This is a genomic window from Archangium lansingense (genome assembly GCF_026626635.1).
Classification (GTDB): Bacteria; Myxococcota; Myxococcia; order Myxococcales; family Myxococcaceae; genus Archangium; species Archangium lansingense.
The window spans coordinates 1-57,218 of sequence record NZ_JAPNKA010000001.1 but is presented as its reverse complement, the minus strand read 5'-3'; the positions used below and the strand labels follow the sequence as shown (position 1 = coordinate 57,218).

47 protein-coding genes (1 of these 47 running past the window's edge) are annotated in these 57,218 nt (G+C 68.1%); 28 read left to right on the top strand and 19 right to left on the bottom strand.

The genetic code is table 11. The annotated features are described in order from the left end of the window. The 3 genes from OV287_RS00230 to OV287_RS00220 all read right to left on the bottom strand — a co-directional run. Nucleotides 1-122, bottom strand: the 5' portion of a protein-coding gene (locus OV287_RS00230; protein WP_267531917.1) for an MvdC/MvdD family ATP grasp protein. Its footprint begins 880 nt before the window's first position; 122 of the gene's 1,002 nt are visible here — the first part of the coding sequence; the start codon lies at nt 120-122; the stop codon falls past the left edge of the window. Then, nucleotides 119-475: a hypothetical protein gene (locus tag OV287_RS00225; RefSeq protein ID WP_267531916.1), complete on the bottom strand. Its 357-nt coding sequence runs from the start codon at nt 473-475 to the stop codon at nt 119-121. The genes OV287_RS00230 and OV287_RS00225 overlap by 4 nt, the downstream gene beginning before the upstream one ends. Nucleotides 476-561: 86 nt before the next feature. Then, nucleotides 562-762, bottom strand: a complete 201-nt coding sequence (locus OV287_RS00220) for a hypothetical protein (RefSeq protein WP_267531915.1) — start codon at nt 760-762, stop codon at nt 562-564. Between the two features lie 295 nt (nt 763-1,057). Between OV287_RS00220 and OV287_RS00215 the strand changes: the two genes are divergently transcribed. Beyond that, nucleotides 1,058-2,494 carry a cytochrome c peroxidase gene (locus tag OV287_RS00215; protein ID WP_267531914.1) on the top strand — a complete coding sequence of 479 codons (1,437 nt, stop codon included), beginning with the start codon at nt 1,058-1,060 and terminating at the stop codon, nt 2,492-2,494. A gap of 77 nt (nt 2,495-2,571) precedes the next feature. On the opposite strand, the gene OV287_RS00210 is transcribed toward OV287_RS00215, so the two are convergent. Both OV287_RS00210 and OV287_RS00205 read right to left on the bottom strand, forming a co-directional pair. Further along, complete coding sequence (locus OV287_RS00210; RefSeq protein WP_267531913.1) at nt 2,572-4,209, bottom strand: long-chain fatty acid--CoA ligase; 1,638 nt, start codon at nt 4,207-4,209, stop codon at nt 2,572-2,574. Between the two features lie 57 nt (nt 4,210-4,266). Then, entirely contained in the window at nt 4,267-5,241 is a 975-nt protein-coding gene (locus tag OV287_RS00205; RefSeq protein ID WP_267531912.1) for an NADPH:quinone oxidoreductase family protein, read from the bottom strand. Between the two features lie 353 nt (nt 5,242-5,594). Between OV287_RS00205 and OV287_RS56165 the strand changes: the two genes are divergently transcribed. Genes OV287_RS56165 through OV287_RS00195 form a run of 3 tightly spaced genes read left to right on the top strand, consistent with a single transcriptional unit; the run spans nt 5,595 to nt 7,575 of the window. Beyond that, entirely contained in the window at nt 5,595-6,254 is a 660-nt protein-coding gene (locus tag OV287_RS56165; RefSeq protein WP_308809537.1) for a hypothetical protein, read from the top strand. After that, the gene (locus tag OV287_RS56160) at nt 6,251-7,108 is read left to right on the top strand and encodes a hypothetical protein (RefSeq protein WP_308809536.1); all 858 of its coding nucleotides are present in this window, start codon (nt 6,251-6,253) and stop codon (nt 7,106-7,108) included. The genes OV287_RS56165 and OV287_RS56160 overlap by 4 nt, the downstream gene beginning before the upstream one ends. After that, entirely contained in the window at nt 7,105-7,575 is a 471-nt protein-coding gene (locus tag OV287_RS00195; RefSeq protein WP_267531911.1) for an NUDIX hydrolase, read from the top strand. The genes OV287_RS56160 and OV287_RS00195 overlap by 4 nt, the downstream gene beginning before the upstream one ends. Nucleotides 7,576-7,639: 64 nt before the next feature. Here the strand turns inward: OV287_RS00195 and OV287_RS00190 are convergent, their stop codons facing one another. Further along, nucleotides 7,640-8,173, bottom strand: a complete 534-nt coding sequence (locus OV287_RS00190; protein WP_267531910.1) for a PD-(D/E)XK nuclease superfamily protein — start codon at nt 8,171-8,173, stop codon at nt 7,640-7,642. 23 nt (nt 8,174-8,196) lie between these two features. Next, nucleotides 8,197-8,922, bottom strand: coding sequence for a DNA-methyltransferase (locus OV287_RS00185; RefSeq protein WP_267531909.1), 726 nt, complete (start codon nt 8,920-8,922; stop codon nt 8,197-8,199). A gap of 161 nt (nt 8,923-9,083) precedes the next feature. Between OV287_RS00185 and OV287_RS00180 the strand changes: the two genes are divergently transcribed. Beyond that, on the top strand, nt 9,084-10,439 hold the full coding sequence (locus OV287_RS00180; RefSeq protein WP_267531908.1) for a Kelch repeat-containing protein: 1,356 nt from the start codon (nt 9,084-9,086) through the stop codon (nt 10,437-10,439). 98 nt (nt 10,440-10,537) lie between these two features. Further along, complete coding sequence (locus OV287_RS00175) at nt 10,538-10,663, top strand: hypothetical protein (protein ID WP_267531907.1); 126 nt, start codon at nt 10,538-10,540, stop codon at nt 10,661-10,663. A 6-nt stretch (nt 10,664-10,669) separates the two neighbouring features. Here the strand turns inward: OV287_RS00175 and OV287_RS00170 are convergent, their stop codons facing one another. Beyond that, complete coding sequence (locus tag OV287_RS00170; protein ID WP_267531906.1) at nt 10,670-12,535, bottom strand: glycoside hydrolase family 15 protein; 1,866 nt, start codon at nt 12,533-12,535, stop codon at nt 10,670-10,672. A 198-nt stretch (nt 12,536-12,733) separates the two neighbouring features. Here OV287_RS00170 and OV287_RS00165 point away from each other — a divergent pair, with 198 nt between their 5' ends. Both OV287_RS00165 and OV287_RS00160 read left to right on the top strand, forming a co-directional pair. Beyond that, nucleotides 12,734-14,869, top strand: coding sequence for a serine/threonine protein kinase (locus OV287_RS00165; protein ID WP_267531905.1), 2,136 nt, complete (start codon nt 12,734-12,736; stop codon nt 14,867-14,869). A 92-nt stretch (nt 14,870-14,961) separates the two neighbouring features. Beyond that, a complete protein-coding gene (locus tag OV287_RS00160) occupies nt 14,962-15,906 on the top strand; it encodes a DUF2381 family protein (protein ID WP_267531904.1) in 945 nt (314 codons plus the stop codon). 41 nt (nt 15,907-15,947) lie between these two features. On the opposite strand, the gene OV287_RS00155 is transcribed toward OV287_RS00160, so the two are convergent. Then, entirely contained in the window at nt 15,948-16,538 is a 591-nt protein-coding gene (locus OV287_RS00155) for an imm11 family protein (protein ID WP_267531903.1), read from the bottom strand. Further along, nucleotides 16,535-17,896, bottom strand: coding sequence for an AHH domain-containing protein (locus OV287_RS00150; protein WP_267531902.1), 1,362 nt, complete (start codon nt 17,894-17,896; stop codon nt 16,535-16,537). Before OV287_RS00150 ends, OV287_RS00155 begins: the two co-directional genes overlap by 4 nt. Nucleotides 17,897-17,965: 69 nt before the next feature. On the opposite strand from OV287_RS00150, the gene OV287_RS00145 reads away from it, so the two are divergent. Together OV287_RS00145 and OV287_RS00140 are read left to right on the top strand one after the other, a co-directional pair. Beyond that, complete coding sequence (locus tag OV287_RS00145; RefSeq protein ID WP_267531901.1) at nt 17,966-18,463, top strand: hypothetical protein; 498 nt, start codon at nt 17,966-17,968, stop codon at nt 18,461-18,463. Next, nucleotides 18,460-19,800: a hypothetical protein gene (locus OV287_RS00140; protein ID WP_267531900.1), complete on the top strand. Its 1,341-nt coding sequence runs from the start codon at nt 18,460-18,462 to the stop codon at nt 19,798-19,800. The genes OV287_RS00145 and OV287_RS00140 overlap by 4 nt, the downstream gene beginning before the upstream one ends. 42 nt (nt 19,801-19,842) lie before the next feature. Here the strand turns inward: OV287_RS00140 and OV287_RS00135 are convergent, their stop codons facing one another. Beyond that, entirely contained in the window at nt 19,843-20,367 is a 525-nt protein-coding gene (locus tag OV287_RS00135; protein WP_267531899.1) for a GNAT family N-acetyltransferase, read from the bottom strand. Between the two features lie 331 nt (nt 20,368-20,698). On the opposite strand from OV287_RS00135, the gene OV287_RS00130 reads away from it, so the two are divergent. Then, entirely contained in the window at nt 20,699-21,931 is a 1,233-nt protein-coding gene (locus OV287_RS00130) for a cytochrome P450 (protein WP_373371794.1), read from the top strand. Here OV287_RS00130 and OV287_RS00125 read toward each other — a convergent pair. Continuing rightward, complete coding sequence (locus OV287_RS00125) at nt 21,876-23,753, bottom strand: DUF4091 domain-containing protein (protein WP_267531897.1); 1,878 nt, start codon at nt 23,751-23,753, stop codon at nt 21,876-21,878. The two genes, OV287_RS00130 and OV287_RS00125, sit on opposite strands and share 56 nt — an antisense overlap. 361 nt (nt 23,754-24,114) lie before the next feature. Between OV287_RS00125 and OV287_RS00120 the strand changes: the two genes are divergently transcribed. Then, a complete protein-coding gene (locus tag OV287_RS00120; RefSeq protein WP_267531896.1) occupies nt 24,115-26,031 on the top strand; it encodes a M4 family metallopeptidase in 1,917 nt (638 codons plus the stop codon). Between the two features lie 72 nt (nt 26,032-26,103). On the opposite strand, the gene OV287_RS00115 is transcribed toward OV287_RS00120, so the two are convergent. The 3 genes from OV287_RS00115 to OV287_RS00105 are packed head-to-tail and all read right to left on the bottom strand — an operon-like array spanning nt 26,104 to nt 30,158. Further along, complete coding sequence (locus OV287_RS00115) at nt 26,104-28,563, bottom strand: glycoside hydrolase family 65 protein (RefSeq protein WP_267531895.1); 2,460 nt, start codon at nt 28,561-28,563, stop codon at nt 26,104-26,106. Continuing rightward, on the bottom strand, nt 28,560-29,372 hold the full coding sequence (otsB, locus tag OV287_RS00110) for a trehalose-phosphatase (protein WP_267531894.1): 813 nt from the start codon (nt 29,370-29,372) through the stop codon (nt 28,560-28,562). The genes OV287_RS00115 and otsB overlap by 4 nt, the downstream gene beginning before the upstream one ends. Nucleotides 29,373-29,375: 3 nt before the next feature. After that, nucleotides 29,376-30,158, bottom strand: coding sequence for an HAD family hydrolase (locus OV287_RS00105; RefSeq protein ID WP_267531893.1), 783 nt, complete (start codon nt 30,156-30,158; stop codon nt 29,376-29,378). Between the two features lie 309 nt (nt 30,159-30,467). Between OV287_RS00105 and OV287_RS00100 the strand changes: the two genes are divergently transcribed. The 3 genes from OV287_RS00100 (at nt 30,468) to epsZ (ending at nt 33,411) form a co-directional block, all read left to right on the top strand. Further along, nucleotides 30,468-30,620 carry a hypothetical protein gene (locus tag OV287_RS00100; RefSeq protein WP_267531892.1) on the top strand — a complete coding sequence of 51 codons (153 nt, stop codon included), beginning with the start codon at nt 30,468-30,470 and terminating at the stop codon, nt 30,618-30,620. Nucleotides 30,621-30,658: 38 nt separating this feature from the next. Next, complete coding sequence (locus tag OV287_RS00095; protein ID WP_267531891.1) at nt 30,659-31,459, top strand: hypothetical protein; 801 nt, start codon at nt 30,659-30,661, stop codon at nt 31,457-31,459. A 524-nt stretch (nt 31,460-31,983) separates the two neighbouring features. Continuing rightward, entirely contained in the window at nt 31,984-33,411 is a 1,428-nt protein-coding gene (gene epsZ / locus OV287_RS00090; protein WP_267542264.1) for an exopolysaccharide biosynthesis polyisoprenyl-phosphate hexose-1-phosphate transferase EpsZ, read from the top strand. On the opposite strand, the gene OV287_RS00085 is transcribed toward epsZ, so the two are convergent. After that, entirely contained in the window at nt 33,412-37,557 is a 4,146-nt protein-coding gene (locus tag OV287_RS00085; RefSeq protein WP_267531890.1) for a protein kinase domain-containing protein, read from the bottom strand. It lies immediately after the preceding gene. A 141-nt stretch (nt 37,558-37,698) separates the two neighbouring features. Beyond that, complete coding sequence (mgtE, locus tag OV287_RS00080) at nt 37,699-39,021, bottom strand: magnesium transporter (RefSeq protein WP_267531889.1); 1,323 nt, start codon at nt 39,019-39,021, stop codon at nt 37,699-37,701. A 225-nt stretch (nt 39,022-39,246) separates the two neighbouring features. On the opposite strand from mgtE, the gene OV287_RS00075 reads away from it, so the two are divergent. The 11 genes from OV287_RS00075 (at nt 39,247) to OV287_RS00025 (ending at nt 52,669) form a co-directional block, all read left to right on the top strand. Continuing rightward, nucleotides 39,247-40,764, top strand: a complete 1,518-nt coding sequence (locus tag OV287_RS00075; protein WP_267531888.1) for a flippase — start codon at nt 39,247-39,249, stop codon at nt 40,762-40,764. Beyond that, on the top strand, nt 40,761-41,405 hold the full coding sequence (gene epsY / locus OV287_RS00070; protein WP_267531887.1) for an exopolysaccharide export protein EpsY: 645 nt from the start codon (nt 40,761-40,763) through the stop codon (nt 41,403-41,405). Before OV287_RS00075 ends, epsY begins: the two co-directional genes overlap by 4 nt. 4 nt (nt 41,406-41,409) lie before the next feature. After that, nucleotides 41,410-42,630 carry a hypothetical protein gene (locus OV287_RS00065; protein ID WP_267531886.1) on the top strand — a complete coding sequence of 407 codons (1,221 nt, stop codon included), beginning with the start codon at nt 41,410-41,412 and terminating at the stop codon, nt 42,628-42,630. 12 nt (nt 42,631-42,642) lie between these two features. Further along, nucleotides 42,643-42,816 carry a hypothetical protein gene (locus OV287_RS00060; RefSeq protein WP_267531885.1) on the top strand — a complete coding sequence of 58 codons (174 nt, stop codon included), beginning with the start codon at nt 42,643-42,645 and terminating at the stop codon, nt 42,814-42,816. Nucleotides 42,817-42,836: 20 nt separating this feature from the next. Then, complete coding sequence (locus tag OV287_RS00055; RefSeq protein WP_267531884.1) at nt 42,837-43,235, top strand: response regulator; 399 nt, start codon at nt 42,837-42,839, stop codon at nt 43,233-43,235. 6 nt (nt 43,236-43,241) lie between these two features. Further along, on the top strand, nt 43,242-44,756 hold the full coding sequence (locus OV287_RS00050; RefSeq protein WP_267531883.1) for a GumC domain-containing protein: 1,515 nt from the start codon (nt 43,242-43,244) through the stop codon (nt 44,754-44,756). A gap of 33 nt (nt 44,757-44,789) precedes the next feature. Beyond that, on the top strand, nt 44,790-45,980 hold the full coding sequence (gene epsU / locus OV287_RS00045; RefSeq protein WP_267531882.1) for an exopolysaccharide biosynthesis GT2 family glycosyltransferase EpsU: 1,191 nt from the start codon (nt 44,790-44,792) through the stop codon (nt 45,978-45,980). 32 nt (nt 45,981-46,012) lie between these two features. Continuing rightward, nucleotides 46,013-47,545, top strand: a complete 1,533-nt coding sequence (gene wzy, locus OV287_RS00040) for an exopolysaccharide repeat unit polymerase (protein WP_267531881.1) — start codon at nt 46,013-46,015, stop codon at nt 47,543-47,545. 95 nt (nt 47,546-47,640) lie between these two features. Further along, nucleotides 47,641-48,327 (top strand): hypothetical protein, encoded by a 687-nt coding sequence (locus tag OV287_RS00035; protein WP_267531880.1) that lies wholly within the window; start codon nt 47,641-47,643, stop codon nt 48,325-48,327. Continuing rightward, nucleotides 48,324-49,925, top strand: coding sequence for an exopolysaccharide biosynthesis glycosyltransferase EpsD (gene epsD / locus OV287_RS00030; RefSeq protein WP_267531879.1), 1,602 nt, complete (start codon nt 48,324-48,326; stop codon nt 49,923-49,925). Before OV287_RS00035 ends, epsD begins: the two co-directional genes overlap by 4 nt. Then, nucleotides 49,925-52,669: a glycoside hydrolase family 44 protein gene (locus OV287_RS00025; protein ID WP_267531878.1), complete on the top strand. Its 2,745-nt coding sequence runs from the start codon at nt 49,925-49,927 to the stop codon at nt 52,667-52,669. The genes epsD and OV287_RS00025 overlap by 1 nt, the downstream gene beginning before the upstream one ends. Nucleotides 52,670-52,708: 39 nt before the next feature. Here the strand turns inward: OV287_RS00025 and OV287_RS00020 are convergent, their stop codons facing one another. Next, nucleotides 52,709-53,560 (bottom strand): fatty acid desaturase family protein, encoded by an 852-nt coding sequence (locus OV287_RS00020; RefSeq protein WP_267531877.1) that lies wholly within the window; start codon nt 53,558-53,560, stop codon nt 52,709-52,711. Nucleotides 53,561-53,872: 312 nt separating this feature from the next. Between OV287_RS00020 and OV287_RS00015 the strand changes: the two genes are divergently transcribed. Both OV287_RS00015 and OV287_RS00010 read left to right on the top strand, forming a co-directional pair. Then, nucleotides 53,873-55,390 (top strand): SPFH domain-containing protein, encoded by a 1,518-nt coding sequence (locus OV287_RS00015; RefSeq protein WP_267531876.1) that lies wholly within the window; start codon nt 53,873-53,875, stop codon nt 55,388-55,390. Beyond that, nucleotides 55,387-56,706 (top strand): SPFH domain-containing protein, encoded by a 1,320-nt coding sequence (locus OV287_RS00010; RefSeq protein ID WP_267531875.1) that lies wholly within the window; start codon nt 55,387-55,389, stop codon nt 56,704-56,706. The genes OV287_RS00015 and OV287_RS00010 overlap by 4 nt, the downstream gene beginning before the upstream one ends. A gap of 77 nt (nt 56,707-56,783) precedes the next feature. On the opposite strand, the gene OV287_RS00005 is transcribed toward OV287_RS00010, so the two are convergent. Continuing rightward, the coding region (locus OV287_RS00005; RefSeq protein WP_267531874.1) for a fatty acid desaturase at nt 56,784-57,218 on the bottom strand (435 nt) is incomplete at its 5' end.

Genomic DNA, 57,218 nt, shown 5'->3' with positions numbered 1-57,218 from the left:
AGCCGGCCCTCGATGCTCAGGCGGGAGGAGTCGACCATCCGCCAGGGCTTGCCCATCCTCTCCAGATCCTGGGCGACACAGCGAGCGTGCGGATCGTTGTCAGGCGCCACGATCAAGATCATGGCAGCAGCTCCCGCAACCCGCGCGCCGCGAAGAACGCCTCTTCTGCCCTCCTCATGGGCTCATGCGTCTCGAAGATGCGGTTCGGCCGGCTGGCCAGGGCGAACGGAAGCCGGTGCTTCCACAACAGCGCGTGGTACGCGTCGGCGGAGGCGATTCTCATCACGCGCGCGCCTGCCTGGAGCGTCACCCGCGCCGCGATCGCACTGCCTTCGACGAGTCCGGCGGGCGGTGGCAGCTCTTGCACGTCGTCCACGTCGGCGGCGGCGAACTCCAGACAGTAAGGCCCCAGGATCACGCGCAAGCACTCCGCCTGGGTCTGGACGAGCAACGCTTCGAAGATGATGGGGTTCATGCGTTTCTCCAGCGAGGGTCGAGCGAAAGGCGCTCCTTCTTGGGCGCGTGGCCCAAGAAGGAGCGTTGGACAAACGATGGTCAGGCTCAATCCAGGCTGTCGTCCGCACAGCCGCCCGTGCAGCTGTTGGTGCGCGAGGGCATGCCGCCAGCGACCGCGTCGAGCTGTGCGTCGCTGAGTGGGTCGACCGTACGAGCGAGCTTCTCCTCGAGTTGTGCGTCGCTGACTGGGGCGACCGTGCGAGCGAGCTTCTCCAAGAGTCCCTTGGCCATGATGCCTTTATTCATGCTGTCTCTCCTTGCGGACATTCATCGAGGCCGACCCGGGACAAATCCTGGGAGGCACCCGACTTATCCTGACGGACGGCGCTCGATCGCGGATGTCACACCGCTTCCAACAGAATGAACCTGACCGGACGATGGCAGGACGGTGCCCGGCCTTGCGAGCGAAGCCAGCGCGGGCGTCATCGCCGCCGGCGGAGTCGACGTTCTCCCCTCTGAAGCCGCTCTCCCGCTGCCAGGTAACACTTTTTCTGCGCCTCGGTGTTCTTCCCAGACACGGAAGCTACCTGGAGACGTACGAATGAGTTCTTCTCAATTCCTGGTGTGTCTGCTCGGTGCCTTCGCACTCGGCGGGCTCTCGAGCTGCACCACGCCGGATGTGGACCCGGCTGCGGACACGACCGGACAATCCGAGGCCGAGCTCGCGTCATCGGCGCGGGCCGCCGCTGGCAAGAAGCTCTTCCAGCACGCGCTCCCGAACACCAACGGGCGCTCCTGCGCCACCTGCCACGTCCTCGATGAGGACACGGCCCTTCTGCCTCAGAGCGTCGAGGCGCGCCTGGCCAGCAATCCCCAGGATCCTCTCTTCAACCGCCTCGATGCGGATGACCCCAACGCCGCGACGCCCACCTACGAGCACCTCAAGAAGGGGTTGGTCCGCATCGTCCTGCCGCTGCCCGCCAACATGGATGTCATCGACGTGCAGGGCAACGTCATCACCCCGGCGGATCGAAAGATCTCCGTCTGGCGCGGAGTCCCCAGCATCGCGGACACGGCCATCACCGGGCCCTACCTCGTCGACGGCCGCGCCTCCACGCTGGAGGCCCAGGCACAGGCGGCGATCCACGACCACAGCCAGGGCGGTGACGTGGCTCAGCGGACCCTCGGCCTCATCGCGGACTTCGAGCGCAGCGTGTTCACCTCGGGGCGCGCGCGGTTCGTCTCCACGCTGCTCGAGGCCGGTGTCCCGCTCGCCAACATCCCGATTCCCGAGGACTTCATGACGCTCACGCCGCAGGAGCAGCGCGGCCGCGACGTGTACGCGGCGGCCTGCGAGGCCTGCCATGGCGGGCCGACCAAGAGCCAGATCGTCAATCGCCCCGTCCACGACTCCTTGTTCTCGGCACTCAAGCCGGACGGCAACATCCTCTTCACCGTCGTCCCCGGCCAGGGCCCCGTCCGGGTGCTCGAGCCCCGCCCCAACAACGAGTTCCTGCTCATCGGGTTCGGCTTCTTCTCGTACATGGGCCAGCTCGGGCTCGTCCCCACCTTCAACGCCTCCGTCGAGCTGCCCCGCTACCGCTTCCGCTTCTACACGGACGGCACGCGTCAGCACCCCGTCACCGACCTGCCTCCCATCCCGGTGACGGCCAGCGGAAACCCGCTCGACCTCAACCCCGCCCTGGATGAGAACGGAGCGCCCATCATCGGCCCCAACCTCTTCCCGCAGTGGTTCACGACCGATCCGGGACGCGCCCTCATCACCGGAGACCCGCTGGACTTCGAGGCGTTCGACGTCCCGTCGCTCCGCGGCGTCTCGCGGACAGCCCCGTACTTCCACGACAACAGCTTCGCGACCTTGCCGGAGGTGCTCACCGTCTACAGTCAGGGCGTCCTGCCCTTCATCCCCACGATGAACCTGCCGCCGGTCCACCCGTCCGAAGTCCCCGGCGGCGCTCCCGAATCGCTCAGCGTGGCCCAGAAGCAGGATCTACTCACCTTCCTCCGCAAACTCTGAGGTGGGTGCCGACACCTGGGGAAACACCCTCACCCCAACCCTCTCCCAGAGGGAGAGGGGGCAACGGGGGCAGGCCGTCAGTTGCTCTTGTGCTGCTGCTTGAGCAGGTAGTCGCCGTAGTCCTCACGCAGCTTGGTCTTGAGGAACTTGCCGGTGGAGGTGCGGGGAATCTGCGGGATGAAGACGTAGTCATCCGGCAGCCACCACTTCACGAAGCGCTTCTCCAGGTGGGCGGCGAGCTCCTCCTTGGTGGCGGACTGGTCCGGCTTGAACACCACGGCGGCGAGCGGACGCTCGTCCCACTTGGGGTCCTTCGCGGCGAACACGGCGGCCTCGAGCACGGCCGGGTGGGCCATGAGGGCGTTCTCCAGGTCCACAGAGCTGATCCACTCGCCGCCCGACTTGATGACGTCCTTGGAGCGATCGGTGATGCGCACGTAGCCATCGGCGTCGAGCGTGACGACATCCCCCGTCTTGAACCACCCATCCGCGGTGAAGCGATCCGGGCCCTCGCCTCCGTAGTACGACGAAGCAACCCAGGGTCCGCGCACCTCCAGCTCGCCCATGGTTGCTCCATCCCAGGGGAGCACCTGACCCGAGTCACCCACGTGGCGCACCTCCACGAGCGGGAGGGCGAAGCCCTGAGTCGCGCGGATGGCGAGCCGCTCGGGCTGGGGGAGGTGCTCGTGGTGGCGGCGCGGGCGGGCGATGGTTCCGACGGGGTTGAGCTCGGTCATGCCCCAGGCGTGGGTGACGATGAGACCATGGCGGTGGAGGAAGCCGTCGATCATCGCAGGAGGCGCCGCGGAGCCGCCGATGGCCATGGTGCGAACGGACTTCAAGTCCCAGCGCTTCGGCTCCTGATCGAGCAGGGCGAGGATGCCGAGCCAGATGGTGGGCACGCCGGCTGCAAGGGTGACGCGCTCGCCGGCCATGAGGTCCAGAAGGGACAAGGGGTCGAGGTGGGGCCCTGGGAAGACGAGCTTCGCGCCGGTGAAGACCGCGGCATGAGGCATGCCCCAGGCGGCGGCGTGGAACATGGGCACCACGGGGAGGATGGCGTCCGGCTCGCCGATGCCGAACGTGTCGGTCATGGTCAGGGCGAGCGCGTGCAGCACACAGGAGCGGTGGGTATAGAGGACGCCCTTGGGATTTCCGGTGGTGCCGGAGGTGTAGCAGAGCATCGCCGCGGAGCGCTCATCGAGCTCGGGGAAGGCAAACGAGTCCTTCTCGGGCTCGAGCAACTTCTCGTAATCGAGACGTCCCTCGGAAGCGGGGCCGTCATCGGGGATGACGATGACGTGCTGAACGGAGGGGACGGCCGCGATGAACTTCTCGAGCAGCGGGAGGAGGGAGCGGTCCACGACGATGACGCGGTCCTCGGCGTGGCGAGCGATATAGGCGAGGTCGTTGGGGTGGAGGCGAAGGTTGAGGGTATGGATGACCGCGCCCATGGCGGGGACGGCGAAGTAGAGCTCCAGGTGGCGGTGGTGGTTCCAGGAGAGCGAGGCCACGCGGTCGCCGGGCTTCACGCCGAGCCGGGTGAGAGCGTTGGCGAGCTTACAGGTGCGCCGGTAGAAGTCGGCGTAGGTATAGCGGTGGAGTGACTTGTCGGGCTGGCGGCTGACGATCTCCGAGCGGCCGAAGTAGGTGCGGGCCCGCTCGAGGAAGTGCGTGAGCGTGAGCGGGAAGTCCATCATGCGTCCGGTGAGCATCGGTACATCCCCCTGAAGCGAGTAGAGGGCACCGATGCTACCTCGCAACCGAACGACTCACCCCTGCCGAACGCGCAGCACCACCTTGCCGGTGGCCTTGCGGGAGTCCAGCTCGCGCAGGGCCTGTGCCGCCTGCTCCAGGGGGAACACCTGGCCTACCACCGGCTCCACGAAGCCCTTGTCCGACAGCTCCGCCAACCCCTTGGCGATCTCCGCCGTGAGCGAGGGCTCCTGCATCACGAACGCGCCCCACGCCACGCCCACCACGTCCACGTTCTTGAGCAGCAGCCGATTCACCTTCACCTCGGGAATCCGCCCGCCCGCGAAGCCCACCACCAGCAGCCGGCCCTCGGGGGCGAGGCACTTGAGGCTCAGGTCGAAGATGTCTCCTCCCACCGGGTCCATCACCACATCCACGCCCCGGCCCCCGGTCGCCTCCTTCACCTGCGACACCCAGTCGCCCGTGGACAGGAATGCCTTGTCCGCGCCCGCAGTGCGAGCCACCTCCGCCTTGTCCTCGCTGCTCACCACCGCGAGCACCCGCGCGCCCGCGCCACGAGCCACCTGGATGGTCGCCGTCCCCACCCCACCCGCCGCGCCGTGCACCAGCACCGTCTCGCCGGACTTCAACCGTCCGCGCCGGTGCAGCGCGAAGTGCGCCGTGTGGTAGTTCATCACCGTGCCGGCGGCCGCCTCGAAGCTCCAGCCCTCGGGGATGCGGAACGTCATCCCCGGCGGCGCGGCCACCACGTCCGCCCAGCCCCCGAGCATCATGAAGGCCATCACCCGGTCTCCCGCCTTCACGCCCGCGCCCGCCGGAGCGCTGCGCACCACGCCCGCGACCTCCACTCCCGGCACGAAGGGCAGCGGCGGCTTCATCTGATACTGCCCCTTGGTCAGCAGCAGGTCCGGGAAGCTCACCCCGGCCGCCACCACGTCGATGAGCACCTGGTCACCCGCCTCGGGCTCCGGCACATCCACCAGCTTCAAACCCTCGGGACCGTCCAACCGCTCGAGCTGCAACGCGCGCATGGTGTTGCTCCCCCGGCCCGTCCTGGCGGGCCGCCTCGGTATGTTGGCCGCGCACACTACTCCGACTGGGCTTGAGTGGTCGGAATCACCAGACAACGGAATCAGCTCACACCCCGTCTTTTCTCGGCTGTCCGGATTTATCGGAGGTGCCTGCTAGAGTGGGAATTCCCCACCGGAGGCACTGATGACGTCCACGCTGCGGGTGCTGCTGCTCTCCCAGGCAGAAGGGCCTGACAACCCATCTGTTGGGGCCACAGAGCCACAGCTGTCAGCCGCCTCGGCTACTTCCAACCGCGCCAACCCTGACTACCACCCTGCGGGAGCCTTCGCTTCCGTGGGCCTGGGGGTAGACCATGCGCGCTGACTCGCCGCGTCCCCGGTGCGCGGGGCTGCTGCTCGTCCTGGCCCTGCTGTCCACCGGCTGCGCGTCGCTGCGGCCACTGCCGGGCCGGCAGATGAGCCTGCGTTACACGCACGGAGAGGACGGCGCGCCCGCATGGGCCGAAGTACCGGGCGAGGAGTCCTCGTCCGAGCCCAAGGGTCCGCAGCGGCTGCACCGCCGCCAGGGCTCGCGGGAGGCGGTGACGGCGGTAGGCCCTGGCAGCATGGAGGGGACTACTGAGAGAAGCGCCCTGGCGGCCCACCTGGCGTTTCGCAGTAGCGTGGGTGAGGTGTCCGGCTCCACCCGCCGCATCTCCGGCGAGCTCTCCAGACTCAAGGCAAGCCACCTGGGCATCGCTGGTGCGGGCAACGGCATCTTCGTCCGCTACGTCGATTATGGCGAAGCTCAGTTGCGGTGGATTGAGGCCGAGCTTGCCGCCGCCACGGAGTTGGTCGCCAACGCCTCAGAGGTGGAGGACTCGGACATGCAGCTCGCATTGCTGCGCCTCGCCGGCCCACGGCTGGAGGCCGCCATGATGGGCTCCATCCTGCTGACCGTATGGGTTGACTTCCTCAACCTCACCGACGCCACGCTCTCCCGCACCTCTATGGTGTGGAGACGCTGTTCGTGAAAATGGAGCGCTGGCAGAAGAGGATGGAGCCCGCCTTGACGGCGCTCTCGTCCCTGGAGCCAGAGCAGGTGGAGGCCGCGGCGGACGACATGCCCGCCCTGGTAGGCCACCTCACGGGCGAGTTCGCTGCACTCCTCGAGGCCGTGCACAAGGGGGCGAAAGTCCTCGAGACGGCGCTGGTGCTGAAGGAGTCCATGGAGACGCTCACCATGCTGTCGGCACTGAGGTTTTCGCTCCCCGCCATGCGCCCGGCCGCTCCCGCCATGCTCGGCGTGGGCCTCATGGTGGGCCCCAACGGCGTGATGATGGGGACGCGGATTGTCGTGTCCGCCGAGTGGGTGGAGATGATGCGCCAGTTGGTGCGCGCGGGCATCCTCTCCCTGCCCGCCAGCAGCGCCGCTGTGCGGATTCAAGCCGGCCAGGTGATGATGGCGCAGGCGGACGGCGGGCTGCCACAGGGCGTGCGCGACGCGCTTGGCGATGGGCCCGAGGTACGGGCCATGCGCGTGACGGGCAAAGCGGGGGCCGGTATGGCCGAGCCACCGCGGCACCACGTCATGCCCAAAGAGTTCCGCGAGTGGTTCGAGAAGCGCGGCTTCACCGGCAAGATGAGCATCGAGTGGTTCTGCGTCACGCTGCAGCAGGCACACCACCAGGCAATTCACGGTGGTGGAAACTGGAAGCTGGGGCGCAAGTGGCCCGGTGAATGGAACCGGATGATCATGAAGGTGCTGCGCGACGCCGAGGTTGAAGCCGGCCGGACGTTGACGCGGAACACGATCCTGGAGATCGTCGCGGAGTACATGAAGGAGTACGGAATCCCCATGAACTTCATCCGCTGCGGTGGGAGATGAGCGACGGACGTGCTTGGGAGGGCAACGTGAAAGCGCGCCTGTATGAGCGGGTGCGCCAGCGTGGTTATGATTCGCTCACCGCCTTCGCCGAGGCGCGCCCCACCGCCTCACTATTGGAACTGGCGGATGAGCTTGGTCCTGATGACATCGCAGCAGTGCAGGTCTTCAGCGGGTTGGTGGCGGAGGCGGAGCGTAGCCGTCGGGTCACACGGTTGGTGCGCGGGCAACTCGTGCGCGAACTGTCTCAGCGTCTCCCAAACGGTTGGCCGGCCGTGCTTGACGACGAAAACCACCTCAAGGTTGCCGTGGCACTCGCCCGTTGGGGGACCTACACCCCAGAAACTCATGAACAGCACGTCGAGCGGGCCAAGGCAGCGCTCCGCACTTCGCCGCCACCAGCCGGGTGGCGACCGCTGGGACCCGACGACGAACTGTTGCTCACTCTCCTGCCTGACGAAGAAGTCTGAACTGCACCCCGACCGGCTCACCTACCGCATCGTGTACCGCGTGGTCCGGGACGGAATCGAGGTGCTAACGGTCTTCGAGGGACATCGCCTCTTGCCGGAAGACGTCATTCCGGGAGACGACGAGGGCTAAGGACCGAGCCGGCTCAAGCGCCACGCGCTTCTTGCCGCGCACGAGCACGTCCCACCACTTGAAGGTCATGGCGAGGATGGTGTCCAGCTCACGCGTGTCGTGGGAGGTCGCGAGCGACCTCGAGCCGGGCAGGCAATAGGCCGCGATGGGAGACGCGGAGAGGATGTGCAGAATCCCCTGCGAGAAGCCGTCCCCCGCGTAGACGACGCAGACGGGAATCCGCATGCTCTCCAGGTCCTGCAGGGCGAAGGGAATCTTCTCGTCCACGGTGCCCACGCTGCCCTGGTACTTGCATTCAATGGCGAGCGCCGTGCGTGTGGTGGGCTCGAGCACGAAGATGTCCACGCGCCGGCCCCGGCCCGTGAGCGTCTTGCCGATGTGCACCTCGCGGTACACCTTCACCCCGCGCGAGGCGAAGTTCTTCACGATGTATCTGGCCACCAGGTCCGCGTATTCGTGTCCAGTCATCCGTGCCTCCCACGTCTGGCCCCTCACCCGCTCCGAGCCAGACGCATGCCTCGCGTGTCCGCCGTCTCCTCGGGCACCGCTCCCTCGGCGCGCAAGCGGGTGTCGGAGATCTCCAACGCCTCGTCACAGATGTCGGTGCCGCGGAAGTCCCGCCCCAGCCGCACCGCCGCCACGCCCACCGAGCCCGAGCCCATGAAGGGGTCCACCACCACGTCTCCGGGCGAGCTGCTCTGCCGGATGAGCACCTCGCTGAGCGCGGGGGGCTTCTCCACCGGGTAGCCCCGGTGGATGCGCGGCACCGGGAGCACGTCCGCCACGCCCAGGTCGCTCAACCGTCGCCGGCCCTTCTCGAAGAAGAGGATGAGCTCGTAGCGGGAGCGGTAGTGGTAGCCCATGCCAATGTGCTGCTTGTCCCAGACGATGGGCTTCCAGAACCGGAAGCCCGCGGCCTCCGCGAGCGGCTTCGCGATGAACATCGTCTCCGGGTCGCAGAAGAGATAGAAGTGCGAGTCCCGTTTCAGCACCCGCCAGACCTCGGCGAACAGCTCGGGGAAGCGCGCGTTCGGGAAAATCTGGAACCAGAGGTTGCTCGACGCCTTGCTGCGCTTGAGGCGCGTGGTGGTGCCGATGGCGCGGTGCTTCTCGAGGGACTCGTAGGCGGGGTCGGTGATGACGAGGTCCACCGACGACTCCGGCAGGGTGCGGAGCCACTCGACGGCATCACTTTGAGACAGACGGTAGCGGGACATGAGGGAGGCGCACCGGGAGTAACCGGCGCGGGGGCAGCGTACCCAGGGAGTATGACATCCCTCGCCACCCGCCCTCCTCCCCGGGTCGGAAGAGTTATTCAGGAACGAGCAAATGGGAGGATGGAGGCAAGGAACTGGAGGAACGAGGTACGGTGCGCCCCATGACGCCAATGACCCGAGTCCTCGTGTTGCTGTGCGGGCTATCCGGTGTGACCGCGTGCCTCATCGAGCCCGATGTGCTGCGCATCACCAACGGCTATCAATCCGCCGCCGCTACTTCCGGCGAACAGCCCGTCACGCTGCGCATCGAGATCAGCGATCCGTATGGCCAGACGCCCACCTTCAAGTGGTCGGCGCCCGCGGGCAACCTGGGCGCATCCAAGGACACGGCCACCGGGAGCGAGGTCATCTGGACGGCGCCCTCCTGCCCCTCGGCGGAGTCGAGCGTCATCATCACGGCCACCGTCACCGATGCCCAGGGGCTCTCCGGCTCCACGAACTTCCAGGTGAGTCTGGAGTGCGCGAAGTGGGCACCCACCGCCCAGATGAGCGCCACCCGCTCTGGGCATACCGCCACCCTGTTGCCCTCGGGCCAGGTGCTGGTGACGGGCGGCTGGTCCACGGGCAACCTCTACATCCCCACCGCGGAGGTGTACGACCCTACCACCGGCGCCTGGACGCCCACGCCCAACATGAGCGTCGCCCACGCCGGTCATACCGCCACCCTGTTGCCCTCGGGTCAGGTGCTCGTCACCGGCGGCATCAACGCCCAGGGCGTCACCGCCGCCGCGGAGCTGTTCGACCCGAGTCTGGGAAGCTGGCTCCCCACCGGCGCCATGACGTCCCCGCGCAGCCAGCACGCCACCGTCCTGCTGCCCGACGGCAAGGTGCTCGTCACCGGCGGCGTCGTCAGCAATAACTTCGTCGCCACGGCGGAGCTGTACGACCCGGCCACCGGCTCCTGGTTCCCTACCGGCAGCATGGCGGTCTCCCGCTTCAACCACACCATGACCGTCCTGCCCTCTGGCAAGGTGCTCGTCACCGGCGGTCACGGTACCTCCTCCACGGAGCTGTACGACCCGGCCACTGGCACCTGGAGCCTCGCTGGCAACATGCGCGCCAACCGCTCTTCGCATGCGGCCACCCTGTTGCCCTCGGGCAAGGTACTCATCTCCGGCGGACTCAACGGCAGCTTCGTCACCATCCTGACGGAGCTGTACGACCCGGACACCGGGACCTGGTCCCTCTCCGGCAACATGATCACTGGCAGGGCCACCCACACGGCCACCGTGCTGCCCTCGGGCAAGGTGCTCGTCTCCGGTGGCCGAGGCTCTGAGCGCTACTACGCCGCGGCCGAGGTGTACGACCCGGCCACTGGCACATGGTTCAGCATCGGCAACCTGGGCTCCGTCCGCGCGGCCCATACCGCCACCCTGCTGCCCTCAGGCACGGTGCTGGTGACCGGCGGACGTGACGAAGTGGGTTACTCCTCCTCCTCGGAGCTCTTCACGCCCTGAGACAGAGTGAGGCCTGGATTGCGCATGCCCCCTCTCCCTCTGGGAGAGGGCGGGGGGTGAGGGTAGTCGTTTCAACGATGGAGACAGGAGACTCCTTCATGAATCGCCGGATCGCCGTGCTCGCAGGAAGCCTCGCCGCCTTCACCACGCCCGAGCCCATTCCCGTCCTCACCCAAGGCCATGCGGCCCAGGACGTCCAGGTACGCGTGCGCCCCGGCGGGTAACGCGCCTCACACTCGCTCGCTCTCCATCGAAGGGGAGACCCGCGCGGAGGGAACCCGCCACCTCCGGCGCTCCTCCGCCTGGGTAATCGCCCACGCCGCGTTCACCAGTCCGATGTGACTGAAGGCCTGTGGGAAGTTGCCCAGCAGCTCCCCGCTCTCGGGCTCCACCTCCTCGGACAGCAACCCCACGTCATTCACGTGCTCCACCGCCTGCGTGAACGTCTCGCGGGCCCGCTCCACCTCGTCCGCCAGCGCGTACGCCTGTGCCAGCCAGAAGGTGCACAGGAGGAACGTGCCCTCCTCGCCCTCCAGCCCATCCTCTGCCCGGTAGCGGTACACCAGCCCCCGGGCATCCGTGAGGTCCGTGGCGATGACCTCCATCGTGGCGCGCATCCTGGGGTCGCTCGCTGGCAGGAAACCGCAGCTGGGCAGCATCAGCACCGACGCATCCAACACATCCGAGTCGAAGGACTGCGTGAAGGCCCCCACCTGCGCGCTCCACCCGTGCTCCAGGATGGCCGCGCGGATGTCGCGCCGCACCCGCTTCCAGCGTGCCACGCGCTCCGCATCCGCGCCCAGCATGTCCTTCAGCTCCAGGGCCCGGTCCATCGCCACCCAGCACATCAGCTTCGAGTAGAGGTGGTGGCGAGGCGGGCCCCTCATCTCCCAGATGCCTTGATCCGGCTCGGTCCAGCGGTCCGCGGCCGTATCCGCCAGCGTCATCAGGAACTGCCGCCCAGCCTCGTCCAGCCCACCGAGCTGCGCCTTGAGCCGGTGCGCCGCCCCGAGCACCTCGCCGTAGACATCGAGCTGCCGCTGCGTCCACGCCCCATTGCCCACCCGCACCGGCCAGCTCCCTCGCCACCCTGGCAGGTGCGGCAACACGCGCTCGCTCAGGTCGCGCTCTCCGCCAATGCCAAACATGATTTGAAGGTCCTCGCCCCGATGCATCTGCGTCATGGCCGAGGTGAGGAAGTCGAAGAAGACCTCCGCCTCGTCCGGACAGGCCGCCACCCAGAGCGCTTCCAGCGTGAGGCTCGCGTCGCGCAGCCACGTGTAGCGGTAGTCCCAGTTGCGCTCGCCCCCCACCGACTCGGGCAGCGAGGTGGTGGGCGCGGCGACAATGGCGCCTGTCGGCTGGAAGGTGAGCGCCTGCAACACCCGGCCGCTGTGGTGCACCAGCTCGCGCCAGGGGCCCTCGTAGTTCTGGTGCATGTCCGACCAGCTCCGCCACCCCTCCACCGTGTCTCGGAGCCACGCGTCGATCTCCCCCTGGCTCCAGGCGCGCAGTGGCGGCTCCCACCACGCGCGGTGCTCCAGGGCGAAGCTCACCGACTCGCCCGCCCGCAGGGTGAAGCGCCCGGACGCGCTGCAGTCCTCGATGCGCAAGCGCACTGGCGAGGACAGCCGCAGCATGTCCGCGCCGCCCCGTGCCGACAGCCCGCCCTCCACCTCGCGCAGCAGCGGGTGCACCAGGCCGTACTCGGGCCGCGGGCGGAAGTCCGTCTCGAACTCCACCTGCCCCTCCACACACATCACCCTGCGCAGCAACATGCCGGGCGCGTTGGCTCCCAGGGAGTGCTCGCGATTGCCCCACCCCAGCGCCATTGCCTCCACCTGCACGGCAATGCCGGTGGGCGTGTGGTGCAGCGTCTCCAGCACGAGCGTGCGTTCAAGGTAGCGCCGGTGCGAGCGTCCCCTCACCGGCCGAAGCACCCAGTGCCCCGCCTCCGCGCCCAGCATGCGACCAAACACAGAAGGCGAGTCAAAGCGGGGCCAGCACAGCCAGTCCACCGAGCCTCGGCGGCTCACGAGCAGGGCCGAGTGGCAGTTGGACAGCAAGGCATAGTCGGAGATGGGCGGCGCACGCATGAGGTCTCCCGTGTGCCCTGAATCTAGGCACGCGCGCCCAGGCCCTCCGCCCTCTCCCCAGCGGGAGGGCGAGCAAGCAACTGCTTCAGCGTGCTGTTGGACCGGCGCGAACAGGCACGTCCCGTAGCGACTGGCTCTTCGGGCACGCGAGTCTGCCCCGGTCCCGCCACCCACAGGCCGTGCTAGACCTCCGAGGTCATGAAGCTGGCCCCACCTGTAGAGAATGCATCCTTCCCCTTCCCCGCCCGCGGAGACAAGGTGGAGGGCTACGAGATCGTGGCGCCACTGGGCTCCGGAGGCCACGGGCTCGTCTACAAGGTGGTGCGCGAAGAGCGCTTCTTCGCCCTCAAGCTGTTGCGCGCCCGCTCCCTGGACGCTCGGGGTCAGCGCGAAATCAACATCCTCCGGCACCTCCTGCATCGCAACGTGGTGCGCCTGCACACCTGGGGCAGATGGCCGCATGCCGTCCATGGACACCTCTTCTTCGTCATGGACTTCGTCGCGGGCCGGACGCTGGAGGAGTGGGCACTGGAGGACAACCCCTGTGCGCGGTGCGTGGCCCGCGTGCTGCTGGAGGTGGTGCGGGCATTGGCAGACATCCACGCCCGGGGCGTGCTGCACCGCGACCTCAAGCGGGAGAACATCCTGCTGCGCACCTCGGATGGGGTGCCCATGCTGGTGGACTTCGGAATCGGCTGGCTGGCGGGAGAGCCGACGCTGACGGGTGAGACGCTCCCACCGGGCACACCCGAGTACCGCAGCCCCGAGGCCCTGCGCTTCGAGCGGGAGCACGCGGACGGACAGGCGCGCTACACGCCCGACGCGGGGGATGAGTCATGGGCCCTGGGCGTCATCCTCTACTGGCTGCTCACGGACGTGCTGCCCTTTGGCCTGCGCTACGTGGGCGCACTCAACGAGCGCATCCTCACGGTGAGGCCCAAGGCGCCTCGCGAGGTAAACCCGCGCGTGCCCCAGGTGCTCAGCGAGCTGTGCATGCGCATGTTGGAAAAGGAGCGGGAGGCTCGCTTCGCCACGTGCGTGGAGCTGGCGGGAGCACTGGAGGCGGCGCTGGCCGGGGCGGACGAGAGCTGGGTGCTGCCGCTGGTGGACGTGGAGGCGCCGGAGCTGGCGCCTACCGAGGACGTGCCTGGAATGGCACCAGGCGATGCGGGGGCGAAGGAGGCCCAGCGGTGGACCGCGGGCCCGCTACGGCGGGGACAGAAAACCAGGCGCGGGCCAGCACCCGCGCGGCACGAATGCGGCCCTGCCGTCGTGGAGCCACCCGTCCCTGCATCCGTCCCTGCACAGAAGGTGGCCGGGTCCGCGCCCGTTGGTGAAGCGCCAGATGCGGCGGTGATGGCCGGGCCTGCCCCGCGAGCGTCACCGCCTCCGGTGGCTGAAGCCGCCGCGCCACCCGCAACCCACGAGCATGGGGCGCAGGGCGTATCACACGCTCCGCCGAACCCTGCCCACCGTGCACACGCGCGCTCGCTGCTCGCCGCGGGCATGACGCCGATTCACGCGGCAATGGTGGCGCTCGCGGTGGTGCTGCTGGGCGTGGGGGTACTGGCGGGTGCCTGGGCCGTGAAGGGCCGCACGGCCGCTACGCCAGTCCCGGCGTTACCAGAGGAGCCCCTCCCACCCGGGAGGTTGGCGAGCAACCCGACGCTGCACACCTATCTGGTCCGCGAAGTGGCGGCCTCGAGAGGGCCGTCCGAAGCTGGAGGGGGCGCGGCCACAGTCCTGGACCCTCCTCCCGCGTCCACCTTCGCTACCATGCTCCGCGAGAATGACGCCCGCTTGAAGTCCGAAGAGAAGCCCACCCCGAGGCCGCAGCGTAAGGCATTGCCCTGTGTGCCCAACCGCCAGGAGACGTGCGTGGTGGGCTTCTGCATCGTGTTGCTCACCGGCTGCACCAGCACGCCCCAGGTGGTGCGCCCCCCGCCCAAGCCCGCCGACTGCCCTCCCGAAGCCCTGAAGGCCATGAAGGAGCTGGGCATCGCCATCGGCGACACAGCGGGTGTCACCTTCCCCGCCGAGGGCGGCGCCGCACCCGTCACCGTGCGCGAGTCCACGCCGGTGCGGACACTGGATCGGCTGGGGCAATTGGACCCGGTCTACCTCACCGGGCGGCTCTACCTGGGGCCAGAGCGCGTCTACGGCCGCTTCACCCAGGCCAGGACGCATACCGGGAAGACATACCCGGTCTGCATGGAGTTGCTCGCCCTCGACGAGAAGACGCCCGGCGCCATCAGGGAAGACGTTGGCGGCCCCGCCGACTCCGCCGTGATCATCTCCTCGGAGTTCGTCCGGGTGGTGGACCGCTTCGAGTAGCACCGGCTCGGGCGGCATGGAGACGGGAAGGTGTGGTAGAGGCCAACGCCTCGGGTCTCCACGTCCCGCCTCGCCTAGGAGGTTGACTCCCCGTGCCCCTCACGTCCCCCGTGGGCCTGCTCGCGCTGGCCCTCCTCGCCTCTTCGTCCGAAACCTCCGCACCGCCCCCATCAGACGCGTGTGAAACGGCCAGTCCTCGCATCACGCTGACGACCGAGAGCACCGCGAAGGCGCACGTGGTGTGCATCAGCCCGGATGTGCCCCTCACGTTCCGCTTCGACGCGCCGCTTCAACCAGAGTCCGTGCGGCTCGAGAAACGGGAGCGCTTTGAAGACGTGGCCCCCGGACAGCAGAGCCTCTTGCTGGTGCCACCAGAGAACCTGGAGGCCGGGGAGCGTTTCAAGGTGGAGGTGTGCTTCGCGGACAATGCGGCCCCCAAGTGTGCCTCCTTCCTCTTGCTGGCGCATCCGGCACTGGGCATGTCGCAGGTGAAGGTGTTTCGCGAGCACCGTCCGGTGGAGTCCTTCCAGGAGGCGGAGGAGGCGGCCCAGGCCGAGGTGCGGCAATGCCGGGAGGAGGTCCGGCAGTTGCGAGCCGAGCGCGGTGTACCCGAGGGGCTCAGGGGCGCGATTGCCTCGGGGTTGCTGGGAAAGAATGGCATCACCGCCAGGAATCTGACTGGCAGGTTCACCAAGCCGAAGGAAAATGCCCTCGTCCCTCGCTACGTCTACAGCTACCGCGCCGAAGGCCGCGTTGCATTGGAGGTATGGCTGGAGAATCCCGGCATGGAGCCCTGGATGGCGGCGGGCGCGGTGCTGCGAGGGCCCAAGGGCGAGGTGTTGAAGCCACTGCCCCTCTGGCAGCCGGAGCCCATCCTCCCGGGTAGAGCAGGCGCCGGGGACGAGTTCCGGCCAAGGGGCCGCGTGGTGGTGGAGGTGCTGGCCTCGGCAATGGAGGCGCGGGGCACGTACACCCTCACGCTCTGGGACAAGGACACCAAGCGCACCGTCACCCTGGGGAACGTCACCTTCCCGTAGCGGCTCCCCATAGAACTGCGGGACTCCTCCCGCCCCCCAGCTCAGACCTCGAGGAATTTGATACCGGTGATGCCCTCGGCCTCCATGGCAGACTTGACGTGCTCGGAGACGATGAGGACGACCAGCCAGCCCCAGGGGCGGAAGATGTGAGCGTCCCCTATCTTCTCCGGATCCACCTTCAGCCCACGCACGTTCCGGTATTGGCCCTCCTTATCCGGGCGGTTGTCCTCAGGCAGCCAGTAGAGCACCTCCTCACACCGGGCATCGTCGATGCACCGGATGACTCGCAAGGCATTGAGAATGAACCAGGGCTCTGTCTGCCCCTCCACCTCCACGGGAATGAACTGCACCTCATTCTGGAGCCCCAGGCGCTCGAAGAGCGAGACGACACGCCGGTGGACAACGGGAATGCCCATGGACTCTGTGTATTCGAGCGCAACACCCGCTGGCTTCACGGGCAAGCGGATCGGTCTCTCGATTTCCAGGACTCGCCCCTCGTTGAACTGCCAGATGTCAAACCACTCATCCTCGCCCTCGCCCCCGGTCTCTTCGTGGAGAGGCATCCTCACGTGCCAACGCCCTGGGATGTACTTGTTGTCATTTATTTTGTAGTACTTGTCATATCTGGTCATGGCTTCCTCGTGGCCAGCTTGTTGAGCTTGGAGCCCGGCGTACAGACTTCCCCTGCAATCCTGTCGAGCTCGTCCACGAGCCTGGTTCGGCACTCGGCCCGTGGCCTACAGGTCCCGAGCGCCGCCCGCAGTCTTTCGAAAACGTCGCTGTGATACGCCTCGGGATGGGGTCCCTTGTGGTCTCGCAGGTAGACGATGTTCGCCGGGTCCTCCAGGCTCATCCCCGCTCGCGCGAAGAGTGTCTCGAAATCCGGCGTCCAGGGACCACCATTGCTTTCGGAGATGTCATTCTTGTTGGTGCACAGGTGGTGGCGATGGTGGCTGTCCTGCTTCGACTCCGCACACGCCCCTGTCGTCCGTGCAGAGGACACCGCCGACGTCACCGCCGCCGTCGCAGTATTCGCCGTCACCCCCATCAGCACCACCGTCCCCTCCGCCACGTTCACCTGCGCCCTCGTCCCCGCCGCCACCCTCACGCTTCCCCTCGCCCCTCCTCCCACCATGGCGAAGCGCGGTGGTGACAGGCTCGCCCACAGCCCTCCCTTCGGCACCTCCGGTAACCCCTTCGCCAGCTTCGCCCCCGCCACCGTCACCAGCACCCTCAGCCCCACTCCTCCCAGCGCCTTCCCAAACCTCTCCGCCACCGCCTCCAGCTCCTCCCTCGTCCTCGCCTCCTCCGCCTCCTGGTACAGCCTCAGGCACGCCTGCCCCACGTTGTAGAGTTCCGCCGCGCTGTACGTCAGCAGCAGTCCCACCGTGACGGCTCCCGCCAACGCCTTGCTGAACACCGGCTCCGGTACCGCCCACGCCAGCATGTACAGCATCATGGACGTCCCCACGGACAGCAGGACAGCGGGCGAGCTGAACAGCTCCAGCGCCGCCTCCCTCACGCCTTCCCCCATGTAGCGCGGCGAGAGCCTCAGCGCCTGAAACCACCTGGCGCTCTCCAGTGTCCCCGGCAGTTGCACCTGCGCCGGCCCCAGCAGCTCCTCGTACTCCTCTCTCACCCTCCTCTCCAACGCCGAGGGCCTCGCCTCCTCCGCTGGCACATGGCCCGCCAGGGCCAACATCGCTGCCGGGTACGGCTTCTCCTTATGCCTGCTGCTCGCCTGCTGGAATTCCTCCTCCAGCGCCTCCACCACCTCCCTCGCCTCTTCCTCCCTCCACAGCCCCAGCGCCGGGTTCGGCTTCAACCTCTTGAAGCTCAGCCTCAGCCCCTGCCCCTCGTCCCCCTGGTACCCGCTCACCCCCACCGGCTCCAGCACCGGCAGTTCGTCCTTGGCCCTTGCTGGAGTGCCCCCCAGTGCCAGCGCCAACAGCAACAGCAGGTAGATGGGTTGAAGGACTCTTGGCTGCATGTACGCGGCTCCTCCGGCCCTTCGGGATGCAAGGCGGTGGCGGCCAGTGTCCCTCACCTCAGAGGTGGGATGCCAGACACGACCCTGGCCCGGGGCTCGCGGCATCACCACCGCGATGGCCCGGGTTGCACTCACTGTGACGCCCCGGCGCCCCTCCACCCCCCGGGGGACTTCCACCAGCCTCGCATCGAAACCTATGTGGGCATGAGGAAACCGGAGAGCGGCCTGCGCTTCGCCGATGTGCTCGTCCTCGAAGAGGGCGCGCCCGCGAGCACGCCGCCCCGCGTGGAGACATTCAGATTCAAGAGCCGTGACCTCTCCCTGTTGAAGCCAAGCCCGTTGGCGGCACAGATGAAGGCGGACGCCAGCGAAGCCCTGGGGTATTACGGCGGAACGGTGGACGTCCGCCGGCCCGCCCTCCAACACCTTGGCTCCGAAGTGACAGTGCACAGAGTCCGCCTCATCTACGAGGGCGGCGCACTCAAGCCCAAGGATGCAAAAGAGCAGGCGGCAGCAGTAGCAGCAGCCCAAGAAGCAGTCCCAGGCGTGGAGGTGCTGTTCCGATGAAAGTGCTGGAGCTTCACGACCTGGATCCGGAGGACAACCTCCGGTTCGATTTCGAAGGCACCTTCGATCAGCAGGCCGCACTTGAGCACGAACTGGAGCCCCTGCTGCAAGCACTCGAGAAGTACGCGAACGGGTGGATGCCAGATGTCGTTGAAGGCAAGCGGCGACGCAAATACTCCCGCGGTGCCATTTGGAAGGCTCTGGAGGAGGAACGCGACGAAAAGAGCACGTCCATCGTGTTTGGCCGCACGAAGTGGCCCGCGTTGTATATGTGGCCCAGGCTCTCTTTTCCGCCACTCCCTCCAAAGTTACGCCTCTCGCTCAAGGTGCAGCCCCTTTCCTTCTTCGCGGAGACGGAACGCTGCCGGAATTTCGTAGAGATGGTGCGCGCATGGGCCTCTCGCTACCCCGTCTCCTACGCCATGGCCCACAGCATGGCTGACGATCAGTTGTCTGGCGCTCCCTGGTTCGGCCGCGACATGCAGGCCTCCATTCGGGACGGCTTCGACAAAATCTATGAGGTGTTCTGGCTCAACGTCTTCGGCCCCAAGCTGGTGGAAGCCGTCGGCCGCGAGCGCATGCTCTCCACCCCAGCCCACCGGGTGGAAGAGTTGCCCAACGGCTCCGTCCTCCTGGTGCTCTGGCCCACCGCCGCCGGCTTCGCCAGCGACGAGGCCCGCCTCGCCCAGGCCCGCGCCCACGCCCACCTCCGGCCCGACCTCGACTTCAACACCCTGCTGCGCACCCTGCGCGAGCGCAGCGCCACGCTCGCCCCCGTCGAGCCCCGCTTCCACCCGGACGTGGCTCCTCTCCTCTCACGCGTCGTGGACGACTGCGCCATTCACGAGCGCCAGCGCCGCATCGCCGAGCTCAACCTCTACCAACCTCCCGAGCCCGACGAGTGGCTCCCCGCCTCCTCCGCCCTGCCCTCCGATGTGGCCGACCCGGCGCGTGCTCGCAAGGATTACGACACCCTCGCCGAGCACCTCGTAGCGTTACTGCACTCCAAGGTTCCCTCCGTCTTCGACGAGACTCCCCAGTCCCTCACCGACGTCGACTTTCAGTTCTGGCACGAGGACTTCCCCACCGTCTTCGAGCGCCACCACATCGACGCCCATGCGGTGCCCCCCATCGGCGCCTACCTGGGCCAGGTGCTGGTGCGCAACCTGGGAGGCCAGTGGATTCCCCGCCAGAAGCTCGAGGAAGCGCAAGTCCTCGTGGGAAACCGCGTCTGGCTGCCCTTCGTCCGGGCCTGGCGCTACATGCGCTCGCGCCAGTCCCTCCTGGACTCCTCCCTCACCCAGTTCTACCGCGTCGCCGAGCATCACCGGGGCTGAAGCCCCGGAACGGCCTCGAACCTGGCGCGGTAGGACCGGCGCTCAGTCCTGGAACGTCAGCACGTAGGCCTCGAGGTACACAGCGGGCGTGTCCAAGTCCGCCGAGGGCTCACGCAGAAAGCCCCGGCGCTGGTACATGCGCGCCACCCCCGCCGCGCCCTGGCGCACGTGCAGGCAGATGGCCGGCACACGCCACTCGCGCGCCAGCCGCTCGGCCGCCTCCAACAGCGGGACAGACAAGCCCTGGCCGTGGAGCTCCACCGCCGTCGCCAGATGCCGCAGGTCCGCCGCGCCCGGCACCCACGCCTCCGAGCCGGGTGCGCCCGGCGGCCACAGCGCCACCGTCCCCACCACACGGCCCTCCAGCTCGGCCACCAGCACCTTCGCCACCGCGCGCTTGCTCGCCGTGTCCCGGAGGCTCTGCTTGCGCTCCTCCGTGTACACCACCTCGGGTAGCTTCTGGGCGTACTGGGTCACGAACGCCTCGACCAACAGCTCGCCGATGGCCGCGTCGTCCTCGGGCCGGGCCTCGCGGATGACCACCCGCTTCAACAATTCCGTGTTCATGCGCCTGCCCTCTACCACGGTGCCCCACCGACCTCTGACTCCAGGGCGCCCTGGCGCACTCCTGATGACAGAGCTTTCGTCTCCGCCTGACGCTTGGGTACCGCCTGACCCGGGTGTCTCCGCCTACCCCTCCTTATTGACGGGAAGCGCGCGGATTTCACCCCTGGAGACACTGCGTACTCGAAGCTTTCCACTCTCGCTGTGCGGGCCAATTCATTGCATGACCTTGGCTTGTCATTCGCATATCAATACAGGACAACGGTGCGACGCAGGAGCACCCCGCCAGAGCAGCAACTCCTGGCGGCAGCGCGAGGAGGGACCTATGGCGGGCGTGGGCCGGAAGCTTCAACTCAACCCTGTGGCACCGGAAAACCTGCTGGACCCGGTCCCTTTCTACAAGGAGTTGAGAGAGAACGACCCCGTGCACTGGTCGGAGGTGCTGCATGGCTGGTTCCTCACGCGTCACGACGACGTGATGAACGGCCTGAGAGATCCACGGCTGAGCGCCGACCGCAGCCAGGTGATGGCGTACCAGTTCCGCGCCATGGGACTGAGCCCGGAGTCCATCCGCGAGGTCATCGAGAGCTTCAAGCTGCAGATGGCCACCAAGGATGGCGTGGCCCACCAGCGCCTGCGCCGGCAGACGAGCCCTGCCTTCAGCCCGCAGGTACTCGACACGTGGCGGCCGGTGATGCGCCGCACCCTGGTGACGCTGCTGGACAAGGTGCGGAACCAGCGCCAGGTGGACCTGGTGCCCGAGGTCTTCTTCCGGCTGCCCACCCACATCATCGCGGAGCTGCTCGGCATCCCGGCCGATGACCGAGAGCAAATCCTCAAGTGGGGAGAGCCCATCACCGAGCTGACCAGCCCCGGGGCGAACACGAACGTGGTGGAGGTCGCCCGCCGAGCCAACGAAGGGCAGGCCGCGCTCAACCGGTACCTGACGGGCCTCATCGAGGAGCGCCGCCGTGCCCCGGGCGAGGACGTCATCAGCCACATGCTGCGCCTGGAGAAGCAGGGAGGAATGACGACGGAGGAGGTGGTGGCCAACACCAGCCTGCTGATGGCGGCCGGACACCTCACCACGACGGATCAGCTCGGCAATGGCCTGTACGAGCTGCTCACCCACCGGGACCAGCTCGAGCAGCTGCGCCGCGAGCCCACCCTGCTGCGGTCAGCCATCGAGGAGATGATCCGCTTCGCCCCGGCGGTGCCCTTCACCACCCGCATCGCGGTGGACCCCCTCGAGCTGCACGGCCGGACCATCCGCCCGGGAGACGTCGTGTTCCTCGGGCTGGCGGCGGCCAACCACGACCCGGCTGTCTTCCCGGACGCAGACCGCTTCGACATCACGAGAGATCCTCACCAGCACAAGCCCATGAGCTTCGGCTTCGGGGCGCACCACTGCATCGGGGCCGGCCTGGCGCGCCGCGAGCTGGAGATCGCCTTCGAAGAGCTGCTCCAACGCATGCCGGAGCTGCGCCTGGACGAGACGCAGCCGCCGCGAATCAAGAGTAACGCGTTGCTCTTCCGCGGCTTCGAGGCCCTGCACGTCCGGTGGTGACCCTCGCGTGGGCGTGGGCGCGCCGGCGAGCAGAGAACGCCAGCGCCGCCAGGGCGAGTACGCCAGCCAGGGCACTCGTGCCGCCACCGGTGCTGCAACCCCCGGTGGCCGTCGCATCCGGCTCCTCGGAGAGGGTAGCCGGTGCGGAGCGGCCGTCCGTGGAGTGGCCGTCCGTGGAGTCGCCGTCCGCGGAGCCGCCGTCCGCGGAGTCGCCGTCCGCGGAGCCGCCGTCCGCGGAGCCGCCGTCCGGTGAGCGCTGGCCGGTGAGCTCCACATAGCGGTGGACGAGCCGCAGGCGGGCGCGGTCGAAGGCGGCGCCGTCGTCCGTCACTCGGGAGGCCGAGGGGAGGAGCTCGCGAGCCACCTGCCGGGCGAAGTCCGGGTCACCAGCGTCGCTCACCAGCTTCAGCCACTCGTAGTCCTGCACACCCTGGCGGATGAGCTTGAGACGAAGCGAGGCCACCGGCACATCCGTGGCGCCGCCGATGCGCTGGGGCGTGCCCGGGAAGAAGAGGGTGCCCTCTCCATTGCCGTTGAAGCGGAACTGGTCCTCCCACGCCGAGGACAGCATGCCCACCGTCTGGTAGTAGAGCTCGCCGGTGGCGCCCGAGAGGAAGGACAGCCACTCGAGCGCGCGAGCCTTCGCGGCCGAGCGGTCCAGCATGTACGAGGGCCAGCCCGCGCCCGGCTTGTTCTCCGGCGCATTGGTGCCGTATTCACATCCGTGGCTCATGCAGCTCTGGTAGAGCCACAGCTCCTTGCCGGGCTGGGAGAGGAACTCCGAGTACTGCGCGGAGGTGCCGTCCATGTGGTTGATGAGGGGGACGGGCAGATCCACCAGCTCTTCCATGCGCTCCTTGCGCAGCTGCTGGATGTTGGTGGTGAGGAGGACGCGCAGGCCCGGGGCCACTTGCTTCACGAGGGTGGCGCGCTCGCGGATCTCCGGCCAGGGAGTGCCGAAGGGAGGCTCGTCGCCGACATAGGCATAGGCGCGCTCCAACCAGCCGCGCTCGCGGAAGTGGGTGGCGAAGTCAGCCAGGGCCTGGGGCGAGTACTCACCCAGGTACTCGAGGCTCGTCATCCGCGCACCGGGCAGCCGCGAGGGCGCGGTGCCGTCCAGGAAGGGGCCCCAGGTGGCGTCGAAGGAGGCCCAGTCCGGTACATCCCACGTGGCCGCGCCGGAAACGCGGGGGAAGGCACTGGAGAGGGTGACGCGGTGCTCGAGCGCGAGGCGCTGATAGCGCGCCAGGAGCGGCTCCAACTCCTGACGGGAGCAGTCCGTGCGGCCAGTGTGCGCGCGGCACACGTGCGGCGACCACAAGAGGAAGGCGGTGGCCAGCGAGGGGGTGCTCGGCAGCAAGGCGTCCACCACCGTGAGGCGCACGGGCACGTTCTCGCGAAGGCCATCGCTCGTCACCTCGACGGTGCCCAGGTAGTCGCCGGGAGGCGCGTCCATGGGGACGAGCACGTCCACCCAGATGGCGCGGGACTCGCGGGCGGGCACATCGAAGGGGAAGGCGGTGCGCGTCTCGTTGGCGAGCTCATCCACATCCGGCACCAGTGCGTCCGGCCAGCGGCCCACCGGCGTGTCCGGAGTGGAAGGCTGGCGAGTGGTGAGAAAGTCCTCGCGGTAGAGGGTGACCTCCGGGCCCGAGATGCGCGCGGGGCCGTCCAGCGAGGGAAGGCTCGCGCGCACGCCCCGCAGCCCCGAGTCCCCGCCATGCAGGGCCACTTGGAAGGAGACGAACTCGTTGCGAGCGGCCGTGAGGTGGATCTCCTCGGACAGGGCACGAGGGGCCGTGTCGGGGCGAACCTTCACCATGGAGCTCTCGCTCCAGACGGCAGGGGTGGCCGCAGCAGCCGGGAGCGCGGAGAGAAGTAGGGCCAGGGGTCCGAGGAGGCGGGTCACAGAGCGCATACCCGAAGTGAACCGGTGCGTGCCCGCCAGAACTTCCGCGAGAGGACGGCGGCCCCTCGGGCCCCTGCATGCCCGGCCGCCTGGCTCAGTCGGTGGAGGAAAACGACCACGGGCGAGCGGGTGCAGGCCCGCAAGCCTGTGAGCCCAAAGACATAGAGCTGCGCCACGGTCCTGTCTGTCTGTTTTTGCATTGATTGCGGGGCTGAATGCCACGCATGCTCTCCCTCTTCGGTAGCGCACCGCTGCCGGAAAGGGGAAACACCGCATGCGTACCCGGATGCTCGCAGCCTGTCTCTCGCTGGCGCTCACGGCCTGCAACACCACGGAGACCGAGGAAGCCGCCGTCACCCAGAAGCGCGCCGATGACATCGGACTCGGAGAGGTCCGGGCAGCCCTCGCCGCGCTGCCCTCGGCGGAGGTGCTCGGAACTCACGCGGATGGCGTGCCGTACATGATTCGCGGCCGGCTCGGCGCGGCGGACGCGTCCGTGCAGGGCCTGTCGGCTCGCGAGACCCATGAGCACGTTGCCGCTGCACTGGCGCACATCGCTCCCGCCTTCCGGATGAGCGCTTCGGACCTCATCGTGCGCCGGGTCTCCGTGGACGAGCAGGGCCACTCGCACCTGCGCTACGAGCAGACCCGCAATGGCCTCCAGGTGATTGGCGGTGAGCTCATCCTCCATATGGACCCGGACGGCCGGGTGTATGCGGCCAACGGCTCGGCGCGTGACGGTGAGTTCGTCCCCGCCAAGGCGCGCATCTCTCCGGAGGCCGCCCGAGCCGCGGCTCTGGACAGCACGGTGGGCCGCCACATCGCCTCCGAGGGCGAGGCCCGCCTGGTGTACATCCGCTCCAGCCAGGACGACCGCCTGAAGCTGGCCTACGAGGTGCTCGTCACAGGTGAAGGCGCGGAGCTGCCCATCCGTGACCGCGTCTACGTGAACGCACTGACCGGCGCCATCGAGGAAATTGCCGCGGAGATCCACACGGCGCTCAACCGCGCGGTGTACTCGAGCAACAACGGCACCTCGCTGCCCGGAACCCTCAAGCGCTCCGAGGGCGGCGCGGCCACCAGTGACACCCACGTGGACATGAACTACGACCACCTGGGCACCACGTACCAGTGCTACTACCAGAACTTCGGCCGCGACTCGTACAACGGCGCGGGCGCGCAGCTGCGCAGCTCGGTGCACTACAGCACCAACTACGTGAACGCCTACTGGAACGGCACCCAGATGGTGTACGGCGACGGCAACGGCGTTGACTCCGCGCCGCTGGGCAAGTCGCTGGACGTGACGGTGCACGAGCTGACGCACGCGGTGACCAGCTCCGAGTCCAACCTCACCTACTCGGGCGAGTCCGGAGCAATCAACGAGGGCCTGAGCGACATCTTCGCCTCCTACTGCGAGTGCTGGCTGAAGAACTGGGTGCCGGATGGGCCGACGTTCCTGATCGGCGACGACGTGTGGACGCCGGCCACCCCGGGTGACGCCCTGCGCTACATGGGCAACCCGACGCAGGACGGCTCGTCGACGGACTACTACCCCGAGCGCTACACGGGCACCTCCGACAACGGCGGCGTGCACTGGAACTCGGGCATCATCAACCTCGTCTACAAGCTGCTGGTCACGGGCGGCACGCACCCGCGCGGCAAGACCAGCGTCGTGGTGCCCGCCATCGGCTGCCAGAAGGCCGGCGCCATCTTCTACAAGGCGGCCACGGACTACTTCACGGCCTCCACCACCTTCGCCCAGGCGAAGACGTACACGGAGGCGGCCGCGGGCGCGCTCTACGGCACCGGCTCGTTCGAGCAGAACGCCGTCACGCTGGCCTGGCAAGCCGTGGGCATCCCGCCTCCGGTCGTCCCCGCCACGGCCCTCACCAATGGCGTGGCCACCGCCGGCATCTCGGGCGCCTCGGGCTCGGAGAAGCACTACTACCTGGATGTGCCGGCCTCCAAGGCGGTGTCCTTCGTGCTGAGCGGTGGCACGGGTGACGCGGACCTGTACGTGAAGTTCGGCTCGCAGCCGACCACCTCTTCGTACGGCTGCCGTCCGTACCTGAGCGGCAACATCGAGACGTGCAACATGACCGCCCAGACCAGCGCGGGCCGCTACTACGTGATGCTGCGCGGCTACTCCTCGTACACCAGCACCTCGCTCAAGGGCACCTACACGCCCTGAGCGCTGAGCCTGGAGTGAGTTGAACGGCCCCTGGGAGGCACGGCCTTCCAGGGGCCTTGTTGCTTGATGGGCTCACGGACCGGCGCCGTGCATTTCCAACTCCGGCTCCGGGGAAACAGGCGGCTTCGCGATGGGGAACTCCCGTGTCTCGCAGGACTGGAGCTGGTGGCGCTCGCCGCGCAGCGCGAACTCCAGCGGAGCAGGGGCGGGCCACCGGCTGTTGAGCACCAGCTTGTCCTGGGTGATCTCCACCTCCACCGTGTGCTTGCGGTAGCGCAGCCGGAACTTCAGCCGAGTCAGCCCCTCGGGCAGGTTCGGGTTGAAGTGCAGCACGTCCCCGCGCACCTCGATGCCCGTGTACGCACGCTGCATCAAATCCACCGTCCCCGACAGTGCGCCCAGGTGGATGCCCTCTGGCGTCGTCCCGCCCTGCACGTCCGAGATGTCGCTCTTCAACGCCTCGGTGAACAGCCTCCACGAGCGGGGACGATCGCTTCGCGCCAGCACCCACGAGTGCACCACTCCGCTCAGGGTCGAGCCATTGGAGACCCGCTGCAGGTAGTAATCCACCGTCCTGGGAATCATGTCCGGGTCGAACGCGTACCCCAGCCGCTCGAAGAGCTCCCGCAGCTCCTCGGATGAGAACAGGTAGAGCAACATCAAAACGTCCGCCTGCTTCGACAGCTTGTAGCGGTTGGGCGAGACCCCCTCGGCCTCGAGAATCCGGTCCAGCCGCTGGAGGTCGCCATAGCGCTGCCGGTACGCCTCCCAGTCGAACTCCTCGAGCTGCTCGTAACCCTCGAACTGGCTCAGCACGCCGTCCGCGTGGAACACCAGGCGCATCTTCCGGCTCACGTCCTCCCAGTGCGCCAGCTCCTCCGGGCCCAGCGCCAGCGTCTCGCGCAGCTCGTCCCGGCGCTCGCCGGGCAGCAGCTTCAGCACCTCCAATCCCTTGCACAGCACCCAGACCGCCATGAGGTTGGTGTAGGAATTGTTGTCCAACCCTGGCTCCGGCCGGCCCGGGTAGCCCGTGTGGTACTCGTCCGGCCCCATGACGCCCAGAATCTCGTAGCGCCGCAGCTCCGGGTTCCACCGGGCCATGCTCGCCCAGAAGCGCGCCAGCTCCAGCAGCATCTCCGCGCCGTAGAAGTACAGGAACTCCGTGTCCGCCGTGGCCTGATAGTACTGCCAGACGTTGTAGGCGATGGCCGCGTTGATGTGTCTCTGCAGCGACGTCACGTCCGGAATCCACCGCCCCGAGCGGGGATTGAGGTGCACTCGCTGACCCTCCTCGCGCCCGTCGCTGCCGCTCTGCCAGGGGTACATGGCCCCGCGGAAGCCCGCCTCCCGCGCCGCCTCGCGAGCTCGCCGCAGCCTCCGGTGGCGGTAGCGCAGCAGCGCACGCGTCAGGGCCGGCAACCGCAGGTTGAGGAACGGGAAGATGAACAGCTCGTCCCAGAAGATGTGGCCCCGGTACGCCTCGCCGTGCCAGCCGCGCGCCGGCACTCCCACGTCCTGGTCGATGGTGTGTGGCGACACCGTCTGCAGCAGGTGGAAGATGTGCAGCCGCAAGGTGGTGTGGATGTGATCCGGCTCGGACAGCGTCAGGTCCAGGTCGCTCCGGTGCCACAGGTGACACCACGCCTGCACGTGCGTGGCCACCAGCTCGTCGAAGCGCGCGGGGGCCTGCTCCACCGCGTGCTGCGCCGCAATCGCCGCTTCCGACACCGCGAGGTCCCTCGACGAGTACAGCGTCACCACCTTCTCCACCGCCAGCCGCTGGCCCTCGCGCAGCTCCAGCATGAACTCGTGCGCGAGGTAGCCCTCCTCCACGGCGAGCCCCCGCCGCGCCCGCGCCGGTTGCCCGTCCACGTAGAGCCGCGTCCGCGCCGCCTCGGCCACCTCCAGGCGAGACTGCACCGTCTCGACCTCCAAAAGCAGCGTCTCCGCGTCCACCTCCTCCGTCACCAGCGTGCGCAGGTGCTTGCAGTTGAGCTGCCGGTAACGCGGCACGCCCCCATTCACTACCCGCCCGTCCAAGGCCGAGCGCACATGCACCCGCCCGCTCCAGTTCTCCGGCACCAGCACCAACTCCTGCCCCGCCAGGTGCTTGTCGCGCATGTGCACGAAGCGCCGCTGCTCCACCCGCGTGCGCCGTCCCTGCCGATCCTCGAAGCGCACCGTGCGCAACAACAGCCCCTGAGCCAGGTCCAGCACCTGCCGGTACTCCAGCAGCCGCACCGCATGCGCGTTGAACCAGTCGCCGCCCTCGAGCCGGAAGGTGAGCGGCAGCCAGTTGGGCATGTTCACCAGGTCCTCGTTCTCCACCACCCGCCCGGCCAGGTCCGTCTTCAGCCGGTTGTACCCACCCGCCAGGTACGTCCCCGGGTAGTGCGTCTCATCCGCCTCGGCCTCCGGCGCTGCCCCGCGCGTGCCGAAATAGCCATTACCCAGCGTGCAGAGCGCCTCGCGCAGCCCTTCCTTGCGCGGCTCGAAGCCCTCGTAGGTGAACAGCCAATGCGGTCCATTCATCGCGCCGTCCCTCCGGTCCGGGTGATGAGTCGCTCCAGGAACTGGCGCACCTCCTCTACGTCCCGCAGCGCGAAGTCCGCCGCCGTGGGCCGCACCTCCTCGCCCCGCACCACCAGCCCGAGTCCCCGTCCCTCCAACACCTGAAAGGCGTCCTCGTCCGTGAGGTCATCCCCCAGGAACACCGGCAGCACGTCCCCGCCCTCCAGGCCCAGGGCGCGCAACAACCAATGCACGGCCCGGCCCTTGTGCCAGTCGAGAGCCGGCTGCACCTCGAACACCTTCTTCCCCCCGCCCTTGCGCAGCCGCGGGTGGCGCGCGAGCACCGCGTCCACCACCCGCTCCACCTCGGCGGCCCGCACCTCTTCCACGTGCCGCCAGTGCACCGCCACGCTGAAGCGCTTGCGCTCCAGCCTCGCACCCGGAATGCCCGCGAACCCTGCCGCCAGCTCCCGCTCCGCCGCGTCCAGCTCGGGCAGCAGCGCCTTGCCCTCTTCCAGTTGGAAGCTCCGCCCGCCTGGCCCCTCGATGTCGAAGCCGTGGCTGCCCGCGTAGAACACGCCCTCCAGCCCCACGAAGCCCTTGAGGACCGGCAGATCTCTCCCGCTCACGATGGCCACCGGGTAGTGCCGAGCCAGCGCCACCAGCGTGGTCCGCATGGCCTCTGACAGCCGAGCGTCCTCCGGGTTGGGCACGATGGGCGTCAGCGTGCCGTCATAGTCCAGGAAGAGGGCTACCCGCCGGCCCTCCAGCCGCCGTGACAACTCCTCCCAACGCGCCAGCGCCAGGGGCACTTCTCGCATCGGCCGCATCACTCAAGGCCTTCCTTCCTCCACCTTCACGGTGGCCAGATGCGCCACTTCCACGTCCGCACCGGCCCGCACCAGCGCGCCTTCCAGGCCCGCACGACGCACGCCGAGCACGAACCCGAAGTGCCCTCGCCTGCCCGCCTGCACACCGGCCTGAGCGTCTTCCAACACCACCGCGCGTTCCGGGGGCACACCCAATCGCCGAGCCGCTTCCAGGAACGTGTCCGGCGCTGGCTTGCCCGGCAACCCCAGCTTCCCCGCCTCCACGCCATCCACCCGAGCGTCGAAGAGGTGCTCCAACCCTGCCGCCCGCAGCACCGCCTGGCAGTTACGGCTGGCCGACACCACCGCTGTGCGGAAGCCCGCCGCCCTCAACCGCTCCAGCAGCCCCACCGCCCCCTCGAACACCTCCACGCCGCGCTGCTCCAGCGCCTCGAGGAAGTAGCCGTTCTTGCGCTTGCCCAACCCCTGGACCGTCTCCGCTTCCGGTCCATCCTCCGGCGAGCCCTCGGGCAACGTGAGGCCCCGGCTCTCCAGGAAACAGCGGATGCCATCCAGGCGCGGCCTGCCGTCCACGTAGCGCCGGTAGTCCTCCGGGGTGAAGGGCTGGAAGTGCCCCCCGCTGCGCCGCGCGTGCGATTCCAGGTACGCGTCGAACAGTCGCTGCCACGCCTCGGCATGCACCTGCGCCGTGCGCGTCACCACGCCATCCAGGTCGAACAGGGCCGCGTCGAGCTCGCGACGTGACAGCACAACGGAGGCGGATGCGGTCGGCTTGGATGCAGGCATGGCGGAGACTCCCGTGAAGCAAGATGGTGGGGAGTGAGCGGTTTTGCAGCCTCTGGGATGGCAACCGACATCCGCGATGCTGACGGCCGACACAAGGGGCCGCAACACTGGCCCAGCGTACGGCCCTTCAGGCGTGCGGAGCTACGCGGTCGAACGCCGAGTGCGGACGCCCCTACAGAAGTCGCCGCCTCTCTCCACGGGTGAAATCCGTCACCAACTCGACCGCAGCCGGCATACAGTCTGGCCCGGCGGCATCTCCAATCCGCTCGAGGTCACGTAGAAAAGCTGAAGTCGGCACGGTGCAACTCGATGGCTGACAATGAGGCCGTCAAATGGCTGAAGCAGAACCGGAAGGAACTCCTTGTCGGCACGCTCGTCGTTATCGCCGGAGTGACCTTCGTGACCCTCTCGGCCGGAGCAGGAGTCGTCATCCTCGCCCCTGTCGTGCTCGTGGCGGCTTGAAGATCAATGCCCGGCTTGCGGCTCGAGGGAGTGCCCGGATGAACACCCATCTCATCAACAACACCCTGGCGCTGCTCCGCCAGGTAGAGCGTCACGCCACCACCTCGGAGCAATTCGACGCGCTCAAAGCCTCCAGGACCCTCCTCTACTTCATCCTGGGAAGGGGAGAGGCCGGTGAATTCAAAGACTATTTCGAGCGCTTCGACACCGCGCCCGTGAGGCCCCTTCTTTCCTTCGCCACTCAGGAAGAGGCGGAGACCTGGCTGCGGAATCACCCGGCCGCGCCCCATGGAGCCACCATCCGGGCAGCGAAGGACCTCTATACCGTCGTCGACGCACGCGCCCTCAACCATCGGAAGCTGCTCCGCCAGCTCTCTCTCGAGGAACTCGGGCTAACGGATGAAGAGGTAGGCCAAGAGCCCGCCGATGAGAGCGAACCCCCAAAGCCGAACCCCGGCGAGAGGTTCAGCCTCTTCGGTCTCTACGAAAGGACCTGCTACGACCTCTACCAGATGGAGAAGCACGTCACCTCACCCGAGGAGCTCGAGGCCATCAGGGCCGCCAAGATCTCCTTCAACTTCGTGATGCACGAGGGAGAGGAGTATGGCGTCGAGGATTACCTGGAGAGCATCCGCTCCGCCAAGAGCACTCCCCCCCGAAAGTCCTTCACAACCCGGGCGGAGGCGGACACCTGGCTGGCCACCCAACCCGAGCCCCCACCTCCGGTGGTGGTCGCCATCGGCAACGAGCTCTACGCCGCGGGACACAATCGCCGCAGAGGGCTGCGCCTGCTGATTCGCCTCCCCACCCCACCGGAGTTGGACACCGGAGCGCCGTGACGTTTCACGCCGCCGCCGCCCGGGCCGAGCAAGCCGCGGGGGTGGCGACCTGCTCAAAGGCGTGAAGGACCCATTACGTCGTCCTTTCACCGACATGCACACGCCATACCCCTACAGGTAGGGAGTCTGTAGGCCTGGACTCCGGGGCGATACGGTGTCCACTGCGAGCAACACGTAAGATGTAAAAATCCAGGGAAGTTTGACGAATTTCAGGACAAACGACTACGCTGTGCGACGCGCAATGAGGGGGGATGCGTCGTCTGAACACTTGGCCATCCCTGGCTTTTTGTGGGCGTCGCGGCCCCCTATCATGCGGTTCTGTCGGTGCTGAAACCGGGAAGGCCTCCATGCGACCCGCATCTCAAGTTGACGTGACATCCAGCGAGCCGCCCACCACCAGCACGCGAGCCGGTGCAGAGACCCCACCCAATGGGTTGGCCCCCGCGGAAACGCCGCCTCCGGGGCTGGCCTCCGCTGAAACACCGCCTCCAGGGTTGGGGCCAGACGTGTTCAAGACCGCGGAGATGCCACTGGCCGCGGTGGGCTCCGCTCGTGCGGAGGCCGAGCCCTCGCGCTTCGCTCCGGGCTTCGCCGCAAAGCTGAACCTGTCGGTGGACCTGGTGCTGGTGGTGGCAGCGCTGCTCATCTCCACGACGATGATGGGGCATGACCTGCACCTGGAGCGCACGGATGTCTGGGTGCTGCTCGGGGTGGGAGTGGTGGCGTGGCTGGTGGTGGGCACGGCGCTGTGCCTCTACGACGTGCGCTTCGCGGACCGGGAGCGGCTGGATGATCTGGCGCTCATCTCCATCCAGGTGATGGTCGTCACCGTGGTGCTCTTCATCACACGACTGGTGATGGGCACCGAGTCGTGGATTGTCGCACTGAGCATGTTCCCGCCGCTGTTGTGGCCGTCGGTGGCGCTGTTGCGCTTGAAGCTCTTCCGGCGCCTGTCGGTGCAGGAGCAGCCGCTGGATGAGGTGCTCATCCTCGGTGTGGGGGCCATGGGCCGGCTCACGGGCGAAGACATCAACGCGAAGCACCGGCGCAAGGTGATTGGCTTCCTGAGCTTCAGCAACGAGTCGTCCTCGACGGCGCCGCCCGCGCCGGTGCTGGGGACGGTGAAGGACCTGGAGCACATCCTGTGCACGGTGCCGGTGGACGAGGTCTACATCGCCGGCAACATGCTGAAGCACTCGGCGGAGATGCAGGCGGCGGTGAAGCTGTGCGAGAACTTCGGCATCCCCTTCGCGCTGCCGGCGTACCACTTCCGGTTCGACCGGGCGCGGCCGGTGGATGACCACGCCATCTCGGACGGCTACCTGCACTTCATGACGCACGCCTTCCGGCCGCACCAGATGGCGCTCAAGCGGCTGTTCGACATCGTGAGCTCGGCGGCGGCGCTGGTGGCGCTCTCGCCGCTGCTCATCGGGGTGGCGCTGGGGGTGAAGCTCACCAGCCGCGGGCCCATGTTCTTCAAGCAGAAGCGCGTGGGGCTGCACGGCAAGGCGTTCCACATGCTCAAGTTCCGCTCCATGGTGATCAACGCCGAGGAGCTGAAGGCGAAGCTCGAGGCGCTCAACGAGCAGACGGGCCCGGTCTTCAAGATGAAGAACGACCCGCGCATCACCGGGATTGGCCGCTTCATCCGCAAGTACTCCATCGACGAGCTGCCGCAGCTCATCAACGTGCTGCGCGGCGAGATGAGCGTGGTGGGGCCGCGGCCTCCCATCCCCAGCGAGGTGGAGAAGTACGCGGCCTGGCAGCGCCGCCGCCTGTCGGTGCGCCCGGGCCTCACCTGCATCTGGCAGGTCTCCGGCCGGAATCAGATCTCGTTCGAAGAGTGGATGTACCTGGACATGCAGTACATCGACCACTGGAGCCTCAAGAACGACATCAACCTGATCCTCAAGACGGTGCCGGTGGTGCTCACCGGCAGCGGCGCGAGCTAGTCAGGACGGTGGCGCGACCCCCGCGACGACGGGAGCCGCGCCACCAGAGAGCTGCGCCAGCAACGTCCGCGCTTCAACGAGGTCGACCGAGTCCACGTGCTCCTCGAACCCGGTGAGGAGCCGCGTCAGACGCCTCCGCGCCGCTTCGGGCCGCCCCATGTCCCGCAGCAGCCGACCCAGGCCCACCGTCGCGCGCAGCTCGAAGAGACGGGCGCCCTGCGCATGGGCGACGGCGCGCGCGCGGAGGAAGTCCTGCAAGGCTTCACGCTCCCGCCCATCGGCGCGCAGCAGCTCTCCGCGGAGGCGGTGCAGCTCGGCCTCGAGGATACGCTCTCCCGTCGCCCGCACCTGCTCCAGGGCCTCGTGCAATACCGTCAGCCCCTCGCGGATCCGCCCCAGCTTCAGGTGGATCCCCCCGAGCACGAAGAGGCAGTAGGTCCCTCCGCCCTGGAACCCCAGGAGCCCGTGGTACCCCCGAGCCCGAAAGCGCGCGATCACCTGTTGCACGAGCGCCAGGCAATCCCCGGGTTGTCCCAGCTCGGCCAGGGCCCAGCCCCGAATGATTTGCGCCCACCCTTGTATCCACCAATAGTCGCGCGCTCCGGAGAGGGTGATGACCTCGTCCGCTTCCTCCAGGGCTTCCTGAACATCCCGGCAGATCATCCACGTGATGATCAGCTCCATGGCCACGGTGACGGGCTCGCCAAGGCGCCGGGCCAGCTCCAGCGCCTCCCGGCCATACTTCCGGGCCAGCTCCAGCCGGCCTGACACCGCGTGGATGATGGAGGCATAGGCCAGGGAGTCTGTCGGCGAGCCTCCCCGCAGCCTCGACACGAGAGCACGGTGTTGCTCGAGGCTCAAATGCGCGTGGGCCATCGTACGCCCGCTGTACTCCAGCGCGGACCGCACATGCCCCGCGAAGGAGGAACCGATCGCCAGCATCTCATTGCCCAGAGCGAGCAGCTCCGGGCTTCGCTGGCGCTCTCCCTCACGCGCCACCTGCTCGGCCAGCTCACGGCCCGGGAAGAACTCCGCCCGTTGCAGGTGATAGCTGAAGAGGATCCACAAGCTCCCCCCGAGGTTGGGTGCGAGTTCGTCCATGCTCCGCAACAGCTCCCAGACCTGGGCAAACGTCCGCGCCGCCTCCGGCGAGGAGAACCCTTGCAACAGGGCCTGGCTGTAGCCCAGGGCGGTCAACACCGTCAGCTCCTGGCTGGGAAGCCGGCTGGCCTCGGGCAGGCCGCGCAGGAGCTCCTGCGCCCGGGAGAAGTCCTGCACCCCTTCCGCGAGAGCCATGCGCTGGATGGCCAGCCATCCGGCCCATATCCAATAAAGGATGGCCGGCGCGGACTCCCCCGCCTCCGTGTAGTGGTGCGCGAGCAGCTCGGGCCTGGCCCTTCCCACCTCGGGGAAGCGCTCCTTCAGCACCTGTGCGATCCGCTGGTGGTACCGCCTTCGCTCCGCACGAGTCAGGGACTGGTACGCCGCCTCCTGGAAGAGCGCGTGCCGGAACTGGTACTCAGGCTCGGCCGAGCCCTCTCGCTCCTCCTGCAGCAGCCCCGCCTCCACCAGCCCTCCCAGCTCACGTTGCAGGTCCGCGGCCTCGCGTCCCGTGACAGCCGCGAGCAGGGACAGCGAGAACTCGCGCCCCACCACCGCCCCGTGCTGGGCCAGCGCCTTCTGACGCGACGACAGCACGTCCAGCCGCGCCAGCAACAGCTCGTGCAGCGTCACCGGGATGGATGCCATCCCCCCACCCTCCAGCACCTTGCGTGTCATCTCCTCGATGAAGAAGGGGATGCCATCCGTCATCCGCACCAGCTCCCCCACCGTCTCCTCTGGCAGGAGCGTGCCGTGGGCCGCCGCCCGGCTCAGGGCGGCCGAGTGCTCCGGTGACAGGTGCTCCAAGGAGAGTCGATGGAGCCCGGCGCCAGAGGGCCAGGAAGGCTGGAACTCGGGGCGGGCGCTGAGGACGACGAGGAGGCGTGTGCTCTCGATGCGCTCGAACAGGTAGCCGAGAAACTCGAGCCAGGAGGAGTCCGCCTGGTGCAGGTCCTCGACGGCGAGGAGCACCGGCCGCTGCCGCGCCTCGCTCGAGAGGAGCTCCACCAGTGCCGCGTACGTCTTCTCCAGCCTCCGCGCGGGCATCAGCCGGTGCACCGGAGCGCCCTCGGGGATGGGCAGCGAGAGCAACAGTCCCAGCAACTGCACGTGCTCCTCGGGCAGGCCCCTGGAGCCCAGCCGCGCCTCCAGCGCCTCCAGGTGCCGCTGGGGTGTGCCCTCCGGGGAGAGCGACAGCAGGGCCCGGGGCAGCTCGGCGACCGGCAGAAGCGCTCCGGAGTAGGGCCGCGACCAGCACTGGAACCACAAGCGGAGGGCCGTCTCCGGGGGCACCCGCCGCCGCAACTCCAGGAGGAGACGGGACTTGCCAATGCCTGCCTCGCCGCGCAGCAGCACGAAGGCGCCATGCCCCTCGCGAGCCCCCTCCCAGAGCGCTTGGAGTTGCCGCAGCTCGATCTCCCTTCCCACCAACGGAGTGAGCCCACCGGCCACGAGCGTCCGGTCGAACCGCACCCGCACCTCCCGCTCGCGCACCACACGGTGGACGTTCATGTGCACCGCTCCCGTCAGGCCCGCGAAGTCACGAGCGCCCAGGCACTCCGTCTCGAAGGCCCCGCGCACCTGCAGCCACGTCGCCTCACTGGCGAGCACGTCCCCGGGCCCAGCCTGGCTCGAGAGCCAAGACACCGCCCTCGGCGCCTCACCCTGGAGGATGCGCGTCTCCAGGACCATCCAATCCGTGTGCAGACCCACCTGCGCACCCAGCCCGGAGAGGTACAAGTGTGGCAGCCTCTGCTGGAGCAGCTCCGGCATGTCGTGGGCCAGCTGCAGCCCCGCGCGCACCGCACGAGCCGCGTCATCCTCCCGCACTTGCGGACAGCCGAAGCAGGCGAATACCTCGCCACCCACGTACAGGTTGACGCTGCCACCGTGCCGCTGGATGACCTCCTCGCAGCCCTTCTGGAAGGCCGCTTCCAGTTCCCCCACGTCCTCGGCATCCATCCGCTCCGCGAGCCCGCCGAGGCCCGTCAACCGGCAGGAGAGCAGCACCAACTGCCGGCGCTGCTGGCTCTCCTGGGTCCCCGCCACCTCGAGTCCGAGGCCGGCCAGTCGGGCTCGCAGCTCGAGCACCTCCTGCCGAAGCTCGCGTGCCGAGGAAAAACGCCGAGCCGGCTCCTTGGCCAGTGCGGTGACCAGCAGCGACTCCACCTCCGGTGGCACCTCCGGGTTGCGCGCGCGCACGGGAGGCGCTGGCTCCTCCGAGGTCACCCGCTCGCGCAACTCCCCCCACGTGGCCCCCGTGAAGGGCCACCCACCCGTGAGCATCTCGTAGAGCACCACGCCCGCCGCCCACACATCCGTGCGCGCGTCCTGAGACTCGCCCCGCCACTGCTCCGGCGCCATGTACGCGGGCGTCCCCGCCGTGGACGGACTCGTTGCGTTCTCCGCGTTGGCCGTCATCCAGTGCGACAGGCCGAAGTCCAGCAACTTCACCGTCCCCTCCCGGGTGAGGAAGACGTTGCCCGGCTTGAGGTCGCGGTGGATGAGACCCCGCTCGTGCGCATGCGCCAGCCCCGAGCAGATGCCCTCCATGATTTCCAGTGCGCGCCGCGTCTCCAGCCGCCCCCGTTTCAGCAGCGCGGAGAGCGGCTCTCCCTCCAGACACTCCATCACCAGGAAGGGCGCGCCCGGCTCGCCGGGGATGCCATGCCATTCGGTCACATCGAAGATGCGGACGATGTTCTCCTGGTCCAGCTGGGCCACCGCCCGTGCCTCCGTGAGCGCCTCCGCCCCAAAGTCCGGACGTGGCAGCAGGAACTTGAGCGCCACCTCGCGCCGTAGGGTCTCGTCCTGCGCGCGGAACACCTGGCCCATCCCCCCTCCGCCCAGCCACTCGAGCACCTTGTACCGGCGTCCGTCCGGCCCTCCGAGCCGCTCCCCGGGGACTGGCAGCAGAGGCAAGGGCTCGGAGTGACGCAACTCTCGCAAGAAGGAGTCCTCGAAGTCCGAGGCTCCCGAGGAGGCCTCATGCCCACTTGTGGGCCGCCCCCCGTGCTGGCTCTCGTGCGTGGCCTCCCTGCTCATCCCGTGCTCCGGGGGTGCCGCGGCCTCACCTCCGGCGGCGACCTCCTCTTCTGAGGTTAAGCCTGGAAGGGGCACCCTCCATCTCTACTCCGCCCCCCTCCTGGGAGGGGAGAGGGGTGAGCGGCCGCAACCAGGAAGCGCTTAGAGCAGCGTGCCGCGCAGGAGGACGGCGGCCACGGTGAAGTAGATGACGAGCCCAGACACGTCCACCAGCGTGGCCACGAAGGGCGCGGAGGCACTCGCCGGGTCGAACCCCAACCGGCGCAGCACGAAGGGCAGCATGGAGCCGGAGAGGGTGCCCCAGGTGACGACCCCCACCAGCGACAGGCCCACCGTGAGCGCCACCAGGAAGGCGTGCTCGCCGTAGGTGTGGAAGAGGCGCTGCCAGAGAAGGATGCGCACGATGCCCACCGTGCCCAGGATGGCGCCCAGCGCCAGTCCGGCCAGCACCTCGCGCCGCATCACGCGCCACCAGTCGCGCAGCCGCACCTCCGACAGCGCCAGTGAGCGGATGATGAGCGTGGTGGCCTGGCTGCCCGAGTTGCCCCCCGAGCTGATGATGAGCGGCACGAAGAGCGCCAGCACCACGGCCCGGGAAATCTCCGCCTCGAAGTAGCCCATGGCCGTAGCCGTGAGCATCTCGCCCAGGAAGAGCACCAGCAGCCAGCCCGCGCGCTTCTTCAGCATGGCGCCCAGGCCCACCTTGAAATAGGGCGCGTCGAGGGCCTCCATGCCGCCCACCTTCTGGATGTCCTCGGTGGCCTCCTCCTGAACCACCTGGACGATGTCATCCACGGTGACGATGCCCTTCATCCGCCGCTCGGCATCCACCACGGGGATGGCCATCAGGCCGTGCTCGGCGAAGAGCCGGATCACCACCTCCTGATTGGTGTTCTCGGAGACGGTGACCACGTCGCGCCGCATCACTTCGTCCACGCGCTCGTCCGGGGCGGCCTGGATGAGCTGGCGCAGCGACACCACGCCCAGCAGGTGCTGCTGCGCGTCCAACACGTAGGCGTAGTAGACCGTCTCCACCTGCTCGCGCGTCTGCTTGCGCAGGTAGCCGATGGCCTCGTCGCTGGTCATCTCCGGGCGCACGCGCACGAAGCGCGGGTTCATCAGGCCGCCGGCCTCGTCCTCCTCGTAGGCCTGGAGCACCTGCACCTCCGTGCGCGTGGCGTCGTCCAGCTCCCCCAGCAGCGCCTCCCGGTGCTCGGGCGGAGCGGACTGCACCACGTCCACCGCGTCGTCGGGGGCCAGCAGCCGCATCCACGTGCGCCGCTCGCCCGGTGGCATCGCGAGGATGAGCTCCGCCTGCGCATGTGCGGACAGCGACAGGAAGAAGTCGTCCGCGGTGGCATGTGGCACCAGCTTGAAGCTCTCCACGCGCTCGTCCCGCGAGAGCGCGGGCCAGGCGTCGCGCAGATCCTGCGGAAAGATGGGCTCGCGCTCCAACGTCTCCATGAGCACCCTCCGAAACAGGCAAACCCGGTATGCGGGTAGGCACCCGGCGGTCACGCCCGGATGGGAACCTTCTCACGGCACAAGAAGCCCGGCCGCCTGCTCTACAGACCTGTAGCCGTGTATTTGACGGGGGGGTACCCGTGTCGTTCACTGGACGCCGCCATCCCTGTCGAGGAACCTGTCATCGAAACGCCCCAGACGAGCGCAGTGGATGCCCACACCTCTTTGCGAAACGCCGTGAAGTTGGGCGGCTCGCTGATGGTGACGTATGGCATCGCGTTCGCCCTGCAGGTGCTGATGCCTCGCATCCTCGGCCCGATGGGCTATGGCCAGTACAACTGGGCCAACGGCTTCTCCGGCGCCTTCTTCGTGCTCAGCGCGATGGGTCTGGACGTCTACATCCGCAAGGAGGTGGCCGTCCGGAAGGACCACGCCAGCGAGTTCTTCGGCGGCACGCTGCTGTTGCAGCTCGGGATGGCGCTGGGACTCATCGGCGCCATGCTGCTCGTCATGCGCGCCGGGGGCGAGCCTCCCGAAGTACAGCTGCTCGCGCTGCTGTTGGGCACCTACCAGTTCTTCTTCCGCCTCAACGCCATCCTCGCCGCCGTCCTGCACGCCCGCGAGAAGGTGGATGGGCTGTCCGTGGCCCATGTGGTGATGAAGTGCCTCAACGGCAGCGGGCTGGTGCTCGTGCTGCTGCTGGGCGCTCCGCTGCCGTGGCTCGCCGCGCCCTTCATCGGTGCGGAGATCGTCAAGGCCGTGTTCCTCTTCCACCTCACGCGCAAGCACGCAGAACTGAAGCTGCGGCTGGACGCGCGCTCCACCGTCACCGCGCTGACGGCCGCCCTGCCCTTCTTCATCAACGAGGCGGCGCTGGCCACCAACGGCCGCGTGGATGTCAGCATCCTCGGCATGGTGGCCAACAAGACGGAGGTGGGTTACTACGGCGCCGTCTGGGGGATTGCCGGCATGACGATGCTGCTCTCGCCCATCCTCGGCTGGGTGCTGCTGCCAATGATGTCACGCGCGGCGGCCACCTCCCAGGAGGAGTCCACCCGGATTCTCCGCCTGGGGCTGGAGGGCGTCGTCTCCGTGTCCGTCCCCGTGACGCTCGCGCTGGCACTGGGCTCCGAGACATGGGTGCGGCTGCTGATCGGCGAGGAGTACCTACCGGCCGCGCCGGTGCTGCGGCTGCTCGCCCCCATCTTCGTGCTCACCTACGTGGCCACGGTGTGCGGCAGTTGGCTGATGGCTGCCAACCGCACCTGGACGGTGACGCGCACCTCCATCCTGGCCGCGGTGCTCAACCCGGTGCTCAACCTGCTGCTCATCCCGCCCTTCCTGCGCTGGCTGGGTCCCGCGGGCGGCGCGAGTGCCACCGCCATCACCCTGGCCACCTGCGAGGTGCTCGTCACCATCATCCTCGTGTACGCCATCGGCTCACGGGCCTGGGACGCGCGCTCGCTCGCCGTGCTGGGCAAGACGCTCGGGGTGTGCGCCAGCGTCACCGCCGTCCACCTGCTGCTGGGCCAGCTGGGACTCGATGAGCGAGACCTGGTGCGCGGCCTCGCCCGGCTGGTGGTGGATGGCACCGTCTACCTCTCCCTCATCCTCCTCACCGGTGCGGTGCGTAAGGACGAGGTGCTCGGACTGGTGCGCATGGTGCGCAACCGCCGCAAGCCCCAGGCCGCCGCCGAGCCGCCTCCCTCCGGACCGCCTTCCTCCGAGGTCCGCGCCGCATGAAGCCCTCTCTGTCCACCATGAGCATGCCCTCCCTCCACTCCCTCCGCCGCTGGCCCCTGCTGGCCACGCTCCTGCTGCTGTCGGCCTGCTACCAGCCGGGCCGCTTCGTCTGGGTGGACGACTACCGCGAGCCCCAGGTCCAGCAGCAGGACGACAGCTACGTCATCCGCAAGGGCGACATCCTCAACGTCAACGTGTGGAACCAGCGCGAGCTCACCTCGCGCCTGCGCGTGCGCGATGATGGCCGCATCAGCCTGCCGCTCCTCAACGACGTGGACGCCGCCGGGTCGACTCCCGCCGCGCTGGCCCGCGCCATGGAGCAGAAGCTCAAGGACCTGGTGGCCAACCCCGTCGTCACCGTCATCGTGGACGAGGCCCAGCCCGTGAAGATTTCCGTGCTCGGCGAGGTGCGCAACCCGGGCAAGAAGCTGCTCGACTCGGGCTCCGGTCCGCTGCAGGCGCTCTCCGAGGCCGGCGGCTTCACCGACTACGCGCGCGACGACGCCATCTACGTGCTGCGCAGGGAGCCCGGCTACCCCACCCCGGTGCGCATCCGCTTCACCTACGAGGCCCTCACGCGCAACGAGGGCTCCGCCCCGACCTTCCGTCTGAAGACGGGCGACGTGCTGGTGGTGGAGTAAACCCATGGCGCTGCCCGCACTGGCCCTCGGCTGGCTGCTGGTGGCCTCCGCACCGGCCGTCAAATACAAGGCCTCGGCCCGCCTCGAGTCCGTCGTCCGCACGCCGCTGCTCACCGAGACGCCGAGCTCCCCGGTGTTGAACGACCTCCTCGTCGTCCCGCGCCTGGAGGGCGTCCTCTACACCAACCTGCTCGAGGTGAAGTTCGCCTACGAGCCGCAGTTCCTCATCCGCCAGGCGTTCGCGCGCCCGTCGCTGGAGATCCTCCAGTCCGTCTACACGCGCGCCGACTACAAAATCCGCCGCGACTTCTACCTGCTGGGCGTCCACACCACGACCTTCGGCAACTTCCCCTTCGAGAACTACGGGGGCCCCGGGACGGGCAGCCTTCCGGCGGTACCTGCCGCCAAGACGTACCGCAAGGACAGCGCCTACATCTACACGGAGACCGCGGCGGGCTTCTGGACGTCGCTCGGCATCAAGCGCCTGGCCATCGCCGGCACACTCGGTTGGGTCGTCAACGGTCTGCTGGATGGCCCCGTACGTCCCTTGAAGCGCGGCGACGCGGCCTACCCGCAACAGCGCTACCCCGAGCTGCGCGTGCAGGCCTTCTATGGCGTCACGCCCCGCGACTCCTTCACCCTGTCGCTGTACGGCCGGGACGTGGCCTTCTCCACCGGCAACCGCGATTCCCTCCTCCAGTTCGCGCCCGGCCTCCAGCACCAGTTCTCCCCCCTGGTGGACCTGAGCGTCGAGCCTGGTATCGCGGTGGGTCGGACGTACCCTCGGCGACCAGACGAGTTGCCAACCAGCGTGGTCATGCCCACCCTGGAAACCTCGCTCAAAGCCCCCGTTCCCCTTGGCAACCATTGGCCGGTACAGGCCAAGGTGCGCGCGCGTTATCTGCCATACATGGATCCCCTTAGCACCCAGCTCATCCCCCGAGCCGATGTGGGGCTCGACCTGGAGTGGAAGGGCCGGCGCGAGGCCAAGGTGCTGGGGAAACTCCGCTACGCCCACCCGCTCACCAGTGGCGTCCACCGCGGCGACGCCGAGATGCGCGCTGAAATCGAGGCGCTCTATCCGCTGCCGCTCTCCCGCTACCTCTTCATGCAGGGGAAGGGCTGGTACACCTGGACAAAGCACGTGGTCATTGGCCATCAACCTGTCAGCCAGTGGTACACCAGCGTTGGATTGGTGGTCCGCTATGACCGTGGTAGGCTTTAGGCGCACCAGGCCATGAAGAAGTTCATCCTGATGTCGGTGCTGTACGCCATCCTCATCCTGCCGAGCCTGGCGGCGCGCGAACGCAACGCAGTGCGGGGCGTAAAACGGGCAGTGGTGATGTTCGTGGCGTACAACTTCATCTACGCCTTCCTCGTCCTGGTGGTCTGGACGCAGATGGAAGACTGAGAAAAGGCCTGAGAGATTCTATGCAGCAGCAAGGAACAACCGTCCTCGTCGTCGAGGACTCGCCCATGTTCCGCAGGATGCTCAGCGACATGCTGCAGAGCATCGGTTACACCCGCGTGCTGGAGGCCTTCAGCGGGCAGGCGGCCAAGGAGCTGTTGGCCGTGGAGCGTCCGGACCTGGTGTGTCTGGACCTGACTCTGCCGGACATCTCCGGCTACGAAGTGTGCGAGCACATCCGCGCCACGCCGGGCCTGCAGGACGTGCCAGTGCTGATGATCTCCGCGCGCACGCAGACGATGGACCGCGCGCAGGCCGAGGAGGCAGGCGCGAGCGGCTACCTCATCAAGCCCTTCACCCCCGAGGAGCTGCGCCAGCAGGTGGAGCGTGTGATGGCGGCGCGCCCGAGGAAGGAGGCGTAGAGGGCCATGGCCCAGTCCCGTGACGAGCTGCCCGAGGTGGAGCGCGCGCAGGCCCAGATCTTCGACTGGGAGGCGCTGCGCGACTACATCGGCTTCGTGAAGAACGCGGTGCTGCGCCACAAGCTGCTGGCGCTGGCCACCTTCGTGGTGACGGCGGCGCTGGGGCTGGCGCTCGCCAAGTTCCTGCCGCGCAGCTACTACTCCGAGGCCTCGCTGCTGCCCAAGCGTGCCTCCACCATCGCCGCGCTGGTCAACCCGGACCGCATCGCGGCGTTGGATCCTGATCCGCCCAACCCCCTGCGCCCGCCCGGCGAGGTGGACTCGGTGACGCGCTCGGCCGCCCAGGCGGTGATGCGCCGCGAGAACCTGGTGGCGATCATCAAGCGGGTGAACCTGCTGGACCGCTGGGATGCCACGCGCGCCCCGCTGCTGCGCTTCAAGGACTCGGTGATGCACCTGCTGTCCGGGCGCCCCAGCGAGGACATCAAGCTGGATGCCATGGTGGGCATGCTGGAGAAGTCCCTCTTCGTGAACACCGAGGACGGCAAGGTGGCCATTGGCATCACCTGGCCGGATCCTCAGCTCGCCTACGAGCTGGTGGAGGCCGCGCAGCAGAGCTTCCTCGAGGCACGCCAGAAGGAGGAGCTCGCCAGCATCACCGACGCGCTCAGCATCCTCGAGGAGCATGCGAAGGTCGCCAACGAGAACTACAAGAAGGCTTTCGGCGAGTTCGACAAGATCTTCGCGCAGATCATGATCGAGCGCCGTCGCGCGGTGGGTGATCCGCGCGTGGGCGGCTTCAACACGAACCAGCACCTGGCGGAGCTGCGCTTCCTCATCCGCTCCAAGCGGCGCGCCATCTCGGACTCCGAGGAGCAGCACAACCGGCGCCTGGAAGGGCTCAACGCGGAGTTGGTGGCGCAGCGCAAGCTGTACGGGGAGAACCACCCGAACATCCTCGAGCTCCAGCAGCGCATCGCCGGGCTGCGGGCCAAGGGCTCGCCGAATACGGCGGTGTTGCAGAACGAGGAGGATGAGCTGACCCAGGAGTACGAGCGCTTCGGCGGTGGCTCGGTGCCGTTCCCCGACGAGCCGGTGCCGGACCCGTACGGCCTGGAGCGCGTGCTGATGGGCATCCTCCCGGCGGTGCGAGAGAATCCCCAGGCGGTCTCGTCCCTGGACGAGCTGCAGTCGCGCACCATCATCATGCAGCAGCTGCGCAAGCGCATCGACTCCGCGAAGCTGGAGCGCGACATCGCCGAGGCCTCCTTCAAGTACCGCTACACCCTGCTCACTCCGGCCGAGTTCCCCCGCACCCCGGTGAAGCCCAACGCGAAGGTGATCGCCCTCGGCGGCATCTTCGCGGGGCTGCTGCTGGGCGTCTTCGCGGCGCTCGCGCGCGACGTGCTCAGCGGCCAGCTCTTGCAGGCCTGGCAGGTCCGGCGCGGACTGGGGCTGCCCGTCCTCGCTGAGCTGGAGGCACCCCACTTCGACACTCCGACCTCCTCTTCCACCCGCTAGCTCCTCCCGAAGTCCTCATCGAAGTCCGCCTCCATGATTCTCGACCTGCTGCTCGTCCTCCTGGCCCTGCCGGTGCTCGCCGCCACGGGCTACCTCCTGCTCCTCACGCTCCTGTCGGGGAAGAAGGAAGCACCGCCCCAGGTGGCGCCGCGGCTCAAGTTCGACATCATCATCCCGGCGCACAACGAGGAGGCTGGCATCGCCCGCACGGTGTCCAACCTCTCCCGCATCGACTACCCGGTGGAGCTGCGGCGCATCATCGTGGTGGCGGACAACTGCTCGGACGCCACGGCGGACCGGGCGGGAGAGGCCGGCGCCACGGTGCTGGTGCGCCACAACAAGGAGCTGCGCGGCAAGGGTTATGCCCTCCAGCTCGCCTTCGAGCGGAGCCTGGTGGACGGCTTCGCCGACGCGGTGGTGGTGGTGGACGCGGACACCGAGGTGACGTCCAACCTGCTGCACGCCTTCGGGCTGCGGCTGGAGGCGGGTGCACAGGCGGTGCAGGCGCACTACGGCGTGCTCAACCCGCATGCCTCGTGGCGCACGCGGCTGATGGCCGTGGCCATGGCGCTCTTCCACAAGGTGCGCTCGCTGGGCCGTGAGCGGCTGGGCGTCTCGTGCGGCCTGCGCGGCAACGGCATGTGCTTCACCCACGCCATCATCCGCCAGGTGCCTCACGAGGCCTTCTCCATCGTGGAGGACCTGGAGTACGGCATCCGCCTGGGCAAGGCCGGCCAGCGCGTGCACTACGCCTGGGAGGCCGAGGCGCTGGGTGAGATGGTGACGAGCGAGAAGGCCGCGCGCTCGCAGCGCCGCCGCTGGGATGGCGGGCGCATGGCGATGACGCGCAAGTTCGGCCTGCCGCTGCTCGCCGAGGGCCTGCGCAAGGGCGACAAGGTGTTGGTGGACCTGGCCGTGGACCTGCTGGTGCCGCCGCTGAGCTGGGTGGCGCTGGGCGCGGTGGCCGTGGCGGTGGCCTCGGGGGCACTGTCGCTGTGGCAGGGGCACTTGGCGCTGTCCGCGTACGCGGCGGCGGCGAGCCTGCTGGCGCTGGTGCTCTACGTGATGCGCGGCTGGTGGGTGTCCGGCATGGGCCTGTCGGGCCTCACGGCCCTGGCGTGGGCGCCCTTCTACGTGGCCTGGAAGGTCTGGCTGGTGCTCAGCCGTCCCGAGGAGAAGAAGGGCGAGTGGGTGCGCACCACGCGCGAGGCCCCCAAGCCCTGAGCTGACGGCGGAAGCTCGGCCCGCTCCGGACGATGATCCAGGATTTCCTCTCCCGCCCTCTCGTCTTCATGGCGTCGCTGGCCCTGCTGGTGCTGGCGACTCTGGGCCTGCTCGTCCTCGCCCCGGCCGTCGCGCTGCTGCCGGTGGCGGCCGTCGTCGGCGGGTGGTGGGTGTGCCAGCAGAAGATACGCACGCTGGCGCTCGCGCTCTTCGCCATGGCCGTCACGGTGGACCTCGTCACCGAGGTGCCCTACGAAGGCCACTGGCAGTCGCCGCTGTACTTCCCCGGCCTGCTGCTCTTCACCAAGCCGGGCATGTCCCTGCCCCTCATTGACCTGGCCACCGTTGGCCTGCTGGGGCTCAATGCCTACCGGCGCGCCATGGGCATCACCATCGATGGCCCTCCCACGCCGCCGCTGCCCAAGCCACTCGTCCTCGGGCTGCTCCTCCAGACGGCCACCATCCTCTGGGTGCAGGTGTGGGGCATCTACATCAACGGCGGCAACTCGGTCGTCGCCAAGTGGCAGTGGCACCAGATGCTGGTGATACCCCTGCTGATCGCGCTCTTCAACGTCGCCCTGCGCGGCCCCGAGGACTTCCGCACCATCGGGCGCATCGTCATCGTGGGCTGCTGCGTGAAGGCCTTCCTGGGCGCCTTCTTCATCCTCACCATCGCCCGGCCCCGCGGCCTGTACCACGAGTACGCCACCACGCACTCGGACACGGTGCTGTACGTCACCGGCCTGGTCATCGCCGTCAGCTCGTGGATGGAGCAGCCCATCCGCAAGAACTTCTGGCGCATGGTCTGGGTGTGCTCCGTCATCCTCATGGGCATGCACTACAACGACCGGCGCCTGGCCTACGTCAGCTTCACGCTGAGCCTCATCGCCGTGTACGTCGTCAGCCCGTGGAGCTGGGTGAAGCGCTATGCCACCCGCGCCGGCATGTTCGTGGCGCCCCTCTTCCCCTTCTACCTCGCCGTGGGCTGGCAGAACCCCACCGGCATCTTCGGCATCGTCGGCATCTTCAAGTCCCTGGTGGAGGGCGAGAACCTCCAGAAGGGGCAGCTCGACTACCGCGACATCGAGAACATCGACGTCGTCTACACCTGGGAGCAGCACCCCATCCTCGGCACCGGCTGGGGGCACCCCTTCCTCGAAAAAATAAAGCTGCCGGACATCTCCCACGCCTTCGCCGACTACCTCTACCACCCCCACAACTCCGTCCTCGGAATGCTCGCCTACGGCGGCATCATCGGCTTCTCGGGCATCTGGGCGTGGATCTCCATCGCCATGTTCCTGACAGTCCGCGCCTACCACCGCGCCCATGAGCCGGAGGCCCGCGCTGGCGGATTGGTGGCCATGTCGGTGATTGTGGCCTATATCAACCAGTGCTTCGGCGACATGGGGACCATCAGCTGGCTGGGCACCATCCTGGTGGCGATGGCGGCCACCTGCTCCGGAAAGCTGGCCACGGTGACCAATGCGTGGCCGGCGCCTCAGCCTCGACGAAAAGAAGTCTCAGAGACTGAGAAATCGGCCAGCCCAGTAGGAAATCTGGTATGATACCGCACCGCAGACCGAAGAGGCCACGAAAATACGACACTCAGGGCCCTGGTTCCGCCTCTTCCGAGATGCCAAACGCCCGGCAACGCGGTAACATGGCTTTGTCCATGTTCGAGCCTCGCGACAAGAAGACCAAGGGTGGCTCGCGGAACGGAGGTCCGAATCCACCGGACCAGCGGCGAGTGGTGCAGCCGCTGTCGGTGGTTCGTGGCACCCGCCCGCAGTCCGCTCTCGCGTCTCCTCCGGGACCGCCCCCCAACGGGGAAGGTACGACCGAGCTCATCGAGCAGCAGCAGCCCCAGCAGCAGCAGCCGGTTCCTCAGCAGAAGCCCGCCAGCTCCGCCCCCTCCAGCACCCTGCTGCACCTGTGGGCGATGCTCAACCAGCGCGGCCGGTGGTCGTCGCTGGTGGTGGTGCCCTCGCACGAGAGCGGCTCTGGACTGCAGGTGGTGCAGGCCATCCTCGAGGTGGCCAACAAGCAGAGCAGCACGCCGGTGCACTTCCTGGACGCGGAAGGCCTGGAGCTCGGCGCCGCCCAGCACGTGGTGGCCGAGATGATGGCCTACGTGGAGCAGGGAGACCGGGTGGTGGTGCTGCTCGACTCCGTGGTGGCCAACCCCGTGGGCCTGGAAGTCGCCCTGGCGGCCGAGCGGGCGCTGCTGTGCGTCTCACTCGGCACTTCGGATTACACCTCGGCTCGCCGTACGCTGGACCTGATTGGGAAGGAGCGCTTCCTCGGGAGCGTTACCCTCCAGCCCACGTCCGGAGCTCCGAAGAAATGAGCGCAGCCAACGGCGCCTCTGGCGCCGCCGTTCCACCTCGGCCCGTGGCCTTGCGCCCGCGGCTGAGCGTCGTCGTTGCCACCTACAACCGCGTGGACCTCATCCAACGCCTGCTGGGGCAGTTCGCCCGGCAGACACTGCCCGCCTCGGACTTCGAGGTGGTGGTGGTGGATGACGGCTCGCGCGAGCCGGCGGCGCCCCACCTGGAGAAGCTGACGCTGCCCTTCTCGCTGCGCGTGGAGACTCAGGCCAACGCTGGAGCGGCGGCGGCCCGTCACCGCGGCGTGATCGCGGCGCGCGGCGAGGTGGTGCTCATCACCGACGACGACATGCAGGTGGCCGAGGACTTCCTCGCGAAGCACCTGGCGCGTCACCCGCGCGGCTCGCGCAACGTCGTCATCGGCAGCATCCGCCCGGACCCGGCCATCTCCAACATGCCGCTCTTCGAGCGGTGGTACGCGTGGCTCAACAACCGCATCGCCGCGAGCATGAGCGGCCCCAAGCGGCGCGCTCACGGCTGGCAGCTCTTCACCGGCAACGTCTCGTTCCGCCGCGAGGACTACGTAGCCGCCGGCGGCTTCGACAAGAGCCTGGGCCAGTCCGAGGACATCGAGCTGGGCTTGCGCCTGGAGAAGGCCGGCTGCCGCTTCGAGTTCTGCACCGAGGCGTACGTGCTGCACGGCTCGGATCACACCAGCTTCGAGAAGTGGCTGAAGCGGGCGAACCGTTACGGCGTCTTCGACATACGCGTGGCGGCCAAGCACCCGGACGTGCCGCAGGTGAGCCCCTGGCGCTACCTCTTCGAGATGAACCCGCTGGCCCGGCCGCTGCTGGCCGCCGTGGTGATGGCGCCCGAGGCCACCCGTCCGGTGACGCACGTGGTGATGGGCTGGGCGCGGCTGGCGGACAAGGTGGGGCTGCAGAAGGCGGCCTTCGCGGGCACCTCGGTGAGCTACGTCATGGAGTACCTGCGCGGCGCGCGCACCGAGGCGGGCTCTCTCTCGAAGGCAGCTCGGCACGTGGCCCGCTTCGCCTTCACCAGCGGCAAGCCCGGCCAGGTGCTGAAGCTGGCAAAGGCCCTCAAGGACGACGCGGTGCAGGTGGCGAGCTCCGAGTACGGCCAGCCTGGAGTGAAGGCCGTGGCCGCCATGGTGCTCACCTCGGACGGCTATCGGGTGCTGGCGCTGCAGCGGCTGCGCGAGGCGGCGCGCGGGCTGGGCATCCCGCTCGGCAACCACGCGCTGCGCGTGGCACAGACGGCGGTGCTGGGCGTCGAAATCGGCAAGGACGTGGAGCTGGGCAGCGGCGTGTACTTCGTCCACAGCCTGGGCACCGTGGTGGGCGGCGACGCGAAGGTGGGCAACCGCGTGCGCTTCTACGGCAACAACACCGTGGGCACCGCCAAGGACGACGGCTACCCCGTCATCGAGGATGACGTGTGGGTGGGTGCCGGCGCGCGCATCCTCGGCCCCATCACCGTGGGCGCCCGCTCGCGCATCGGCGCCAATGCGGTGGTGCTCCAGGACATCCCCCCGGACAGCGTGGCGGTGGGCATCCCCGCGCGCATCATCCCCCGCAAGGACGTGGACGGCGAGTGATGCGCGGGGCCAGCAGGAGCAGCGCACCAGCGCGTGGCAGGAGGGCTCGAGCGGCCCTGCTGGCCGGCGTGTACCTGTGCGCGCCCGTGCTGACGTCCTGCAAGCAGAACACCTCCCAGGCGGCCACTCCCGCCACGGCGGTCTCGCCCTCGGGCGTCTACAACATTCCCCCGCTCACCGAGGCGGCCTGGGCCGGCGGCCTCCAGCCGGGTTGGAAGGACGAGGGCTGGTCCGAGAGAGACTCCAAGCACCCGGGCACCGCGAAGATGCGCCTGGCCAACCTGGGCGGCTTCATGCTGCACAAGAAGGGCATCCAGGGCGACTTCGGCGGACTGGCGCTGCGCTACAAGGCCCCCGCGAGCTTCGGTGAGTTCCTCGAGGTGCGGCTGGACTCCGAGGGCGAGACGCTCTTCCCCCGCGTGCGCGTGGACGGAAGCCACGTGGCGCGCCGCGAGGGCGAGTGGGTTCAGCTCTTCATCCCCTTCGAGCACCTCAACCCGGAGAAGGTGCCCTTCAGCCGGCTCGTCATCCGCGCCTACAAGAAGGTGGGCAACGACTGGGTGGAGATGGATCAGGTGGGCCTCACCGCCCCCGGTGGCATGACGCCCGCCGAGGGCACGCCTCTGGCGATGCAGGCCCTGCAGCCGGGCGAGGCCCCCCGCGCCCTCGTCGAGCCCGTGGAGCTGGCCTATGACAACGGGCTGAAGCCGGGCTGGGAGGACCGCGGCTGGTCCGAGCGCGAGCTGAAGGGAGCCACTCCGGCGAAGCTGCGCATGGCCAACCTGGGCGGCTGGATTCTCCACAAGAAGGGCCTGGCCGCCGAGTACGACGGCGTCGCGCTGCGCTACAAGGCGCCCGCGGGCTTCGGAGACTTCCTCGAGCTGCGGCTGGACTCCGAGGGTGAGACGCTCTTCCCCCGCGTGCGGCTGTCGGACACGTACGTCACCGCGCGCGAGGGCGAGTGGACGCAGGTGTTCGTCCCCATGGACGAGCTCAACCCGGAGAAGGTGCCCTTCACGCAGCTCGTCGTGCGCGCGCACAAGAAGGTGGAGAGGGACTGGGTGGAGCTGAACCAGGTGGGCCTGGCTCGGCTCATCACCGCCAGCACCGCCGTTGCGCAGCAGGCGCCCCCGGACGCGTCCGCGGTGGGCGGAGGCCGTATTGCGCTCGGAGACGCCAAGTCCTCCAAGGTGGTGGTGGACTGCACGCAGCCCGGTCACCCCATCAGCCCGCTCATCTACGGCATCGCCTTCAACAACCTGCGCGAGCTCAAAGACAGCCACCAGTGGGAGCTGGGCGCCACCGCGCGCCGCTGGGGCGGCAACCCCACCTCCCGCTACAACTGGAAGCTGGGCAACGTCTGGAACACGGCCAACGACTACTTCTTCCGCAACATCGTCCTCGGCACCAGCCCTCAGTACACCTACGACAGCTTCCTCCAGGCCAATCAGCAGCGCGGGCTCCAGTCCGCCCTCACCGTGCCCATGCTCGGCTGGGTGGCCAAGGACTCCACTTCCGTCGGCTTCCCGAAGTCCCTCTTCGGCGAGCAGCAGAAGATGGACCCGGACGTGACGGACGCCGGCAACGGCATCTCCCGCTCCGGTGAGGGCCTCTCGCCGCTGCCTCCCACTCAGACGAGTGTCGAGGCGCCGCCCTCCTTCATCAACGAGTGGGTGCGCACCCTCCGCGAGAAGGACAAGACGCGCGGCCGCACCGTGCACCAGTACATCCTCGATAACGAGCCGATGCTCTGGAACACCACGCATCGGGACGTGCACCCGGACCCCGTCACCTACGACGAGCTGATCGAGCGCTCCATCGCCTACGGCACCGCCATCCGCCATGCGGACCCCGAGGCCATCATCGCGGGCCCCGCCGAGTGGGGCTGGACGAACTACTTCAACTCGGCGGCGGACGTGGCGCCCGGTGGCAACAAGAAGGACCGCAAGGCCCACGGCAATGTGGCGCTGCTGCCCTGGTACCTGAAGAAGCTCGCCGAGCACGAGAAGCAGACCGGCGTGCGCATCCTCGACGTGGTGGATCTGCACTTCTACCCGCAGGGCAATGGCATCGGCTTCGAGGAGCGGGGCGAGACGGACCCGGACACCTCGGCGCGGCGCATCCGCTCCACGCGCGCGCTGTGGGACCCGAAGTACAAGGACGAGTCGTGGATAGACGACTCCGTCGAGCTCATCCCGCGCATGAAGCGCTGGGTGGCGGAGAACTACCCGGGCCGCGGCCTCTCCATCGGCGAGTACAACTTCGGCGCCACGGGGCACATGAGCGGAGGCCTCGCGCAGGCCGAGGCCCTGGGGCGCTTCGCCGAGTACAACCTCACCTCGGCCTTCCTCTTCACCTACCCGCCCAGCCGCAGCCCCACCTTCTGGGCCTTCCGCGCCTTCCGTAACTTCGACGGCAAGGGTGGGCGCTTCCAGGACAACTTCGTGCCCGCGAAGTTCGACAAGGCCTCGGACTCGCAGGGAATGTCGCTGTTCGCCTCGCGCAGCGATGACGGCAAGCGCGTGGTGGCCATCGCCCTCAACCTGGAGCCGGACGCGGCCCGCAGCACCCAGGTGGAGTTCAAGGGTTGCGGCAACGTGACCAACGCTCGGGTGATGGGCTACTCGGGCGAGCCCTCGGGCTTCGCCGAGCGCAAGTCCTTCTTCCAGGCGGGCAGCAGCATGCAGGTGCTCCTGCCGCCCTGGTCCATCACCGTGCTGGACCTGACCATCGCCCAGCAGTGAGCGGCGTCCAGCACGCCGCTCGCCCTCGCGCCCCGCGGCTCACCCCGGACGGGCGAGTGACTCCACCTGCTCGTCACTCAGCGCCAGCTTCGCTTCCGAGCCGCTCCACACGAAGGGGATGCCCGGCTGGCGGTAGAGCGTGGCGGGAATGTCCTTCGCCATCTGCGCGTGCAGCGCCGGCAGCTTCGACCAGTGCAGCCCGTGCTTGGTGTGATGCGCCGTGTGGTAGCCCAGGTTTCCCGTCAGCAGGTTGTAGCCCCGGTGAAGGATGTTGTACGAGGCCTCGGCGTGCTCCTTCGTCTCCAGCCCCATGTGGTGGAAGTACGTCGCCCACGCCGTCACGTACAATGACACGCACATCGGCAGCAGGAACACGAACAGCGCGTTGTACCAGTTGTGCCAGAACAGCAGGCCCAGCAGCACCACCTGCACCGCAATCATCGACAGGAAGACGCGCAGCGCCTTGGGGTGCTTGCGCCCCACCTTGAACGCCCTCGGGTAGGCCGTGAGCGTCGTCATCAGCGAGTACTCCACCTCGCCCATGCTGGTGCCGTCGGTGCGCTTCCACCGCGACTCGTCCTTCTCCTGGTCCAGGTAGTTGATGTGGTGACCCACCACGTGGTGCAGGAACCACGCGTGTGACGTGATTCCCGTCTGGAAACCGAACACCACCTCCAACAGCCGGTTGAGCGGCGCGTGACGGAACATCGTCAGGTGCTGATGGTGGTGGTTCCACGCGCTGATCCACCCCTTGGGGATGATTCCAAGGCCGAACCAGAGGATGGGCAGCCACCAGCTGCTCGCCATGAAATACACCGTCACGTCGAGCGCGAACATGCACAGGAACAGCAGGACGGGGATGCGATCCTCGGGGTGCCGAAACAAGGTCATACGTCTTTCACACAGATGAGAGCAGCGAGGTGGGCTGGCCAGGATACCCCGAGAGTCATTGGGGCCGAACGCTTCCCTGGTGGGCGGCCCACGCCACGACCGGGAGTCCAGACGCTCCCCAATGAAAGTCACTCCGCGTGAGGCCCTCACCCCACCAGGCCCACGTCCTACCCTCCTGGACGAGACTCTTGTTGAGAGGGCCACGCTCTCCTGGCGCTCTGCTCAGCAACCAGCGCTATTCCCTCCCGTCCCCTGCTCATGTGCGATGGCGCCTCTACCTTCCGCGTCTGCGACGAATGCAGGGGGACGCGCATGGGCAAATGGCAGGAGACCCTGGACACCGTCCAGCGGATGGCGCGGAGCAAGGAGATAGAGCAGTTCCGCATCGATGCCTCCGACTTCCTCTCCGCCCGCGAGCGGGGTGAAGCCGCCGGCACCCGCATCGAGCAGATGAGCGCCGCGCTCGAGGACTCCGCGGAGATCGTCAACCGCAGCTTCCCCCAGCGCGACGCCGACTCGGGCCAGTACACCAACGTCATCTCCCCTGTCGTCATCCCCAAGGACCACCGCTCCTACTTCTGGGTCGCCATCGTCCTCGGACTCGCGATCCTCGGCCTCTTCAGCGCGGGAGTGACCGCGGCCCTCGATGACAACCTGCCCGGCCTGCGCACCCTCACCACCGCGCTGTTCGGGCCTCACTACTGGCTGGTCCTGCTCGGCTACGCGGCCTTCAATCTGTGGCGCAACAGCTTCGTCCACGTGCCCGACGGCTGTCAGGCCCTCATCACCCGCTTCGGCAAGCTGGAAGAGATTGCCGGGCCGGGCCGCAAAGCCCTGCTCAATCCCTGGAAGCGCGTCAGCTACATCATCAACACCACGCGCGAGTACCCCTACAACGCTCCCATCCGCGAGGCCCCCACCGCCGAGCGCGTCAACGCCTCGGTGGACCTGTTCCTCCAGTTCAAGATCGAGGACCCCGCTCAGTTCATCTTCGCCCTCGGCGGCGCCAAGGGCTTCTCCGAGAAGCTCCAGAACGCCATCAGCGAGGTCACCCGCGCCCTCATCTACGAGCAGAAGGCCGAGGACATCTACGACCTCATTGGCGAGAGCACCCAGGCGATGCTCGAGAGCCTCAACCAACAGTTCCTCCCCGCGGTGCGCTTCGTCAACGCCAACATCACCCACGCAGAGCCCTCCAGTCAGGAGTACCGCATGGACCTGGCCGCGCCGGAGATGGTCCGCGTCGCCAAGGAGGCCTACACCTGGCAGTACGAGCTCAAGCTGCGCAAGGAGCAGGATGAGGGCGACCTCAACAAGGAGCTCGCCTCGCTCCAGGAGAAGCTCTCCGCCATCCGCGCGGAGATCGCCACCTACCAGGCGCAGATCGACACCGCCCGCGAGAAGGAGATCCACCGCGCCAACGCCTACGCCCGCCAGCTCCTGAGCGAGGCCGAGAGCGCCGCCAAGGCCAACGCCGCCCTCCTCGAGGCCCAGGCGCTCGACATCCGCGCCGTCAGCAGCGCCTCCTTCCCCGAAATCCTCCAATACCGCTTCCAGCAGGACGTGCTCGACCGGCTCGAGTCCGTCGCCGGGCACCTGCCTCAAATCATCGACATCGGCGTGGAGGAGGACCAGCGCATCGACTACCTGGAGACCGCGCGGCACATGCTCGGCATCACCGACCAGGCGCTCTACAGCGAGGCCGACATCCAGAGCATCCGCGCACGAACGCGCGAAATCCAGGCGCGCATCCAGGCGCGTGAACAGCAGATTCAGGAGGTCGTGGCGGGAGCCCACGTCGACGATGCGGCTCCAGGAGGTCCGGCGTGAGCACCCCCGTGAAGAATCAGGAGTTCTCGAAGATCAAAGAGGCCGTCGCCACCTGGGGCCGCATCCGCCACCTCCTGCGCTCGGGCGAGGAGGGACAGGTCGTCCCCGTTGTCATCCCCAAGGACCGGCGCCGCTATGGCTGGCTGGTGCTCGCCGCCCTCGCGTTCTACCTGGCCGGCGTGGCCCTCTTCGCCCACCTCGGGTTCGTCCGCGCCCTGGCCGGCTTCGGCGCCTTCGTCTCGCTCACCCTCGCGCTGCTGTGGCTGTGGCGCGGCTCCATCGTGGAGATAGAGCAGGGCACCACGGGCATCCTCTCGCGCTACGGGGAGATCGTCAGCACGCTGTCACCCGGACGGCACTACCTCTGGTGGCCGTGGGACAAGGTCGAGGCCGTGGTCGATACCTCGACGGAAGTGCCCTACACCGCTCCCGTGGTGGCCTGCCCCACCAAGGAGAACGTGCCACTCAAGTCCATCGAGTTCTTCCTCAAGTTCCGCATCGAGGACCCTGTCGCCTTCGTGCGCAACATCGGCGCCAGCAACTTCGACATGGTGCTCAGCAGCGCCGTGCAGGACGCCATCCGCCAGCGCAGCCGCCAGGTACAGACCGAGCGCGCCTATGACCTGCGCGGCAGCGACGTGGGCGACATGCAGGTGTACCTCAACAAGCAGATGTCTCGCTACGGCGTGCGCATCATCGGCGCGAACATCCCCGACGTGCAGCTCCCCGACCAGTACCAGCAACACCTCGCCACCCGCGAGCGCGTCGCCAAGGAGCTGGAGGCCTACGCCCGCGGCTGGGAGCTCACCCGCAAGCAGCGCGCCGACAGCCTGCTCATGGAGATAGAGCGCGCCAAGAAGGTGCGCGATGCCCGGCTCGTCGAGGTCAACGCCGCCACCAACAAGGCCCGCGAGGACGTGGCGCGGATGCTCCAGGAGAAGGAGACCGAGGCCCAACGCGTGCGCTGGGAAATCGAGGCGCGCGGCCGGGCCACCCTCAAGGAGGCAGAGAACGAGGCGCGCGGGCTGCAACACCTGGGCAGGTCCTACCAGGACAACCGGGCCGTGCTGCAGTACCAGCTCGCGCTGCGGCGGCTGAAGGTCGCCGAGTCCCTCATGCGCCACGCGCCCCGACCTGTCGTCGTGCGCAGCGGCGGCGGCGAGCAGTCCGCGCTCTCCACCCTCGTGCTGGCCCAGATGCTGCCCAAGATGATTGGCCCGAGCACGCTCGGCCTGAGCAACGGGCACGCCGATGACCATGGCACCGGACAGAGCAACGGCCATGCGGATGGGCATGGCTTGGACACCGGGCACTGAGCTACGCGTCGCGCGAAAACGACAAGGGGCCCGCGTACGCCGCGAGCCCCTCCGTGTTTCACTTCAGCTGTCAGGGCTCAGGAACCCGCGGGCCGTGCCTGACCGAGCGCCGCCACCTGCTCGTCACTCAGCTCCAGCTTGGCCTCCGAGCCGCTCCACACGAAGGGGACGCCCGGCTGGCGGTAGAGCGTGGCCGGAATGTCCTTCGCCATCTGCGCGTGCAGCTGCGGCAGCTTCGACCAGTGCAACCCCTGCTTGGTGTGGTGCGCCGTGTGGTAGCCCAGGTTGCCCGTCATCAGGTTGTAGCCCCGATGCAGGATGTTGTACGAGGCCTCCGCGTGCTCCTTCGTCTCCAGCCCCACGTGGTGGAAGTACGTCGCCCACGCCGTCACGTACAACGACACGCACATCGGCAGCAGGAAGACGAACAGCGCGTTGTACCAGTTGTGCCAGAACAGCACGCCCAGCAGCACCACCTGCACCGCGATCATCGACAGGAAGATGCGCACAGG

Bases quoted from the DNA above. Each gene is read 5' to 3' on its own strand.
- OV287_RS00190 (WP_267531910.1), bottom strand. From the start codon at position 8,173: ATGACTGGACACGAATACGCGGACCTGGTGGCCAGATACATCGTGAAG.
- OV287_RS00115 (WP_267531895.1), bottom strand. From the start codon at position 28,563: ATGAATGGACCGCATTGGCTGTTCACCTACGAGGGCTTCGAGCCGCGC.
- OV287_RS00225 (WP_267531916.1), bottom strand. From the start codon at position 475: ATGAACCCCATCATCTTCGAAGCGTTGCTCGTCCAGACCCAGGCGGAG.
- OV287_RS00055 (WP_267531884.1), top strand. From the start codon at position 42,837: ATGCAGCAGCAAGGAACAACCGTCCTCGTCGTCGAGGACTCGCCCATG.
- OV287_RS00125 (WP_267531897.1), bottom strand. From the start codon at position 23,753: ATGGTGAAGGTTCGCCCCGACACGGCCCCTCGTGCCCTGTCCGAGGAG.
- OV287_RS00215 (WP_267531914.1), top strand. From the start codon at position 1,058: ATGAGTTCTTCTCAATTCCTGGTGTGTCTGCTCGGTGCCTTCGCACTC.
- OV287_RS00150 (WP_267531902.1), bottom strand. From the start codon at position 17,896: ATGCAGCCAAGAGTCCTTCAACCCATCTACCTGCTGTTGCTGTTGGCG.
- OV287_RS00120 (WP_267531896.1), top strand. From the start codon at position 24,115: ATGCGTACCCGGATGCTCGCAGCCTGTCTCTCGCTGGCGCTCACGGCC.
- epsD (WP_267531879.1), top strand. From the start codon at position 48,324: ATGAGCGCAGCCAACGGCGCCTCTGGCGCCGCCGTTCCACCTCGGCCC.
- OV287_RS56165 (WP_308809537.1), top strand. From the start codon at position 5,595: ATGCGCGCTGACTCGCCGCGTCCCCGGTGCGCGGGGCTGCTGCTCGTC.
- wzy (WP_267531881.1), top strand. From the start codon at position 46,013: ATGATCCAGGATTTCCTCTCCCGCCCTCTCGTCTTCATGGCGTCGCTG.
- otsB (WP_267531894.1), bottom strand. From the start codon at position 29,372: ATGCGGCCGATGCGAGAAGTGCCCCTGGCGCTGGCGCGTTGGGAGGAG.
- OV287_RS00145 (WP_267531901.1), top strand. From the start codon at position 17,966: ATGCCAGACACGACCCTGGCCCGGGGCTCGCGGCATCACCACCGCGAT.
- OV287_RS00140 (WP_267531900.1), top strand. From the start codon at position 18,460: ATGAAAGTGCTGGAGCTTCACGACCTGGATCCGGAGGACAACCTCCGG.
- OV287_RS00155 (WP_267531903.1), bottom strand. From the start codon at position 16,538: ATGACCAGATATGACAAGTACTACAAAATAAATGACAACAAGTACATC.
- OV287_RS00170 (WP_267531906.1), bottom strand. From the start codon at position 12,535: ATGCGTGCGCCGCCCATCTCCGACTATGCCTTGCTGTCCAACTGCCAC.
- epsU (WP_267531882.1), top strand. From the start codon at position 44,790: ATGATTCTCGACCTGCTGCTCGTCCTCCTGGCCCTGCCGGTGCTCGCC.
- OV287_RS00095 (WP_267531891.1), top strand. From the start codon at position 30,659: ATGAACACCCATCTCATCAACAACACCCTGGCGCTGCTCCGCCAGGTA.
- OV287_RS00105 (WP_267531893.1), bottom strand. From the start codon at position 30,158: ATGCCTGCATCCAAGCCGACCGCATCCGCCTCCGTTGTGCTGTCACGT.
- OV287_RS00100 (WP_267531892.1), top strand. From the start codon at position 30,468: ATGGCTGACAATGAGGCCGTCAAATGGCTGAAGCAGAACCGGAAGGAA.
- OV287_RS00165 (WP_267531905.1), top strand. From the start codon at position 12,734: ATGAAGCTGGCCCCACCTGTAGAGAATGCATCCTTCCCCTTCCCCGCC.
- OV287_RS00135 (WP_267531899.1), bottom strand. From the start codon at position 20,367: ATGAACACGGAATTGTTGAAGCGGGTGGTCATCCGCGAGGCCCGGCCC.
- OV287_RS00050 (WP_267531883.1), top strand. From the start codon at position 43,242: ATGGCCCAGTCCCGTGACGAGCTGCCCGAGGTGGAGCGCGCGCAGGCC.
- OV287_RS00060 (WP_267531885.1), top strand. From the start codon at position 42,643: ATGAAGAAGTTCATCCTGATGTCGGTGCTGTACGCCATCCTCATCCTG.
- OV287_RS00085 (WP_267531890.1), bottom strand. From the start codon at position 37,557: ATGAGCAGGGAGGCCACGCACGAGAGCCAGCACGGGGGGCGGCCCACA.
- OV287_RS00195 (WP_267531911.1), top strand. From the start codon at position 7,105: ATGAGCGACGGACGTGCTTGGGAGGGCAACGTGAAAGCGCGCCTGTAT.
- mgtE (WP_267531889.1), bottom strand. From the start codon at position 39,021: ATGGAGACGTTGGAGCGCGAGCCCATCTTTCCGCAGGATCTGCGCGAC.
- epsZ (WP_267542264.1), top strand. From the start codon at position 31,984: ATGCCACTGGCCGCGGTGGGCTCCGCTCGTGCGGAGGCCGAGCCCTCG.
- OV287_RS00015 (WP_267531876.1), top strand. From the start codon at position 53,873: ATGGGCAAATGGCAGGAGACCCTGGACACCGTCCAGCGGATGGCGCGG.
- OV287_RS00210 (WP_267531913.1), bottom strand. From the start codon at position 4,209: ATGCTCACCGGACGCATGATGGACTTCCCGCTCACGCTCACGCACTTC.
- OV287_RS00035 (WP_267531880.1), top strand. From the start codon at position 47,641: ATGGCTTTGTCCATGTTCGAGCCTCGCGACAAGAAGACCAAGGGTGGC.
- OV287_RS00185 (WP_267531909.1), bottom strand. From the start codon at position 8,922: ATGTCCCGCTACCGTCTGTCTCAAAGTGATGCCGTCGAGTGGCTCCGC.
- OV287_RS00180 (WP_267531908.1), top strand. From the start codon at position 9,084: ATGACGCCAATGACCCGAGTCCTCGTGTTGCTGTGCGGGCTATCCGGT.
- OV287_RS00020 (WP_267531877.1), bottom strand. From the start codon at position 53,560: ATGACCTTGTTTCGGCACCCCGAGGATCGCATCCCCGTCCTGCTGTTC.
- OV287_RS00175 (WP_267531907.1), top strand. From the start codon at position 10,538: ATGAATCGCCGGATCGCCGTGCTCGCAGGAAGCCTCGCCGCCTTCACC.
- epsY (WP_267531887.1), top strand. From the start codon at position 40,761: ATGAAGCCCTCTCTGTCCACCATGAGCATGCCCTCCCTCCACTCCCTC.
- OV287_RS00025 (WP_267531878.1), top strand. From the start codon at position 49,925: ATGCGCGGGGCCAGCAGGAGCAGCGCACCAGCGCGTGGCAGGAGGGCT.
- OV287_RS00065 (WP_267531886.1), top strand. From the start codon at position 41,410: ATGGCGCTGCCCGCACTGGCCCTCGGCTGGCTGCTGGTGGCCTCCGCA.
- OV287_RS00220 (WP_267531915.1), bottom strand. From the start codon at position 762: ATGAATAAAGGCATCATGGCCAAGGGACTCTTGGAGAAGCTCGCTCGC.
- OV287_RS00205 (WP_267531912.1), bottom strand. From the start codon at position 5,241: ATGCGCGCGTTGCAGCTCGAGCGGTTGGACGGTCCCGAGGGTTTGAAG.